The following is a 57,671-nucleotide window of genomic DNA, read 5'->3' as shown; positions in this document are numbered from 1 at the left end:
AATCATCCATTCGATAAGCCGCAATCGTGGCACCATCACGCTTCAGGATTTCAATAATATCTGTTAAGTAATATTCTCCCTGTGCATTGTTCGTATCTATTTTTGACAGTGCCGCAAATAATGCTTCATTGTCAAAACAGAAGGTACCTGTATTGATTTCTCTTACTCGTGCTTCTTCTTCAGAGGCATCCTTTTGTTCAACGATTTTCTCTACGATTCCTAAATGGTCACGAATGATCCGCCCGTAACCAGTCGGATTATCTGCTTGAGCAGTCAATATCGTGGCACTCGCATGTTTCCCCTGATGATAATCAAACAGGTTCGTCAGTGTTTCTGCAGTCAACAGCGGTGTGTCCCCTGTGATGACCAGCGTTGTGCCCTTCTTCCCTTCCAAAAGCTCAGCCGCCTGCATCACCGCATGCCCTGTACCAAGCTGCTCCTTTTGCAGCGCATAATGCGTACGGTTGCCTAAATATTCCTTTATTGCATCAGCACCATGCCCCACAACGGTTACTATTTCTGACGGGTTTGTCTGTTCTACTTGATCTACAATATGCTCTACCATTGGTTTTCCGGCTACAGAATGAAGAACCTTGTATAATTTCGATTTCATACGTGTACCTTTACCGGCAGCTAAAATAATGACGTATCTACTGTTTTCCATCTTCGACACTCCTAAAATTTGTCATATCCGTTCCTTTAACAGCTCCTATTGATGGTATCGTTGCGCAAGAAACGACCTCTCCCCTTAGTGTAAACAAGGGAATCATTATTATGAGGCCACTTCTTTCATAGGATGTATAAACGAATACGCATTCCTTCTTAGTTTAGCTTACAGCACCATCTTTTTCAACCAAACCAATTCAGAAATATCATAGACCAATTGTTAGAAAAGTGGAGCAATCTCTTCATATAGTAGGACTGACGCCACTAAACCAGTCTCAGGAGATCACCGTTTAAATCATACATTTTTTCTTTTCAAAAAAATTTTATCTCTCTCCGGCTGAATCAGTTATCCACTCCAGCATTATTTGTCCGTTGAATTCTCATTTTTCTTTTTCCTTCTCTTTTTGCGCTTCCTCTGTTTTCTAAGCATTTCTTGTTGAAGAACTAACGCACGCTGCCTACGCATAAAATAAAGAACGAGAACAATCAGCACAGCAACCGCACCTAGCAAAACGTACAGGAATCGATCGTCACTGTCTTCTGTGGAAGAAAGTCCTAATGCCGATTTATTTACTGTCTCTGCTTGCTCTTTTGTAATTGTAAAGGATTCTTCAAAGTACCAGTCATTCCCCGCTTGATCATTGGCAGACAGCTCAAGCTCATATTCCCCAGCCTCTAATCCCTGATCTTCCCATGAAACAGCAAAATCAAAATTAGAATTTGGAGCCATGGAAAGCCCCTGTTTTTCAGAGGACTTCAAAACCTTGTCCTGTCCCTTTTTCCGTATATTTGCCTTGATTGCCAGCTCTTGAATATTGATTGGTTGTACGTTTTGCAAATTGACAGAGACCTGTGGACGATAATTGTTCAAATCCGATGTGATGTCTATCAGCTTCAAATCAGGGGTAACTTCTTTTTCATTTTCACGCAGGACCACGCCCAACGCATAAGAATATGTATTATTGATTTGGCCTTCCGTTCTTTCCGGTGTCTCCTGTCGAACATGGAAGCCGCCTAAAATCATTCCATCAAACGACGCTTTAGGAACATTTAATTTGAAAATAGCAACCTCATTGCTATTGGCACCGACTATTATAGTTTCATCATGTGTGATTAGATCGGAAAATGCATAAAGCAAGGTACTGTCCTGCTCCTGTTTTTTATCGGGTCGTGTATAATCGATGATTCCGTTATTATTTGTAACAGCCGTATTCGCTTCAAGAATGAAGGTCTGCTCCTTGTCTGAGGAATTGAAGATATTAACTGTCAGCTCCTGTTCCTGTCCAGGTGTGACAGTCAAGTCAAAATATGTTGCATTTCCTGCTCTTTGATTTTCCGGAAGGTTCGCACTGATGGAATAATCAACAGTATTTTCTGAAGCATCTACTGTCTGGGGAACACAAAAAAAAGAGAAAAGAGAAAAAATAGTGATTACGTAAAATAATAGTTTCTTAGTCATAGCTTTCCTTTCTGTAAAAACCAGCCTGCTCTTCGTTTTGCTGTCAGAGAAAACTGTTGTTCTAAATATGTTAGAGAACAGAAGGAACATCAAATCAACTATTCCCCTGCCTCTAAACACAGATTTTTTCCAAACGGCACTTCTATGGATCACTTATCACAGGCTATACACTATGATTCGCTCTCCATTGAAATACACTACTATTAGATACCGCTGATCAGCGTGTAATCGATTGTCCCGCTGTAGCTTCCCTTTATCGCCGTTTCAGCTACAGAAATTTTTGCTGACGCTGACGCAAAAGTCGTTTTCCCTCTCCCTACAGAAGCTTGTCCGACATTGTTCGCTGTACCTAAGATATTTACTTCACTGTTGGCTGTTACATTGTTCTCAACAGCTGTTGTTGGTGTGCCCAAAGTCAGCTTGAAAGCCGTCGTCGGCAACGCAATATCCCCGTCTGTTTTTAGTGAAGAAGCAACTGCTGTCACACGCCATGGAAGAGAAGCATCACTGTCCTCTAAGCCGCGTCTATCATCAACAGAAACAGTTTCTGAGCTTGTCGCTGCCAATTCGTAAAGACCGTTGACCGCTTCTTGAGAAAGGTCCAACTCTCCAAAAGTCATTGCTCCGCCGGCTGACAGCTTGAACACAGGCGTGTTTCCGTTGCCGCTCCCATCATCAACACCCACTGTTGTTGTTGTCTGATTCACTGCATAGGCAGAAGGTCCTGCCAGTAGTGCTGCGCTTAAAAGTACTGTACTTAATCCAATAATTTTTTTCATGATATGTTTCCTCCAAAATTTATAATTGTGTTTATATGCTGTCTACCAGCAACCATGTTTTTTCCGAGCGAAAATTGCCCTCCGGCTGTTTTGGCGGCAGATGCAGCCAGATGTCTGCCGCCTTGATCGTATAGGTAAATACCCCTTTTTCTGTTCCTTCACTGACAAGAACTTTGCTGAATTCCTCTCCCTCAGTATTTCCGGCTGAGGAATATTCCTGTCCGATAATCGCCTGTTTGCCACCTGAAACCATACCAGCTCCTAAATGATAGCTGACACCCTGAAGCTGCTCATTTTTTTCATTGATGAACGGGGATAGTTTCAAATTCAGCTGCCAAGGGGACTTTTCTATTCTGGAATCTTCGATTTCAAGAATCAGATCTGTATCGGCATAATAATCATCTGCTGCTTTTCGCAGAATCTTTTCTCCAAAACTTACATAATTGATCCTGTTTATTCTTAAGTATCCGGTAGGTGATCTGGAATCCGTTACAGAAACATGGGTTTCTTCATTACTTTCTCCATAGACCGGCACTGCTGCGAGGAATAACGCCATCATGCACGAGCATAGAAATCGTTTATAGTTTTTCCCCATAGCTGATCCATCCCCTCCTTGTACAGAGCAGTCCAATGATTCCGATTCCCAGAAGTATGTATTGCATGTGTAATTTCTCTCCTGTTTTCGGAAGAATATCATTGGTGTTCCCTTATGTTTTCTCCTCTGAAGCTGAAGTCTGCTGCTCTGAAGATGATGTGGATTCCTCCTGTTGAAGCGTGATACCAACTGTACTCTTGCCGCCGGATGCTGCCGCTGAATCGAATGGTATTAAAAATAGAAAAAACAGGGATACAGCTATATACGTCCAAAACTTATCTAACTTGTTCATTCGCTTACACATCCTTTAATCAGTTATATGCCCTCCTGAAGCGTCCAATTGATTGTGGCAGAATAATCCCCTTGAACTACAGTATCTCGAACCTGAAGCAGAATGCCTTCGTTTTCCTGCCAGGTTTTGTTCAGCGAGCCATTTTGACGAATAGTAAGCAGCTGTTCATTAGGATAATTGTTGCCTCCGCTTCCAACACCGACTGCTGAATCGAACAGTTTTCCGGAAAACTCCCTGGCACTTCCTTCCGCCTTCATCGGTTGTTGAAGAGTCGCTTGTAAAACCCAAGGAGATGCCGAAGATGCCCGTAAATCAGAAACCTCCACAGTCATTTTATTGCCGGCTTTTCGTGCATATTCCTTTTTCTCATTTTCAATTTGATTGATGGCTACTTCACCAAAATCAAGAATGTCGGGAACTGAAACTAAGGTCAAAGTACCGCGAACCGTTATGCTTTTCGTGAGTGCATTCGATAGTTTTTGATTTCTATCACGAGCCCTCACTGTCAGTTGATAATTGCCAACGGGCAACTGTCCAAAATTCACTTCAGATATGCCTTGTCCCAAATAGCTTCCCGAGTTGTCTGTCGTGAAGTTCTGTTCCCTTTTCAGATCCTCTGTCTGACCTGTACTCAAATCATCCAAAGAAAATGAAACAACCCCTTCATCCAGAGCATTCCATTCCTCCCATTCGACCCTCACTGTAAAATCTTCCGTGGTGGGGATCTGTTCCACTGCTTCCAGTTTTCGCAATTCCGGAGCCAGATTACTATCTAGATAAAATGATCCAGCATGGTGAGGCAACGTCATGGATTCACCAACATTGTTTTGCGCCGTCACCAACGTATCACCGCTGTCTATTTGCATCTGCAACGGCTTTCCGGAGATTTTCTCTCCCTGCTTCATTTCCACCTCAAAGGATAAACGCAGCTGATCTCCTTTAACCAAAGACAAAGGCTGCGGACTAGAAAATACCCACCACCCATCCTGCTGTTCAATATTTCCGGCAATGGGAGAGCCGTTCTTCAGTAACTGAACATTCCCTGTATCCTTAGAAAACAGCACATGTTGATCCAGTTTCTTCTTGATTGTCAGATTATTCAGCTCACCAGTTCCCTTGATCTCGTTCAAAGCAATCTGATAGGTCAGCTTCTGTCCCTCAGTCACTGTTTGATCGATCACTGGCTTTCCTGATTCATCAACAATTTTCTCCTCTACCTGTGTGAAAATGGGTCTGGGAAATTCCTCGAACGCTACACGGGCATCCATCTTTGCTGAACCGGTTGAGCCGGTAAATCCCCAATACACCGTGCTTGTTCCAAATACATCCTGCGGATTCAGAGAAATTGTTTTTTCCAACAGCTCATCAAGCTTATACGTCAGCTGTTTTCGTTCAGAATCCCAGTTGATTGAAAACAGATGCCAGCGATCATCTCCAAAGGTGTCGACGGCCTGCGCATCATTGTGGATTTGTGTTCGATTGGCACCACTTCTCCCATAGGTGTACGCCTTTCCCGGTAGTCCCCAAGCGATATGTCCATAAGGCTTTGTTCCATCATTCCCGTTTGTCGTATCCTTATCCATCCCAGTCTTATTGATATGGTTATCGAATTCGATTGCCAGAGAATTAGTGATCGCCCCTTTTATTCCACCGGTCGTGTTCGCCTGTGCCCAGACACCCAGTGATGCACCTCCGCCAAAAACATTATTTCCTCGGGAAGACTTAGCAAACGCATTTTTCCCTTCACTGTCGGCGTGCATGACAAAAGCCATCCCATCTCCAACTTTTTTCTCTTCCGGTTTTGATCCGCTTCCAGTATCTTTCCCGAAATACAGCCACATACTCGTTGAAAAATCATAATCCAAATTCATACGATAGCCGTCTTCGGACCAGATTGCCCCATTCCCGTAGGTCGTACTCCTTTTCGTCACATTGACAATGTCATAGCCATCCTCATTCGTCACGTTACTTACGACACCTTGCCCTGATGTCACTGGATAAAAATAGTTATCTAACTTTATCAGACGATCCTTTACCTGATTGATATCGGAAATACCGCCCAATGCATTGCGTGGCTTGATTCCAGTGCCTTCAGCACGAGCTGGGATCAAGATCAGGGATACAAAAAAAAGAATGATAACCATTCCTTTGGATTTCTTCAGTTTCAAAAAAATAATTTCCTCCTTTCCTAAAAATTTCATTGCTTCAACTGACTCAATCAGTATAATGCCGACTTTTATAAATAACAATCTAACGAAAAAAAATTGATAGCCAGATTTCTTTCTAATCAAATCATTATTTTTTAAACGTTTTTCTAATGACATATAACGTCCATTAAAAAAATGACACACCTAACGAAAAATTCATATATAGAAGCAACTGAGCTCTATATCCATTTTTAAGTTAATTTATTCACATGTTGTTGTCGATTTGTTATTTAAATAGAAAAAGCTTTCTCTTTTTTTAAAAAGAGAAAGCTTTTTTAATTATTCCGATTTAATAATTTTATCAATTGTCTATCATTTTATCATTTAAACAATTGAATAAAAATACTTGATTCATAATAAAAATTTCATAGAAAACCACAGCACAAATCTATAGTTCATACTCAGCCTTTGAAGTAGTTTCCTGCAACAACATTGATCGTCTTTGTTTGAGTATCTACATCTTTCACATACAGCAACGATGTATAATCATTGATTGCCCGCTGTCCATTGAATTTAGATTCCGCGAAAACCGTAATGCCAACTAATTCTGCCTCAAATTCTTCAATCAGGCTCTTCATTCCGTTGACAGTTCCGCCACCCTTCATAAAATCATCGACAACAAGCACTCTTGAACCACGTGCCAGGCTTCGCTTAGAAAGCTCCATCTTTTCGATTCTTTCAGAAGAACCCGAAACATAGTTCACACTTACAGTAGAGCCTTCTGTGATTTTTGAATCTCTACGAACAATAACAAAAGGAACATTCAAATAATAGGACACCGCTTGAGCGATTGGGACCCCTTTAGTCGCAACGGTCATAACAGCATCGACTTTTTTATCCAGATACATAGAGGCAATCACTCGCCCGATTTGGCGAAGCAGATCCGGCTGCCCTAATAAATCAGATAGGTAGACATAGCCTCCTGGCAATAGACGATCCTGTTCAGACAGGCGATCCCCCAACTCCATAATGAACTGCTTTGCTTCTTCATACGGAATCTTTGGAATAAACTGCACGCCCCCGGCTGCTCCGGGAACGGTCTCCAACAAGCCTGTTCCTCTTTGTTGAAATGTCTTTTTAATAATCGCAAGATCCTCACTGATTGAGGATTTCGCGGATTGATATCTTTCTGCAAAAAAAGTCAACGATACTAATTTATGGGGATGATCCAACAAGTAATGAGTCATGTCAATCAAACGTTCACTTCTGCGTGTTTTCAAATTGGTCACTTCCTTTTCTCTCTATCGCTCCTTATTATAAGGGTTTAGACCAAAAAATTCGAGCATTTTAAGTAAAAAAACTAAAATAGTTCGCAATTTATAGAAAAAAAAAGAAGATAGGGAAAAGAATCTTCGTTTTTCCCCTATCGTTCGTTGATTTTTTTATTTCTTAAAGTAACAGTAACTAGATGACGGACAATATTGATGACTAGAAAAATACCTATGAAAGTCAGTGTGATGGTGGCGCTTGGCGGAGTTTCCAAATAATAGGAACCCGTCAATCCTGTCAGCATCCCAATCAAGCCGACAACTGTACTGATCCAGATAACCGAATTGAACCCTTTACCGATACGCATCCCAGTCGCTGCCGGAAGCACCATGATAGCTGAAATCAGTAACGCACCTGCAATTGGAATCATCACAGCAATTGCAACACCAGTGATCACATTAAACAGCATAGACATCCAACGGATTGGCAGCCCGTCAACATGTGCTGTATCCTCATCAAATGTCAGCACGTACATCGGCCGTTTGAACAAGAAGAACAAAACAATCAAGATAACAAACAATACCGCTAAAATAATGACCTGCTCCCACGTGATCGTCACAATGGAACCGAATAGATAGGATTGAATACTCGTAGCAGAATTTCCACTATTCATATTCATCAATACCAAGGCCAAAGCCAGACCACCGGACATCAGTATCGCAATAGAAATTTCCGAATAGGTGCTGTAAATCGTTCGCAGGTACTCTAAGATCACTGCAGCAAGTATCACAACAACCAATGTCATGATGTTAGGGTTCAAGTTGAAGAACAGCCCTAAAGCAACTCCCGCAAGCGACACATGGGAAAGGGTATCAGCCATCAACGACTGTCTGCGAATCACCAGAAAAACCCCCAGCATCGGCGCAATCACTGAAATAAAACCGGCAGCCAGAAATGCCCGCCTCATGAATTCGTATGAAAACATCTCCAAAAATGCTCAACTCCTTTAGTATCAAGGCTTTGGCAGCCTCTATTTTTTAGTGAGAACATTAAACTCTCTTTTTCTCATTCTGTTTTACTTATTACAAATCGTAAACGTTCCGTTTTAATAGCAAGATATACTTTATCAGAATGAAAAACAGTAGTCAAGAGAAAGCTCCATTCTCTTCCATAAATTCGTCAATATTTTTCAAAATTTGCTATAAAAATCAAAAATTTCCATAATTAAAACAAGTTGCTTCTCTTTTTATTTACTGGGGAACATTTTTACTTCTATCATATAATCACTACTCTAACTTAAAAATTAAAGAATTATCTCAAGATTTAGTTGTAAAAAATCAGATCTTATAAATAGGAACTCACACTTTTCTAAATAAAACATGATATAATGAATGTGAAAAGAGAGATATGCGCAAACATACCTCTCTTAGCAAAGAGCCGTTTAAGACGGTAGCAAAAGTTAAATCATTTTATAGAAATAACCGTTTCTCGCTAAAGTTGACGGTTATTTCTTTTTGTCTTTACGTATGTCTACAATCAATCGGATTGCATGAACAACTAAGGTGCCGCAAGCAATCATCCTCATTCAGATGATGCTTTTGTTTTCGTTCAATTTTCAATCATGAAAATGATTCTGATAGTTAACGAGACACAAGGCTAAGACATTGTTTCTCATAGAATCCCTTCTTATGAACTCATATGAAAACATCTCCACTGGGAATCTTCCTTCCGTACCAGACGAATTTGTCGATCCGCATATGCTTTGATATCCTCGTGATCATGGGTGATCATCAGGATCGATTTACCATGGTCGTGGGCATTATGTCTCAACAGACGATAGAACTCATTACGTGACTCCTCGTCCATCCCTGTTGTAGGCTCATCTAATATGAATAAATCAGGATCTGTTGCGAAAATCCGCGCCAGACTGATACGCTGCTTTTGACCGCCGGAAAGCTCGCCAATGCGTTTATGCCGCATATTCCACATACCGACAGCCTTCAGTGCCTTTTCTACATGCAGATTATCCTTCTCAGACAAACGCTTAAACCACTTACCTCTTGGGTAACGTCCGGAACGAACCAGCTCCAGAACTGTACTTGGAAAGCCGGCATTGAATGACGCAATCTGCTGTGGAATATACCCGATGCTGATTCTTTTTCCTTCAGCGTTTTTATCAGCTATAGAGACTGTTCCGCTGGTTGGCTTGAGCAGGCCCATCGTACTCTTTATCAATGTCGATTTTGCTGCTCCGTTTTCTCCGGTCAAAATAACAAATTCGCCTGGATCAACGTGATAAGAGACGTCTTCCAATACAGGCTCATCATCATAATAGAATGTCAGATTTTTTACTTCAATGTAATGCATCTTTGCCTCCTTTTCAATACTTGAAAACTATTCAAACTGCCTTTCTTCCAATCCTATTTGTAAGATTAGAGGAAAAAAGACAGTTGGTTGTTTTATTGGATACTCTTTTTCAAAGCTTCGAGATTTTCCTGCATAACGGAAATATAGTCTTTTCCAGCCTTCTGTTCATCTTCAGTCAAGCTCTCCAAAGTTTGAAGAACTGAAAGCTCTACGCCTGTTTCCTTTGCCAGAGTCTCTGCTACCTTTGATGAAGCTGTTGCTTCAAAATAGATGACAGATACATGGTGCTCATCAATGAATTCTTTCAGCTGAGCCAAACGACTTGGTGATGGCTCCTGATCCGGTGAAATCCCTGAAATGGATTCCTGTGTCAGTCCGTACTGGTTGGCAAGATAACCAAAGGCAGCATGTTGTGTGACAAATGTTTTGTTCTCCGCATTCGCAAATGCTTCTTTGTATTCAGTATCTAATTCCTGTAACTTTTCAATGTAAGCAGCCGCATTTTTCTCAAATGCTTCTTTCTTATCCGGATATTTTTCAATCAATCCGTCACGAATCTCTTCTACTTCTTTTTGAGCCAGTACAGGGTCAAGCCAGACATGGGGATCGACATCATGGCTATGGTCGTGATCCGCATGATCTTCATCATCCTCATGGTCGTGCGCATCGCCTTCCATCAACTCAATATTTTGGCTGGCCTCAATAACTTTGACCTGCTCCTGATCGACATTTGCCAGAATATCATCTGCCCAAGTTTCGAACTCAGTACTATTATATACAAAAACATCTGAATCGGAAATTTTAGCGATATCTTTTGCGCTCGGTTCAAAGTCGTGGGCGTCTGTTCCAGATGGAATCAACAGCTCTACTGTTCCTTCATCCCCTACAACCTGTTCAGTAAAGTTATACATTGGATAGAAGGTTGTCATGACCTTGATTCCATCCTGAGAATCTTCTCCTGATTCACTCTTGCTGCCGCAGGCAGTCAAAATAGCGGCACTTAACAAAAGCACCCCGGCACCGATACTATATTTCAAAAAATTTTTTTTCATCTTATTTCTCCATTCCGATTTATTTTTACAAACCGTAAAAATTACGATTTAAGAGCAAGAACTACTTTATCAGAATAAAAAAAATTCGTCAAGATAAATATGAAAAAAAACAGCTGCTTCGCCCAAATTCCTTCTTGAAGAATAAACGACATACCGCCATTATACAAACAAAAGAAGAGCATCGAACAAAAATCATTCCATACCCTTCTTTTCGTTTATATCTGAGCGAATAATAATATTTCCTTCATATAGATGAATCACTATGACTAGTCGATTGGAATTTATACTGCAGAAGATTTCCTTGATTTCCAAGGCCTAACAGCTGCATCGATTTCTTTGTCATTTCAATGTTCGGACAAGATATACCTCTTCACAAAAACCCTTTAATCCATTATAAATCCGCTGTGCCCGTGATTTCTTGTCACATAGGGCAAAAACAGTTGGTCCGCTGCCGCTCATCAAGGCCGCATCTGCGCCGAACTTCAGCATCCGCTCTTTGATTTGTTGAACGACAGGATGCTTTTGAATCGTTACACTTTCCAAGGCATTTCCTATTGTTTGAGTCATTTTCTTGTAGTCGTTATTGTTTACTGCTTCCATCAAACCGGGAATATCCGGATGTTCAATACTATTGAATGATAGGCTGCCGAATATCGATCCAGTCGAAACGCTCATCTTCGGCTTAACCAACACAACCCAGCACTGAGGCATAGGAGGCATCTTTTCAATTTTTTCGCCTCTTCCTGTCACAAAGGCTGTCCCGCCTTCGATACAGTAAGGAACATCTGAACCGATCTCACTGCCCAGCTCAGCTAACTCTTCATTCGACAATCCCAGTCCCCACAACCGGTTCAGCCCTCTCAGCGCAGCTGCGCAATCACTACTGCCGCCGGCTAATCCTGCTGCTACAGGAATCCTTTTTTCTATATAGATCCGTATCCCTGTTTTGATTTGAAATCTTTCCTTGACCAACTTCGCCGCTGCATACGCATGGTTCTTTTGATCAACAGGAATAAACGAATTATCAGTCTCAATAATGATCTGATCGTCTGTCAACGATTCAAAAAAAAGTCGATCTGCTAAATCTACACTTGCCATCACCATTTCCAATTCATGATAGCCGTCTTCCCTCTTATACAATGCATCCAAACCCAGATTGATCTTGGCTGGTGCCTTTTCAATTATCTCCATTTCCCCACCTATTTCTATACATGCCAGTCCTTATATACAGTCTTCTAAAATTCTAACATATGTTTTTCTGGAAGTACATACAGAATGCCGACAGCCGCATGTCGGACAACAAAAAAAAGCTGAGTAAAACGATCGTCTCACTCAGCTTGATTTGTTCATTCTCAGACAGCTTCACCGATAAATTCAATCTCTACGGTCCGCGTCAATACATCTGAATAACTATAAGAAACTCGTTCGAACGAATTTTCATCTGGATCCAAGTCTACAACAAAAACAGAAGGGTATGTCTCAGTCAGTACGCCTGTACGCTCTGTTTGTCGCTTTCTCCCCGTTTGCGCAGTCAATGTGATTTTACTGCCAATTCGGCATTCCAAATCTTGTTTTATTGAAGCTAAAGTTGTTGGCATTACACTCACCTCAATATACATTATACCGTATCACTCAAGAAATTTCAAGTTTACCATAGCACAAAAATAATTGCAACTCTCAACATACTGATCTGTTATTAATAGGAATTTTCTTTTCCGTTTTTAATCGGAAATCAATGATTTGATTTTTTTCTTCGCCCGATCGTAGGCACTCCTGACTTTTATCAGCTGAACATCATGAGTTTCCGCTATCTCCGACAGCTCCTTTCCGTCAATGTATTCTTCGAAGGTTACCCGTTCAAAGGACGAGAGGACACTAGGAAAATCCTCCAGCTTTTCTCTAATGATCAAATAATCCAAGGCCTGTGATTCTTCAATCTGTATTCCATCAAAAAAAGTTTCCCCTTGCGTGTCTATCTTCTGATCAAGTGAAACAGCTGACATGTCTCCTTTTCGCTTAAATGCACACTGCTTCCGGACGAGGCTGCGGACATGATTTTCAAAATTCAACTTAAAAAAGTTCCCCACTGTAACCTTGTGCCCCTCCTTAAACTTCTCCAGCGAACGGAAAAAAACAATTCTGCCCTCCTGGAGCCAGTCTTCCCGATCGAACCCTCTTAGATAGTATTTTGTCTGCATCTTGAATACCACCGGATGGTACTGACGATACAGCTGATCAAATGCTTCAAAATCACCATTAACAATCTTTTCAAAACGATTCATGATTACTCCCCCTTTTACCAATTTATTGATAAAAAGAGCGTAACATTTTATCATTTGAAAAAAGAACAAAAAAAGAAGAAAAATATACAATGAGTATTATTTTCTTCTTTTAAAAATATTTTTTTATCTTTTGGTATATTTATCACTAATTTTTACTTACAAGGATACTTTTTTTGCGTAATATATAATTTATATGCTAATCCTTCTTTGAAAGTTCATCCAATGCATCGGAAAGCTTTGACAGCTGGTCCAGACTCCAAGGTGAATTTCTGCGAAAGCTTTGAAACTGAATGTCCGTCGCATGGATCGCAATCGTCCGTTCTGTTTTCCGTACTTGATCATACAGCTCTCTAGCGGAAACCCTCAGCGCTCCTTTAGAAAAAATCAGCCACTGCTCTGCCAGATCACTTGTTGCAACTGTAACCTGTGTAAGAAGATCATTCTTCTCTCCAGCAGTCCGTTCGATAAAGCTGTCAGCTGTTTCATCCTCTTTTGTAAAAATGACTGTTAGCTGGTATTTCTTATAGCTTTGCTGAATGCCCGGTACAAGCTGAGCATCAAATACAACCATGATTTCCGTGCCCTCATATTTAGCATAATTGGACAATCGATGAAGCAATTCTTCTCTTGCATCAGCCAACTTATTCTGTTGCTTCAAACGAACAAGCTCCGGCCATGCACCGATCATATTGTACCCATCTACGATCAATAATTGCTTTTTCATCGATGCTGCCTCCTCATGGTTTTGGATTTCTTCCTCTATATACCTCATACATCAACAATCCGGCTGCAACTCCGGCGTTAAGACTCTGAACATGTCCGACCATTGGGATCGTCAACAGTTCATCCACATCCTTATGCAGACCCTTACTCATGCCGCGGCCTTCATTACCGATGATCAGCGCAACAGAACCGCTTGTATTCCACTGTCGGTAATCCGTACCTTCCATGTCTGTTCCAAAAATCCAGAAACCAGCCTTTTTAAGGTCAGAAACTGCTTGCGACAGGTTTGTTACCCGAGCAATCGGAACGTGCTCCACAGCGCCCGTAGACGCTTTTACAACGACTGAGGTAACACCAACTGCACGATGCTTCGGAATGATGACGCCATCAACTCCTGCGGCATCCGCTGTCCGCAGAATCGAACCGAAATTATGCGGGTCCTCTAAGCTATCTAAGATCAAAAAGAATGGTGTCTCTGATTCCGTTTTTTCCAACAGCTGGTCCAGCGTCAAATACTCATAGTCAGTAGTTGCCAGTACGATCCCCTGATGGACACCATGGTCGCTTAAAGTATCCAGCTTTTGCTTCGGCACCCATTTAACAGGAACAGCATGGTCCTTGGCTACCGCCTTCAGCTTCTCAATTTTCTCGCCTGAGCTGTCTTCCTGCAGAAACAGCTTATTTCCTCGGTCATTTCCTAATGCCTCTAATGCGGCATGGTAACCAAAGACAAACTCGCTCTCTTCTTTTTCCTCAGGTACTTCCACTCGCGGATTTTTATGTGGTTGATTCTTATTATTCGATCGCTTTCCTTTCGGACGACCGTTATTTCTATTTTGCTTCATTTGAATCGCCTACCTTCTTTATACACCAATCGATCAATTCCTCCAAGCGTTCCGTCTGCTTCATCAGATGAAGATACCCCATCAACGCTTCAAATCCTGTAGCGACTCGATACGTCGTGATGTCTGCATTCTTCGCTGAGGTATGGCTTTTGGCATTTCGTCCTCGTTTATAAATCAGTTCTTCTTCTTCTGTCAGCAGGTTCGCAGAAAGCATCTCCTGAATCAAAAAGGCCTGTGCCTTTGCTGACACATAATTGGTCGCTGTTCGGTGCAAAACATTCGGCTTTGTCTGTCCCTCGGCCACCAAATAATCCCGAATATAGATTTCATAAATCGCATCACCTACATAGGCCAGCGCCAGACCATTCAGTTGCGTATAATCTCTCATTCTCCGCGTCTCCATCTCGTGCCCTGAGCAGTATCCTCCAGAATGATCCCTTGATCCTTCAGTAAATCTCTGATCTCATCACTGCGGGCAAAATTACGATCTTTTCTTGCTTGATTTCTTTCTTCAATCAACTTGTCGATTTCGTCATCCAACAGTTCATCTGATGAAAAGACAATTCCGAAAATAGCCAAAAGTTGTGCGTATAAGGTCAGAGCCTTTTCGATAACTGCTTCAGAAACAGCTGGCTGTTCACTGTATTGATTCAACCATTTCGCCAACTCATAGACAACCGTGATTCCGTTAGCTGCGTTTAAATCATCATCCATTTCTTCAATAAATCGAGCTTCCAATGCATCCAGCTCTGCGATCATTACCGCGTCATCTTCCAAAACAGATGCTGCACCAGCCTGTCTGAAGGACAGATTATCAAAAGCGATTTTCAGCTTTTGATAGTTTGCAGCAGCCTCTTTCAAGGTCACTTCACTGTAACGAATCGGGCGGCGGTATTGCGTCGTCGCCATAAAGAAGCGCAGTACCTGCGGATCAACTTCACGAATCATCTCGTGAACCGTGATGAAGTTTCCAAGCGATTTACTCATTTTTTCGTCATCTTCACCAATCGTCACATAACCATTATGCATCCAGTAATTCGCAAAATTCTTACCGGTTTTTGCTTCGCTTTGGGCAATCTCATTCTCATGATGCGGAAATTCCAGATCCTGACCACCGCCGTGGATATCAATGGTTTCTCCTAAGTGCTTCGTCGCCATGACCGAGCACTCGATATGCCAGCCAGGACGTCCCGGACCCCAAGGGGATTCCCAGAAGATTTCTCCATCTTTTGCTGATTTCCATAATGCGAAATCAAGAGGGTCCTCTTTTTGTCGCTGCTCTTCGCCGGTTCGTTGGCTTGCGCCTACTTCCAGTTCATCGATTGATTGATGGCTCAGCTTACCGTAGTCCTTGAATTTTCGTGTTCGATAATAGACATCGCCTTGAGACTCATACGCATAGCCTTTATCAATCAACACTTCTATAAACTGAATAATGTCCGGCATATGATCCATCACACGTGGATTTTGAGTCGCCGGCTTCACATTCAACGCTTCTGTATCTTCCTTGAATGCCTGAATAAATCGATCTGCAACATCAGAAGCGGTCACGCCCAGCTCTTGTGCTGCCCGAATGATTTTATCATCAACATCAGTAAAGTTAGACACATAATTCACTTCATAACCGCGATATTCAAAGTATCGACGGATCGTATCAAAAGCAATAGCACTGCGGCCATTGCCGATGTGGATATAATTGTAAACTGTTGGTCCACAGACATACATCCGAATCTTCCCTTCTTCCAAAGGGACAAATTCTTCTTTTTGTCTGCTCAACGTATTATAGATTTTGATCACTATTCTCCTCCCACTTTCTCTCCTTTTATTCGAACAATTTTTGCTGGAATACCTACCGCTGTAGCATCCGCCGGAATATCAATCAGCACAACTGCAGACGCACCAATTTTAGCACGCTCTCCTATTGTTACCGGACCTAAAATCTGTGCATTAGCCGATATGATCGCTCCTCTTTTTACTGTTGGATGCCGCTTGCCCTGGTCTTTTCCGGTACCGCCTAATGTTACACCATGAAACAGAATAACATCCTCCTCTATTTCAGCGGTCTCACCGATGACCACGCCCATACCATGATCGATAAAGACGCCCGATGCAATCTTCGCTCCTGGGTGAATCTCGATCCCTGTAATAAATCGCCAGAACTGTGCGTGCATTTTTGCAAGTAAATAAAGACGATGGTTATACAGAAAATGAGAGATTCTGTGACTAAATAATGCATGTACCCCAGGGTAAGTAAGTAGAACTTCTGCTGTTGAACGCGCTACCGGATCGTTCTTCTTCACGGCAACAACAGCTTGTTTTAACCAACCCATCAACTAATTCCCCCTATTTAAAACAATCTCTAACGAAACCCCAACCGGTTTTAGCATTTCTGTCGACAGCCCTATTTTCAACAGCTCATTCTTCCCACCGATAACATTTTTTACATGCTGCATTCCTTTTTTATATAAAAAACGCCCTTTAAATGAGTATCTTCATTTAAAAGACGTTTCCACGCGGTTCCACTTTTTTTCACAAAACAGGATTGTTTTGCCTTGATACAGGTAACGTCTGTCTACGTTTCCAGCTACTTGATTTCGCCGAAACCACTTAAAGATGCATTTCAAAGGAATTTGCTGACTATTTCCACCTGCCATAGCCTCTCTGGTAAACAAGCTTCCCTTTACTTCTTCTTATCTGCGTGTTTGTTGTTCTATTTAAATTATAAAACGTTGATTAAATGTGCCAGTGCTTTCTCTTTGCCTAAAAGCTCAATTGTTTCTGCCAGCTCAGGACCATGCATTTGTCCGGAAACAGCTACACGGATCGGCATGAACAGGTTTTTCCCTTTAACGCCGGTTTCCTTTTGAACTGCTTTGATTGCTGCTTTGATTGTTGGTACATCCAGTACTTCAGCCGCTTCCAGCTGTTCTTTAAATGCACTCAATACTTGAGGAACTGTTTCTCCGGCAAGTACTTCTTTTGCTGCATCATCTAAAACAGGATGTTCATTAAAGAACAAATCTGATAGGTTGACGATTTCTGCTGCATAACTCATTTGCGCTTTATATAGACCTACAAGTTTTTTCAGCCACTCGATTTTTTCAGCAGATGGCTCATTCTCCACTCGACCATCCGCGATCAAGTAAGGAATACACATATCTGCCAGCACATCTAAATCGACCTGCTTCATGTATTGGTTGTTGACCCATTCCAGCTTTTTGCCGTCGAAGGCTGCCGGAGACTTGCTCAGGCGCTCAGGATCGAATATTTTAACCAGCTCTTCTTGTGAGAAAATTTCTTCTTCCCCAACTGGAGACCAGCCCAATAATGCAATAAAGTTGAACATCGCTTCTGGTAAATAGCCCAGCTCACGATACTGCTCGATAAACTGAAGAATCGTTTCATCACGCTTGCTCAGCTTCTTACCTGTTTCAGAATTGATGATCAAAGTCATATGACCAAAGCTTGGCGGTGTCCAGCCGAATGCTTCATAAATCATCAATTGCTTAGGTGTGTTGGCGATGTGATCATCCCCACGTAAAACATGAGTGATTTTCATCATATGATCGTCTACTGCTACTGCAAAATTATAGGTCGGCATGCCGTCACGTTTTTGAATAACGAAGTCGCCGCCGGTATTATCTGATTCAAAGACGATTTCCCCTTTGACCATATCTTCAAAAGAGTAAGAAGTGTTTCTAGGGACACGGAAGCGAATTACCGGTTCTAAGCCCTGTGCTTCTTTCGCAGCCTGTTCAGAAGGAGTCAGATCTGCACATATCCCAGAGTAATGAGGCATTTCTCCTCTTGCTCGCTGTGCTTCACGCTCTGCTTCCAACTCTTCCTCCGTACAATAGCATTTGTACGCACGATTGCTGCTTAACAGCTGATCGATTAGAGGTTGATAGATTTCTTTACGCTCTGATTGACGGTAAGGACCGTATTCACCTGGATTTTCAGGAGATTCGTCCCATTTGATTCCCAGCCATGCCAGATTTTCCAGCTGGCTTTTTTCGCCGCCTTCAATGTTTCTCTTCAAATCTGTATCTTCTATACGAATGATAAACTCACCGTCATTATGACGGGCAAATAAATAGTTGAATAACGCTGTTCTTGCATTTCCGATGTGCAAATGCCCTGTTGGACTTGGTGCGTAACGTACACGAACTTTTGTCATAGTCTTTTCCTCTTTCTATTTTTCAAGTAAAGCGACCGCCATCGCTCCCATACCTTCTTCACGACCGATGAAACCCATTTTTTCCATCGTTGTTGCCTTTAGGTTGATCTGATCCTTATCGATCCCGCAGGCAGCAGCGATATTATCCTTCATTGCTTCCAGATATGGTTTCATTTTCGGCTGTTCTGCTAAAATTGTACAATCAATATTGTTAATAGTAAAGCCTGCATCTTTAACTTTTTCATTTGATTGTCGTAATAATTCCAATGAATCCGCATCCTTGAATACTGGATCGGTGTCCGGGAATAGATGACCAATGTCTCCCATCCCAGCAGCACCAAGCAATGCATCAGTAATTGCATGCAGCAGGATATCTGCATCAGAATGTCCCAATAATCCCTTATGAAAAGGCAGCTCTACACCGCCGATGATCAGCTTGCGGCCTTCTGCCAGTTGGTGTACATCGAATCCCTGACCGATTCTAAACATATTTTCTTAACTCCTCTTTCGTTTGACGATTGCTTCACCAATCAACATATCATCTGGTGTCGTCAATTTAATATTCTCATAGCTTCCCAGCACCATTGTCACGGGAAGATCACTGTATAGCTCCATCAACGAAGATTCATCTGTTCCCAGAAAATCGTCCTCTTTAGCCTTTTCATGCGCCTCTAAAAGATCCTTGCCATAGAAAGCCTGTGGTGTTTGAATCTGCCACAGTGTCTCTCTTGGGATGGTTTCCTGAACGGTTCCCTGAAAGACCTTCTTGATCGTGTCCTTGACCGGTACACCCAAAATCGCTGTACTGGTTTCCAGCACCTTCGCATGGAGTGCCTTCAGCTGAGACAGTGTAACAAACGGACGGGCACCATCATGGACCATGATGATATTTTCCGGGTCCTTCATTGCCTGAAGACCGTTATAAACACTGTATTGACGTTCGCTGCCCCCACAAACGAACGTGATTGGACATGTTTTCTTTCCCTTCATCCTGCGTACAGTATCCTTCAGCACATCCTGCTCATTCTCCTGAGTGACCATGATAATGTGCTTACATGCCGGATCTTCATAAAATGTCTTCAACGAGTAAGAGATGATTGGTTTTCCCATAAGCTGCAGTAAAATCTTATTGCGAGAAGCCTTCATCCGTTTTCCTTGACCCGCTGCCAATAAAATAACTTCATATTCTTTCATAAATTATTTCTTCTCTTTAGCCTGATCATGATTATTTTTATGCTCATCGATCCCACGTCCGGAATGAGCCGGTTTAGCGAAAATCATACGACCTGCTGCTGTCTGAAGGGCACTTGTCACAACAACAACCAAATGCTCATTCATGTAATGCTGTCCATCCTCAACAACAACCATCGTACCGTCATCCAGATAAGCAACCCCCTGCTGACGTTCTGTTCCGGCTTTTACGACCATGACATTCATTGTTTCGCCTGGGATAACGACTGGCTTCACTGCATTTGCCAGTTCATTGATATTTAAAACAGGGACATTTTGAAACTCTGAAACCTTATTCAGGTTATAGTCATTCGTCACAACCACACCATCTAATAATTTTGCCAGCTTGATCAATTTGCTGTCTACTTCTGCGATATCTTCAAAATCGCCATCATACATCTCTACAGAAATTCCTTCTTCCTTCTGTAGGGCATTCAGAATATCCAAGCCGCGACGGCCGCGGACACGCTTTAGGCTGTCGCCGGAATCAGCGATATATTGAAGCTCATATAAAACAAAATTCGGAATCAAAATGACTCCTTCTAAAAATCCGGTTTTCGCAATATCATAGATACGCCCGTCGATGATCACGCTTGTATCCAAGATTTTATACTTATGAAAGTGATCCTCAACTTTACGATCCAGTACCTCTCCTTCATTATCCGGCGCCGGCTTCTTCTGTCTCGCTGTGAAAATCTTTTTCCACTCGTCGATTCGTGTTGTTCCCATCCGGAACCCTAGATAACCCAGCATGATCATTCCAAGAATGGGTAATAAGCTGTTTACAATAGGAATTTCCAAATTATACATCGGAATGGAGATGATTACCCCGATCGTCAGGCCTAAAATGGCACCGATACTTCCGAATAAAAGATAAGTAAGACTTACCTCATTCAATGATTTTTCTACTCTTTTAACTGCTGAAACGATATATTTTGCTAACATTAAAGATAAAATAAAGAAAATAATTGCACCAATTAGACTGTTAGTAAAATTATTATTCAGCCATTTGTTATCTGCTTGCTGAGCCATTGTCCAGGCCGCCGGTAATAAAGAAATACCTAAGCTGGCACCGATGATGACCATCAACACAGTGATTACTCGCTTTTGCACATGTTCTCCCCCATTCTAAGTTTTTATTTTTTATGAGACTGAGCCAGTGTTTCGTTTCTTCACTGATACTCAGCCTCTGCTTTTTATTTCCTATCGATTTCATCTAAATATAAGAGACGTTTCATATTCATACAGCTGTTGCTTTATCTGTTATGAACGACTCACTTTTTACTGGAAGACTTTTCTCAGGGTTTCCCCAATCGTTGCCACACCAATGACTTCGATGTTTTTGGGAGGCGTCCAGCCGCCTAAATTATTCTTAGGAATATATATTCTCGTGAAGCCCAGCTTTTCAGCTTCCTTTACGCGCTGCTCAATGCTGTTCACGCGACGCACTTCACCTGTCAATCCAATTTCCCCAATGAAGCACTCAGTCGGCTTCGTTCCTTTTTCTTTATAGCTGGAAGCAATGCTGACAGCTACCGCTAAATCGATTGCCGGCTCATTCAGCTTTACTCCACCGGCTGCTTTCAAATAAGCATCCTGACTTTGAAGCAGAAGACTTGCCCGCTTTTCCAGAACAGCCATGATCAAAGACACACGGTTAAAATCAAGACCAGTTGTCGTTCGTTTCGCATTTCCGAACACGGTTGGTGTAACCAATGCTTGAACCTCGACCAAGATTGGTCGACTGCCCTCCATTGCCACAACAATTGCAGAGCCTGTGGCACCATCCAGCCGTTCCTCAAGAAAGACCTGAGAAGGATTTGCTACCTCCTCCAGACCGTGCTCACGCATTTCAAAAATACCAATTTCATTCGTCGAACCGAAGCGGTTTTTCACTGCTCGCAAGATTCTGAAGGTATGATGCTTATCTCCTTCAAAATAGAGGACCGTATCCACCATATGCTCCAGCATTCGTGGTCCGGCAATCGAGCCTTCCTTCGTCACATGTCCTACGATGAAAATAGCGATACCATTTGTTTTCGCCAGCTTCAGCAGTTCTGCAGTCGTTTCTCTTACCTGACTCACACTTCCTGCCACACTTGTTACATCCGGCTGTGTCATCGTCTGAATGGAGTCAATAATCACATAATCCGGCTCAAGCTGTTCGATCGCGCGGGAAATCTCATTCATATCTGTTTCAGCGTAAAGATAGAAATCAACATTCGCTTTGCCCAGACGCTCGGCCCTCAGCTTGATTTGATCTGCACTCTCTTCTCCCGATACATAAAGTACCTTGCCGCCGACTTCGGTTAGCTGTTGAGAAACCTGCAACAGTAATGTCGATTTCCCAATCCCAGGGTCACCACCAATCAGAACCAACGAACCGGGAACGACACCGCCCCCTAATACTCGATTCAATTCAGGCAGCTTCGTAGCTACTCTAGGTTCCTTTTTCGGTACGATTTCTGTTAAGCGCTGCGGCTGTGTTTTTTTACCGCTCAAACTGACTCTTGCTCGTCTATCAGAAGTATCTTGAATTTTTACTTCTGTCATGGAATTCCATTGCCCGCAATTTGGACAACGACCCAAGTATTTTGGGGAAATATATCCGCAGGATTGACATTCAAATTGAACCTTTACTTTTTTTGCCATAGTACAGCTCCCTGCTTCTATTTATTTCAGAATAACTGTTAATAGTTTAACATACTATAATCCTTTTATACCAAGAGTTAAGGTTTATCTCTTGAAGTTTAAAGAGATTTTAATCTATCATTGTCCCGACGAACCAAATCCGCCTGTCCGCTCGTTTTCTACATGATCATCATCTGCTAAAAGAAACGGTTTAAATATCCCCTGACCAATTCGTTCACCTTTCTCAATGCGAACCTCTTCATAGCCAAAATTCAAGAATTGAAACATGATGTGCCCTTCATTATCAGGGTTGTTATAATAATCTCTATCGATCACACCGACACCGTTAGCCAGCATCAAAAATCGTTTTAACGGATTAGAGGAGCGGCTAACTAACTCAAGATATTCTCCCTCACCCATAAATGACTTGATTCCGGTCTTTACCAAGGTTGGCTTTGGTGCCTCGCCAGCTTCTTTCTGCTGCCAAATACTTGGAACAATAACTGTTTCTGCCGCTTCAAAGTCATAGCCGGCCGCTCCTGTCGTTGCCCGTTCAGGAAGATTGATCCCTTTTCCTTCATAATCTGAAATAATTTCAAAACCACGTTGTTTCATATAAAAATGCTCCTCTTCCTTATTTAGGAAAACCAATAGACGGCTTCCTCCTGTTTTTTCACTGTTAAAATAGACTCAATAAGAGCTGAAAACCTCAAGAACTTACGTTCATTTTAACATACTATATGAATCGTACGAAATTTTTCATTACGCGAAAAGCGGCTAATTACCTCTTATTTACATTAGCTTTTTTCCTCTATTTCGTCGCATTCATATAAATGAATCACACGAAATTTTTCATTGTGCGAAAATCAGCTAATGGCCTGCTTATTTACATCACCTGTCTCTTCCCTGTTTCCTTTACTTAACTAAGAACAGGAATCGCTCTTCACATAGGAACAATCAACCACACTTATATAATTTATAATACGTTATTTTTGAATCATTCCATCTTCAAAGTAACTCGATAGAGCATTTTAAACGAAGAGGTACAGCGATTCTGTCATTCTGTTTTACTTTTAAGTTTGAGGGGATTATTCTTCGAATGTTATTTTTTTATTTTTAAATATACGGTCATATAAAACAAAAAATAACAAATACAAAAGTAAACCGATGCTCAAATAGTGAATTGTCTCTATGACTCTCATGATATGTGGACTACTGCTTCTATGAGCTGTGATTTGCAAAACTGTATTCAAAGACAAACCGAACTCTTTTGCCAGAAACCAAAGACCAGTCATCAATAAAAATTGGTGGGTGATACTTCCTTTCGACTGCGTCGCATACTTGATGATGATGCGCTGATTCTGAGGAAGCTCTTCGTTTTCAGCATACAATTGATTCAAATAAGTGCTGGCTCCGCTTATGAAAAAGCTGAGTGAAAAGACAGCAAACGGAAAAATCATCGGCAGCAGCATCAATAGCAACGAGCCGATCATCCCGATAATATGAATCAGCTCACGATCAAATGCTGTAAATACCTGATAGATATATCTGATCAATAATTTCGAAGCCACGATCCCCAATACATAAGGAACATATAGATATAAAGCAATCTTTTGATTACCAAAATAAAACGCTGTATAGAAGGTACCGAATAATAATACATAATTCATGCACATCCCATTGATGAATGAAAGCAGATTAAGCCACACAGGCAGCTTCCACTTACGATGCGATGCATTGATGTACCATGCCGCAATGATCAGGAATGCTGAGAAGCCGATAATTGCGATTGTCAGATACTCCGAGTCAAACATCGCCCTTGCCAGACGGATGATGATCAGCAGAATGAAATAAACCAGAAATAGTAGGAACTCTTTCATATAAAAAGTCTTTTGATCCATCTTATCAACTTTTCTGTCGGGAATTGGATAGTTTTTTATGCCGCGAAAGGCAGCCACATAAAGGAGCAAATATTCGCCAAAAATCACGAGCCGTTTTCCGGGAAAATCCAATACTAGTGCGCCTAAAAACAAGCCTAGCAGTACAACTAGAAAAGCAAACCCGAAAAATCCGTTTGTTTCCTTTTTGACTTCCAGTTCCTTCCGTTGGTATTTCACTGTCGTGTTTGCCGGCGGCAGCCAAGCCGCACTTAAGCCTAGCAGTACAGCTGATAGAAGATAGCAGGGAGACCACCACTCGCCTAGAATACCGAAAAAGCTGCCGATTCCTCCACTAATCAAGGAGAGTATCAGCACATGAAGGGTTGCCAAACCTAAACGAAAACTCTTCAATAAAAAAATACCAGTCATTCGAACTGTATAAAAAAGCACAAAAGGTAAAACGCTCTCCATATCGGTGCCTGTGTGCATCGTCAAAAAAACCAGATATGGAATAAAAGTGATTGTATTTGTCAGTACAAAAGGCACCGCTGGAAACAGCTTTTGTGTCACAGGTTTAGCAGATACCATCTTTTCAACTCCTTCTATCTTTTTCTGTATAAATCCTGTAAGAGTTTCATTGCATGGCAGCCAGCAGAAAATTGTACAGCAGAATCGTATGGACTTGAACACACGACTGAACATCTACTAAAACAATCAATATTTTCTTCTGAATCAGCTGATAATGCCTACCATAGCAGCAGGAAAAGAGCTAGAATGTACACTCGTTTCTTTCATAGGATTAATATATATACAGTCTATCACTGTACAGAAACAAAATCGAAAAAAAGTTGCTATTTCTTTCATAAAAATAACTAAATAATTCTTCTTAAACAGATTTCAAATGACCAAAACCAGTCATAGAATCATAACAAATGCTTGGAATAGACCTGTATCTTTCTTACTTTGCTCATTCATTATAAAATAAAACAGACAATAAGGAAACATGTTGTTACAACATTGTTGTTTTTAAGAGATAATTCTACTAATTAAAGAAGAAGAACCGAAAAAAAGCCCATCCGTCTTCCAGAAAAAGCCGGCAGACTATGCGCACAGAGAAGGATATCATTTTTATTGTATCCTGCAATAGATTCTTTTACTGAAGCAAAAGGCAACCCGACCTCAGAAAAACTGAAGTCGGGTTAGGAAAGTATTAAATGAAAAAGTTTGGTTATTGGGTTGACTATAGAATAGCCTACTTAACTTAAACCAACCTTAAAGTATTGATTTTTCTCAAAAAATCTATCGCAATCAGCTGGCTCTTCTGCTACGATAACAATAATGAAGAAATCAATACAACAAAGGAGCGGGATTACCACATGAAAGCTGTGCTAGTATTTGCTATGCTGTGTCTTTTGGCCGGTTGCTCTACTAACCCAAAAGAGGAGCAGGCAGATTCTTCAACCTCCTCAGAGAGTTCAACTTCTTTTTCCCCAGAAAAAGACGCTTTGATCTATGATGTAGAGGATTCAGAAATCGTTGAACAGCTCATAGAGAATATCCTATCTATGAAACAGAAAAAGAGAGACGAGCTGACGATTCAAATCTATACCTTAAATGATTATGAACAAAGAAATATTTGGTTGGCTGAAGCTGTATTTCCAGATGAAGAGAGCTCCTATTGGCTCTATATCAAGGAAGCAGATAAGCTGGTAGAGATTGACGAGCAGGAATTTCAAGGCAAACAAACAAGTATCCAAAAACAAAATCATTCTGAACTGCCGATTTATGAGGAAGACAATTTATAATACTTGTGCAAATCCTCTGAAAAAAAAGCTTTGCCCCGAGGAGCTTCTTCAGTGAAGCTGTCAACGGGGCGAGGCTGCTTTTTTATTTATTCATTTATTGAAGTCATCGCTTCTCTTAAGTGGTGAATAGATGAGGTTGTTAATAGCGCCGCACTTCCATCAAAAGCCTTTGTGACGTGATCCAACACCCAACGATTTGGATGCTGCTCTTTCGCCAATAGCTCTGACAGCTTCTGTCTATTATCTGCTGTATCATATGCCGGATTGATGATTTCCGCTGTATTATACTGCCCCTTGAGCAGTGGAGAGTATGCGACAAGCGTCAATTCCGGATGCTCAGTCAGATAGCTCTCCATATCCGCATTCAGTGCAACCTGTGGAAATAGATCTGCTGTCATGATTGGTGCTAAATAGCTGTATCTTTGCTGAACAGCACTGAAAAATGGCCAATCATTCTGCTGACAAATCTGCCGTGCCTTTTCAATACGCCAACTGAAAAAATTACTGCAGCCAATTTCTTTCACGATCCCTTGTGCCACCAGCTCTGCCAGAGCACCCATCGTTTCCTCCTGAGGAGTAGAAAAATCATCTACATGCAAATACAATAAATCGATCGTTGTCTGCAAATGGTTCAACGAGCGGTCCACGGAACGAAGAATTGTTTCTCTATTCAATCCCTCCATACTTGAAAATCCCTTTTCAGTGTCTGTGGTTAACGCACCTAGCTTCGTTGCAATCACCAGTTTTTCTCGATCTTTGATTTGCGCCAGCCACATACCGATCGTCCGCTCACTCTCGCCTCCATCCCCGCCATTCCACACCGCATAATTATTTGCTGTATCAATAAAATTACCACCTAGCTTCACATATTCCGACATCAGAGAAAATGCATCTTCCTCTATGATTTTTGTTCCAAAATTGATTGCACCCAAACCAATTTGACTAACGCTCAGAGAAGACCCGATTGTTATTGTCATTTTTGACCACCCTTTCTTTCCCCTGTTGATGAAGCTGCTTTCAGTATAGTTGATGGTCAGAGACTGCGACAAGACGGCACTTTATTGTGGTATACTTACTAAAAAGTGCCCTTTGGAAATCTGGAAGCTCCTGAGACAATTCCATAAAATGTTGTTCTCGGTATACACAACGAATGACAAAGCTTGTGAACGATCTGCAAGTCTCATCAGTTTCTTAAATCCCATTCAAGAGAAGTATGAAAAGCAATACGTGGTCGAACTGTTGATAACATTGATTTTTATTTTTATATAGATAAAAGAGGAGATACATATTATGAAGCAAATGGATTGGGAAGATACATGCCCGCTGGTAACCACACAACGAATCATGGCCGGAAAATGGAAGCTCTCTATCATCTGGTTTTTGGCAGAGCATTCGGTCATGCGCTTCAGTGAATTGAAGACTGCTTTTGATGATCCTACGCTCACACAGAAAATGCTGACCCAGCATTTAAAGGAGCTGCAGGCAGATCAGCTGATAACTCGCACTGTGTACAATACCGTACCGCCGAAAGTCGAATACCGCTTAAGTGAGCTTGGCAAGAGCTTCGTTCCTGTCATGCGTGCAATGGAAACCTGGGGGGAAAGTTATCAAACTCAGCTGGAAGTTTTCAATAAGTAAATACCTGCACCAAATGAACATAGTTTTTTATTCCAACCGTCTCATCAATTGAAGTGAACTGGAGTCATAAAAAATCATGGAACAGTCTTCTGGAAAAGGAGACCGTCCCATGATTTTTAGTTATTATTCTCTGATAACCTCTACATCAGAATCCTTTGTCTCTTTAAACAAGTAATAGCACAGGTAAGAAACAAGTAAAACGATTGCTGCGATGAACATCACCGGAACAAAGATGCTTGTCGTTGTTTCTTTGAACAATAGACCAATCATCATTTGTCCTAGAGGAACTGCACACTGGGCAACAGCGATAATCGTTGCCATGACTTTTCCTATATTTTCTGTCGGTGTGATTCTTTGAACCACTGCAATCAGATAAATCGAGATACTACTCATCAGCATACCAATCGGTACACCGGTAATGACAAAAAACAGAAAACCAATCATACTGCCTGAACCGCTGCCGGCAAATGTAAGTCCTAGATTCATCACAATCAGCAGCAAACCGGAAATCGTAAAGGTCCAATAAAAATTATTGAATTTCAACTTCTTCGTTAACGGTCCCGCAAATACAGCACCTAAGATATTTGCCAGACTGAATAGGGACATCCCGATACCATAGACTGAATCATTCACTTGTAGGACCACTCTCAAAATGATTGGCGTTCCAACAATAAAGAAGGGGGTTAAAACAAAGTTGATCAATGCCGCAATCAAAATTGTTTTTAAAATGACCTTATTGTTGCGAATCTCACGAAATCCATCTACTAAATCAGCCGTGAGCGTTTGAACCATTCCTTTTTCCATTGCTCTTTTCTGGAAAGGAATACGAATGAAGGTTTCGATCACCGCCGCAAGAACAAAGAAAATAATACTACTAGCTACCATCAGCTGTGCGCCTAAAAAGCCGTAAAGGATACCCCCGATAATTGGTGCTACAACATTTGACATAGCAAGGACGCCATTGACCAAGCCATTGACTTTTTCCAGTTCACTTTCCTCTACTAATAGCGGGATACTGGCTGTTACAACAGGTGTATCAAAGCTTCCAACCGCAGATAACACAAACAGTAATATCCCTATCATCAAGACCGATTGACTGGTTCCCAATACGAAAAACAGCAGTAATGCCAACACTGCATTTGCCACATCCATCAATACCATCAGCATGCGGCGATCGAAACGATCCGCAATTGCACCGCCAATCGGTGAAAACAACACTGGAATGCTGGATACCGCCAACACCGTTGCAAAAATATCTGCGCGCCCCGTCTTATCCAATACATAAAGCGACAACGCAAACCGCAAGATTGCCCCACCGAAAACCGAAATAAACTGCCCCAACACTAAAAATAAAATATTTCTTTGCTCTTTTTTCATCCCTATCTCCTCGTAAATTTTTTTTAAATGAATAAGCTGTACGGTTGTTTCTGCCTTCCACACCATAATATACAGTCAACTTCTGTGAAAGAAAATGCAACAAAATTTCTACAGCTCATTATCTATTCCCCAACAATAACGTCCGTTTTTCTCACACTTTCAGTGTATCACTTTCCTTACTGATTTCTTTCAGCCTGCAGCATGAACTTCTCTGGTACTTTAGCCTCAGAGGCAGAGCTTTCGCAGGTATATTTTTCTACAAAAAAACCGACTTATGCTAAAAATGGAGGATTCCATTTTCATATAAGTCGGCGGATGTCTGAAAAGACAGCTTCAAAAACATTGTTTATTTCGTTTTTACTTCATTAGGAATTTAACTATCAAACAAGCTTAAATGTGTATGTAAAATTTTCAATGGTATATCGCTTTGATTGTCTATTGCACTGAATAAGGCGTTCGTGATCATCCCACCAAGAAAATGCTGGAAATACTCAGTCTGGTTGTAGCAATCCGTCTTCCAACTGTATCCGGAAAAATAAGTGGAAAATAACTGTTCCAAACGACTTTTCAAGGAATCAAAATTCGGTTCGCAAATCGTTTTATTGATAGCCGATAAGCGATTAAGATCCAGACAAAAATCGTGGTCAGCCAACAGCTCTTCCAATACCAAAACCAGTATCGTTACTTTTTGAGAGGTCTTCTTCAGCTGCAGCTGATTTTGTATCCGAGTAATCAATAAACTGTTTAATTGATCTAAAAAATCATACTTGTCCTCATAATGAGAATAGAACGCCTGCCGCGAGACTCCCGCCTGATTTGTCAATTCACTGACCTTTACCGCATGAAACTCCTTTTCTTTTAAAAGGAAAAACAAGGACTGATACAATAAGGATTCTGTCCTTCTGTACCTCAAATCTTTTATTCCCATCGACTATCGCCCCTTACTGAATCGCTTTTAATATAGATCTGGAAATCGGACCTACAATAAGCAGCTGCAAAGGAAACGCACATACTGCATTCAGGAGCATCGCTTGAATATAGTTAATGAACACATTTCCAGAAAAATTCTGTTGCATGATCAATCCGAACAACGACATACATAGCACCATACAAAATACCATGCAGCAAGAAATCACCAACGCAGTCAAAGGCATCTTTCCTTTATTTTCTCCCAGCAACTTAAATGCAATATTCTTTGCGAATGGCCCAACAATCAATACATCTAACAGTAAGGCAACCAGAAAAGCCGGCAAGAAGCCCAGCATTAGTTCGGAAAAGACTATCCCTCCTATTCCATTATGCAGCAGTGCATTGTAAACACTCATACCAAAAACCATCATTGTACACATCATCAATGTAAAAACGGTACTTTCTTTTTTATTCGTAGGCAAAATTTATTTCTCCTTTCAATTTTTGAGCAACGTCTACTATGGTATCAAAAAACGACTTTCTTCGTAAGCATTTTTTTATGTAATTGATGTATGTTTCATTAACGCTAAATATATACCGTGTTTACATTCATTTCTATTTGATATAAGTTAACGATTCGTTTTAAGTATTTCACGCCCTCTACGATTGAACAGTGCACAAAAAAAGATCAGAGGAAATTCCTTCTGACCTTAATTCTTTAATTCAGTTATTTATTAGAAGAATAAGCTGAAAAAGTTTAAAGTTGCGCTTAACCAGTATTGAACAACACCACTAATGAAACCCATTTACTAACCCCTCCTGTCCTATTTGTAATGTAATGATAACACAATGATTATTTTTTGTCATCTATTTTTTTCAAAAATATACAAATACAACTTCTTTAGGAAGTAATAATAATTGTTCAGTCAGCGATACTTGTTTTTTTACTATTTTTTTATTGTTTTATAATCAACAATGTTTCACATGAAACAAATAAGCAGGAGTTTTCAATTCTATACGAAAGAACTGAAGACTCCTGCTCGATTTAATTAGTTATTTAACTAAACCACATCGATACTACATTGAGGTCTTTTCATTATAATTGAAGATCGACCAATAGCTGTTTTACTTCCAGTATAACGGGATAATGGCTTCCCCATCAAAACGAAACTCTCCATCATCGGTACTTCTTACAGCTGACCAACTATAGCGTAATTCTACAGTTTCAGAACTTAATCCTTCCCAACTCAGGATACCATTTTCACATGAAAAACCTTCATCACTAGATTCATATTCTACTTCTGTATCAGCAAAATGATCAGACAAAATAACCGGATCTACTAACTGATACTGAGTCATACCATTTTTTAAGACGATTGTCTGGCTGTATCTTGCTTCTTCAAGGATAGCTAGGTTTGTTAGATTCGATAAGTTGTTAAGCACCGTCAAATCCAAAATAGGTTTTAGTGCAGCGTCATCTTCATCCATTCCAGTACTTAATTCCAGATAGACTTCTTCTAACTGATCCATGTTCTTCATAAAATCAATAGAATACGTTGGTGCTTCATAATCTTTGAATTCCTTCAATTGTGTAAGCTTTTCCAATGGTCTATAGTCTACTGCATTCGTTCCTTCAGAGGCATACTTCGTAATATTTTCCAGAAACTGAATACCCTCCAAGCTGTAAGATCCTGATTCATCATCCAACTTCCCAGTTGTTTCACGCAATAGATCCTTTTCGATCAACCCATATTCCTGATAGAAATCATCGGAACGAACACCACTTAATTGAGCAATCTGCTCTCTCAGCTCATAGTTAGGGATATATGCATAGGGAGACCGATCTCGACTATTCCCATCATATTCTGCTTCGGCTGTCACACCCTTTATTGCAATTGTCGTCAACAAGCCCAAACCAATTATTCCTAACACTTTAATACTTTTTTTCATTTTATCATTCTCCTTTATTTTCTTTTAGAAACTAATTTTACCATATTATTTAAAATCCGAAACAATCCTTTTTTGACTATTTATGTCATTTTTCCGATAAATATGTTTCAATAAAGAATCAAAAAGTGTTGTAAATCACTATCTTTCTATTGAGGCTATAGATTATTCATTTGATACTCTTACATACCTAAGACTATCAGACCTGAAGTTTTTCGTTTTCATCCAAATTTCAAACAAAATAAAAATAGTTTTATCCTAAAAACCATTCAATTTATTTCTGCTTTTTAAATCATTTATGTTTTTTTATTTGATGATTTCACAAGAATTATTTTTAAAAATAATTAGATAAGTGACTAAACATTTTTTCATCAAAAAAACCGCCTATTTTCCAACAGGACACAACAAAAATACCCCGCAGAAGCTGTGGAATGAGTGAAATACCTCTTCTTTAGAGGATATTTCAACCACAGCTCTACGAGGATAGGTCATATTAGCAGGTGAAACAACTTGATATCAAGCCTTTTCTGTATTCACTTTCGCGATTTTTCCTTGTTCGATATAGTCAATTACGCTAACACCAATACACATCATCAAGCGTCAGATAAGAAAAAGATCAAATTAGTATTCAGAAAAAAACATTACTAGTAACCACTAACAAAATTTTAAACTGGGTCATAAACTGGGTCAAAAATCTCAATTACCACGGGCATGTTTTATTCATAAAAATCAGAGTCACTTTAATAATATTCATCAATTCATATTACATCCAGTTTCTTCTAAAAAAATTCTCTCTCTTTTGCCACACTCTTCTATCTGTATTTACCCCATACCCCTAAATTATTTCATCCTTTAATTCATTTAAAAGGTTCAATTGAATTTGCTTATTAATATAACGCAAATTATTGTATTTTGAAACATCAATGTTTGCTATATTATTAAGCTGATTTTGAGATATTTCAATCTCATATTCATCTGAAATTTTTTTCGAATAATACTCACATTTATAGGAAACGTAATCCGATTTATCCTGGTCAGTCAAGGGGACAAGCTTATAAAACAAATTGAACCTTGAACGAAGTTCAGGAGGTATTGTACTATTGATTTCATCTATTGCTAAATTAGATGTAAAAATTATTATATACTTATTCAAATCGTATTCTCTACCTAAGGAATCAGTAAATTTTCCATCAGATAAAAGTTCAAGAAAAAAATTAAAAATAGAGTGATCAGCCTTTTCAAATTCATCTATTAAAATAACTGAGGAATTACTACCATGAATTTTATCAGATAATTCACCCGAATCACTACCATAGTATCCTCTCGGGCTTCCTATAAGACTAGATAAAGAATTTTGACCACTATAGTTCCCCAAATTAATTTTTATAAACGACTCATCAGGACTAAGATATTTATGAATCTGCATAGCAAGTTCCGTTTTCCCAATACCAGAATTGCCACAAAGGAAAGCAGAGAATATGGGTTGTTCATCTATTCGATTGAACACTCTAAATTTGTGTATCTCTTCAAAAAGACGAGATTTAAGTTTAGTATTTCCGAAAATATGACTATCAATATAATTCTGGAATTCTACTAATCGAAAGTTTTCAATATCAACAATATTTGTATATAGATTGGTCTCAATTCCCAATTGAAACTCTAATGGTAATATCTCGTCAACAAAGGCATACATTGAATCCAAGACGTCTTTAGAAAATGTTTTATTGATAATAAAAATCGTTGACATTTTATTCTTTTGAACACATTTAAAAATATTAATCATGGAAGAAACCCATAAATCTATTCTCCCATTATTCAAACTAATCAAGAGAGTTAAATCAAAACATTCAAAATTTTCGATTTTTTCCAAATGCTTTTCAGCTACTTCTTTATCCTCATCATTTAGTTGTTGAATATCATTCAAAGTTACATAATATATCGTCATTTCTTTTTGAATTTCTTCAAAATTATGCTTACTATATTCATAAAGACTAACTTTTTCCATATTTTCACACCTATAAATTCAAATCTTGAATTATCGCAATGACATCAATAAAGTGAATTTTTTTATTAGCATTTTCTCTGTCCTTTTTTTGAGGTTCTTCATCTGTTTCAATTTCATTATTACTATTTTTTGATAGATTCTGCATTTTCTCAATCAAATCCATTTGATCTAATAGTTGCTTTTTCGAATACTCTCCCCGATAAATTCCAATGATTGTTACTTTTCCTATTTCCAAATCAGAAATACTATATTTGTTTTCTAACTCAGCTTCTGTTTCTATTGGTATTTTTATTGCAATACTATTCTCAGAAAAGAATTTCCCTTTATTTTTACCAGTAATAATATACGCAGTATCTTTTAGAAAAACTTCAAAAAGCTTACTAATATCCAAATCGCCAACCCCATCAACTGGAACACTATTGATTAGTCCACTTAAAAGAGTCTTCACAGAAAGGATATCATCACTATTTTCAATAGTTAGTTCCACATTAGATATTTTAACTAAGTCACCTATCTTATTTTCACTAAGCACTTGAATCCTCTTAGCTCTTTCCACAACAGGCTTTAGCATAGTTGATTTAGTTGATATTACATTGATATTATCCAGTGTTTTTTTTGATTTACTCACATTACCATTTCCTGATGCTTCAAATTCTGGAATATAATTACCTAGTACTGGAATATTTTTCAGATCAGCTGTACTCGCTGAAATACCAGCTTCTCCTGAAAAATCAGTTGATGTTTCTTTCACTATAGTTTCAACTATATTATTATCAATAAGCATTGAAATCTCAAACGCTTTTTGATAATTCAGGTAATACAAATTGTAATATTTACTCATGAATATTTCCTCTTAACTTTCAACTTCTTTTTTCACTTCATTGTACCATTGTGTGAACACATCATTAGTCGTTAATTCCGGGTCTAAAGCCGTTACTGGATCATAATTATATTGAGCTTGGAATTTCTCTTTTTCTGCTTTCAAGTTATAAGTGAGCCTAATCTCTGTAGGAACATCGCTATCGTGAGCTTCAAACAATTCTTTTACTTTCGTCATATCAGCAACACATATGCTGATTAGTCCTTTCTGCCTCTCTATACTCACATCAAAAGAGTTGTTAGCTTCATTAATCTTATATTTTAGATAAACCTTATTATTAATTTTGTAAAAGACATCTGCTGTGATTGCATCATTTTCTATTGAGCCATAAATATAAATACAGTCAGCTTTCCAATTCACATATTCTAGCGCTATCTCTACCATATCTGTCTGTAATTCCATGAATTTATCTTGTAGTTCATTTATCATTATTTACCTCCTACATTTACAATATTCTTTTCAAAGTAGTTTCCATCAATAGTATAAGAAATGTTTAGAGCATTCGGGCGCGGCGCATCTCCTACATAACTTATTTTTATATCAACTGATACTTTCTGCCCTGCATTTAGCGCCTTTTCCCATTGTTGCTCTAACTTTCTATATTCGCCCCAACGATTTGTATACCTCTCCATTGAAATCAAGTTATCCAATTCTGGCGAACCGCCGAACAAATCTGCAAAAATGTGCCCTGCATCATCATTAGCTAACTTACCCGGAGTATTCGGATCATGTTTTAAACGTCCTTTATGTGTTTTAAACACTAAATCATCAGCGGTTGCATTTACAATCCTTGCAAGTGAATCTGTTTCATATAAATACTTGTTTTCGCCTGTCACATAAATTGTGTTAGGTTTTAGTTTACCATCAACGTAGTGTGATCCATCTTTTATTATATCATCAAGTTTTTCGATTGTCTTATAAGCGCCCAAATCATCCAGTTTTGCGAATAGTCTGAGCTCATCTTCTGTTAATGCTATGCCATTGAGAAGTTTCTTATTTAGCTTAATATTTTTTAGCATATCTAGCATTTTAGCAGCAGAGAGAACTTCTAATGCCGTCCAGAATCCTGCTTCCATCCATTTTTCAAACGAGATACTTTCGCCCGTGACAGGGTCTTTTCCAACAAAAAATCTGTAACCATCGTAAACGCCGGAAACTTCCCCTGCAACATTTAATAAGTCAATCAAATCTTCTTGTAGGAATAACCACATAGTTTTTTCAGTTAACTCTTCATCTACTACACCATTCTTATACACTTTGAGAGTAACAGACTTATCTTTTCCGTGTATATCAATAGTATGAAAGACGATACGGCATTCAGGTTGGTTTGAGTTAAATTCAGATACTTTTGTAAACCAATCAGCCGCTTTGTAATTTATTTGTGCATATCCCCTTATTGGATCAAAGTTTTTTCGAGTAGATATCTGAGTCATACCAGCTTTTAATTCGCCAATAGTAGATTGAACGTCATCAAAATCATTCGCATGACCCGCTTCAAAATCTTTATACTTCGTCAACACTTCAATTTCTTTCGTAAAATATTCAGCGCTTGTATCAAGTCCAGAAAGTCTATTCGATAGATTCGAAAGAACATAGTCCTCCGCTTTTGACATGCTTTCAATCAAGTTTCTTCTGCTTGATTGGATTGAGGTTAACTTGCTTTGCATCTCTTCTAACTTGTCAGTATCTAATTGATTTTTAGGCGACCCTACTTCAGATTGGAATGCTGTCAGATAAGTTGAGAGTGTTTCCGATACCGTCATTGCACTATTCCATATACCATCAGCGAGAACAGGATAGGTTTGAAAATAATTTTTCGCACTACTCCATGCATTACTATCAAGCTCCGAAGTTTCTACTAGATCGTTAGCACCTTCTTTTACATTATTCAAAGAGTCTGTTACATCCATAACAGCACCATTAATTGAGTTAGCCACCGCAGACAACTCCGCAAAGTCGATTTTAGGCATCTTCATACACCGCCTTTTGTTGACGATCTATATCGCTTTCTAAGTCGTCTATCTCCATTCTTAAACATTTCTGTTTATGGTCCAATTCATCAAGTTCGAAATCAACCATCGAGCGTGTTTGTCCGATTACAATTTCTCTTTCATCCAAACTTCTCAACGCATGACCTTCTGAATGAGTACCCTGACTAAGAAAAGCAACCTCATCTAAAATTTCCATCTCGGCATTATTTAATCGTTGCCACTCTTCCATAAAATTTGATATACGTTTCTTAGTTTTTTTGATCGTATTCTCTTCTTGTTCTAAACTCTCATGATCTTTTTTCATTTCGAATAGAGCTTCTTCTGTCATTTTTCTATCAGTCATCAGAAAACCCCTTCCCTGCATCGCTATCAGCTTTTTTATAAGCTGAAGCAATCATCCGAATATTCCCGCTATCTGTCGTCACGTTTGACGAGAAGCCCTGTACTAGCCCTGAAAGACTTGAAAGGCATTCTGTTAATCCTGAAACAGCTGAGCTTGATGAATACGACACTGAAGCATCCACCTCAAAAGACATACTACTACCCGAAGAAATTTTACTTGCAATCGTATTCGCTTTTGTTACGCTATTTTTTACCATCGCTTCTCCTTTTTTTACAATATAATAATTATTACCTGTTTAAAGTTTATCATAGTGTAAAAAATGAGTTCAACAACTTTCTTTACATAACAAAAAAAACTTGCTACTCACTTAAGAGTAGCAAGAACTTGCAAAATCAATATTCTTTTTCATACAACAATTCACTGGCTTTTATCATTTCTTCTACACGATCAGTAGCAGTTAGCTCAGTACCTTCATACCATTCTGTTTTATCTACAATATAGATACCATACCAATCACTATTCGGAAAATCACGTCTTTCATTTTTATAATCACCTACAACGTGAATCAAAATTGAACTAGCTTTCACTCCTTCAATTTCTTCTATATTATAAACTTGTGCTTCGGTAACATTAGATAAATCCCCATCCCAGTTCGCCACAAATCCATCAATTATTTTTTCATAGTAAGAGTCGTTCTTCTCTTCTGTTTTATCTACTGCTGAAGAGTCGGAACAACCAGTTAAAAATAACAAAAATGCTATTATGCTTATATAGAACAAGTTCTTTAATTTCATATACTTTCTCCTTGCTTATTGTTACCTATATTATAACATAATCATTAAAGTTATTCAATCAAGAATAGCGTCTTGAACTGATAAAAACTCGACTTCTGAAACTGAATGTCTGTCTTTCTCTGATATATACTTCACTCTAAAAATCATTCTTTTTTTTACATTATCAATTGTCACAGTGATATCATTTAAAAAGTCTGAGTTCTGCTGCACATTTTCATAAATTGCATTGATCTCTACCGTTGAATTAGCTTCCGTTAATTCGGGCGACTCCTCTATTCTATAGTATTTATACAAGTCGTCTGTCATGTATGGTTCAAGTCGTCGGCTTCTTTCAACTAATGAATCATATTCATTGAACGCTTGAACAAACGCTACATTGAACAAGTGAAGATCAGGGTTTGTCTGTATTACATCACTTGCAGAAGTAGTTGTCTCCTCTGACGATTGCGGTGTATAGGGACTGAGTAGCTTCTGCGAACTAGATATCTCAGTCACTTGGTTTCCGCTTGTTGTTTTCTCTTTCTGAAGATAAAAACTAGCTACCGCCAAGAGAACCACTCCGATAGTTCCGATTATTACTTTTGTTTTCGTTTCCATTTTTTTCTCTCCTTTTTTCTATTGATCCGGAAATCTCCATACTACAGACCGCCAACCCGAAGGTGCATCACTTTGTTTTACCGTTCTTTCTCCAACAAGTCCGCTGCCTCCCGGCACGTTTGATTCGATCACATGAATTGATCCATCGGAATTAATCTTTTCTACAAACATTGTATGAACACCCACCGCAAAGGTATCCGGCGAACTTAAACTTTCATATTGAATGACATCTCCTGATTTTGCAGAAGTCCAAGGAACTTCAATTGCGCCAGACTGTAAGTAGCCAGTTCGTACACCTCCCGGAATCCAACTTCCTTGTCTAACTCCATTTATCCACATTTGAACAGCGACCATGCACTCCCCACGATTCCCCCACCCAGTAGGATAAGTGTTCCCTATATCATTTCTAGCATTTTTCAAGGCTTCCGCTTTCCATCCCGAAGCATCCGAAGAGCCGGAACTAGCTGAAGATTTCAGGTATTCTTGTACACGAGCAACATAAAAGAAATTTCCGCCATTCCAGTATAGGTAACCTCCATTATAGGAAATGGCAACAGGGTGTGAATAAGAATATCTGGCACCTGTTGAGTTCCCTAAACTTGGCGCTACCACGGTTAAGCTGTATTTATCAGCTAATTCGATTGTGTGTTTCTTTCCATTATTCGCTAAAAAGTTGATATAGTTTGATCCGAAATTATATGCACCAACAGCACTCCAATAGTCTGTTCCTTTTGATTTTGCCAATTCCACACATTTCGCTAAATGCTTTACCCCTGCATCTATACTCTCCTTTTCACTTTTAATCGTGTTCATTGGTAAACCCAATGATTCAGACGATTGCATAAGATCAGGAACAGAGCCGCCACTCTCTACCATGATTATTGCCAGAACCACATCTACATAATCTGAAATTCCGTATTTCTTACAAGCGGCTTCAATTTCTGATTTCCATTTCATTACATTTTCACTAATATTTTGCGTACTCAATTCCATATTTTCCTCAGTGGTAGTGTCTGATTCATTGCTACTTCCTCCAATCATGAACAACACCATCATAAAAGGAAATAATAAAAAAAGAGCCGAGACAATCAGCCCTTTCTTCTTCATTATCATTTTTACTCTCCTCTCGCTTCTGCTAGTTCTTCGTAGAATGCAGCCGTTGTCTCTTCATCTTTTTTCGGTCTAGGGAAATCAACAATTTTTCCGTACATTTGAGACTTGTATTGCTCGTATTCTGTTTGATCTAATCCTTCTGGAATTCTGGATTCTTGTGATTCCTGTAAATCACTGCCATATTCATTCGTTAAGTCAACATCGTATGAATCATGCAGCTTTTGTTCATGATTTGTTGTGTATTCCGAAATATTCATATCCGGTTCATCAAATTCAACCGCTGAATATCCTTCACTGTCTCTTACCATCCCTTCGTTAATTGAATAATTTTGATTCTCATATTCTGGATAATCATACGCAGTAGACAAATCAGAATAATCATCTTGATTTAGTCCATTTTCAGACATATCGTTATACATCGTTTCCGGATCGTCCATTTCTGAAAATCCTTTCCTCATGTCCGTTCCCAACGATGAAATATCATCTTGAATATCATTCGTCGCATTCTCTAAATGTTCCTGATACTTTGGACTAGTGTTAAGATTTCCAGAATTGATATCAAACGGAACATCCGATTGATTATTATTTTCTGTTAAATCGTTCGGATCGACTGACGAATCTCTCCGTCTTTCCAACTCCTCCTCCTCTTTCTGTCTTCCAAAGCGTTGTTTGAAGAAATCAGGGATAGAACGAGCACCTCTTGCCGCATTTTCTGTCGCTTTGACAGAATCCCATCCATCTTTTCCAACTTTCTTCGTTTGTTTCCACATTCCGCCTTCAAGACTTGCGACCATTCCACCAGTAACCATGACAATGATTTTATTTCGGAATTTCCAACAGATATAAATAATGAAGAAAATTGTAAATGCTTGTACCATATAGCTTTTTGCATCCGCAGCGGGAACAATCACTCGTCCTAACTGAACAATCAAAACTAACAAGCTAAAGGCAAGTCCTGTTCCTGCTCGAAGAGCCACAACACCAAACAAGTATTTGAAGGTATTTTTAGCAGCTCCCGAAAACGCCGGAACCAGACTTAGAAACATTGAAATACCTATTACAGAGGAAATCAACAAGACGATCATTTGAAGCAAGAAATTGAACATTTGAATCATAAACATCGGTATGCCTATTAATAGCGTCATTGGAATTGACAATGCGGCAATCGAAAGTTTCCAACCAGCTTTATCAGGTGCTAAGAACTTATTGTCTGATTCTGAGCCTTCGATTACTTTTCTTAACTCTTCGTATTTAGAATTCGTCGCTTCTGTTACTAACAACGCTTCTGATCTATTCGGTTCTTCTTTAGTATTAATATCCTCTTTTGACGTTACACCGTAGTTTAATAAATAAAACGGTTCTTCGACTGTCATTTCGAATAGCGAGTTACGAACCTTTGTTGTGGCATCATCTCCTGATTGATCTTCTGATGTAATCGTCATAAGGTCGGCTTGTAATTCCGACGCTAGAGAATCCGCATATTTAATGATTTCTCCTGCTTTTTCATTCCACACAAAGCCTACCAGGAAAATAGCAATGAACGTCAAAAATTTATTGATTGCCTGACGTTCGCCCTTTGTCACATACAAATAGAAGCAATACACAGCAACAATAACCACAATCGTTGTTATGTATTTTGAATAGAGATTATTATAGATTTTTTTGGAGTACAGCGTGAATTGATCGACGTACTGATTCAGAATGTTTTTCTCAGAAAATATTTCCAATCCAAAGTCAAACGCACTATAAAACATTTTATTGAAGCCGAAAAGAATATTCGCAGCTCCATTGATCCAACCTGCCTGTCCTTTGTCAGTCATAGGATTCATTGAATCTTTGTTATTGACATAACTTTGGTAAGAATCTAAATCGAATTTCTCCACTTTCAGACCTTGTGCCTCGTTAGGCGTATTTTGAATATCTTCTGCCGCTGCCGAAAGTGGAAATGAAAACATCGACAGCAACAAAAAAAGTAAGAAAATTGTTTTCCTCACTTTATCCCTCCTTATTATTATATTTTTAATCATTTTTATGTTTATGCAACGCTCTATATTTAAACCATTCAAACGTCAATACCAATAAACCATAGAGTGACGCAAAGATAAAATCATTTATCAAGAGAAAGAAAATAGCCGCAGCGCTTAATAAAATTTGAATCCCACACGTGCCGATAACAACGCAAACGACCAAAATTTTTAAAAGTCTTTCAAAAATAGACATATCACAATTAATGATTTTTTCTTTTATGACTAGTAATATTTTCAACGCTTTACCTCTCTTTCTATGCAGCCGCATATTTTCTTTCTGCTTGGCTAGAAGCTGTTTCCTTCACTGTTTCGCCGGACTTATCAAATTCCTCAAAGAGATTATGAATAGATATCTTTGCGACTCGTCCATAGATATCACGATACAAACATTGCCCTTGAAGCAGACCCGATAGTAATTTTTCATTTGTTTCTGAATCTTCAATGCCGACATGTTGAAGGATCGCTTTTCTTTCTGATGGTTCATCGAATGCAAAGACTGTTCCGAATTGCCCTTGATCGTTTTCATCTTGGGTATCTTTTACAGATTGTGTACCATATACCAAGGCATTATTCATTGAACGTCCTGTACGTTTCATTGATTTCAGGATTGCTTTTCCGCCACGTGCTTTCGTGAACAGCCATGCTTCATCGAAAAATTCCATTGTGAATTCATTTGGATTTTCACTACCAAATTTCTCACAGAATTTTCCAAGTGGAAGCATCAAGCACAATGATTTTTTATGGATATCATCGTAATCCTCTACATCTAAGCTATCATCCGGCAATTCCATTCCAGAGATTTCTAAGACATTCAATCGAGACTGTAGATTTAATGCTTCGGTGCTTCCGTCACTAAAACCAAGTTCCAGAATACTGTTATTGATTTTTTTCTCCATCAAAGCTGCCGCTTTTCCGACAATTTGATCTTCGCTCTCCATCATTAACTGTATCACTGTTTTCATTCCGACTCTCTCGCCTAATGCTCTACGGTCAATCACGATATCAAGGTATGTAAGAAGCGCTGTTTCAACCTCTTCTTTCCCTTGCAACGGATAGACTGAATCAAACATCGCATGAGCGGTGTCTCTCGCAGACGCTCCTTTCAAAAAGACAATTGGATCAAGCACACCATGATTCTTTTCATTCTCAACATCTAATGTCGTATAACGAATTTTCTTCAACTGCTCAACGAACAACGGATATTTCTGTTGATAATATTTACTGTTAATAATTTTTTCGAACTGTTTTCGTTTTTCCTTTTTCGGATCAACTAGAAGGATTTTTATTTTCATGAAACTCGAATACAGGAAGAGCATATTCATTAGATAGCTCTTCCCTGTTCCTGTTTCTCCTGTAATTACGATATGAGGCGAGCGTGTTTTGGCTCGTTCCTGTCCTCCTTGGTTCGCAATAAGAGGATTGAATAGCACAACATTTCTCGAAGCTGCAATACTTGATAACCTTGTATCAGATTCTAATGAACTGTCTACTCTTCCGATATACCATCCAACGTTATTCCCTACATTATTCGTTACAGCAAACAACGTTTCAGCAATCGTATCAGCAGCAGTGATCCGCAACCACTTGTTCATCCCTTTCACGCTTTTTCCTTGAAGGAGCTGATAGAACAAGCTTAATTGATCCGCCGCCGGGCGTATAGCCTCAACGCTTCTTTTGCCTAATGTACGGATCAAGGAGTCACTTCTACGTTTACATTCATCAACAGTCTTCCCATAAACGACATAGCAGCCGAGCCATTCCCACAGCGGTTCGCCCTTATCGATAGCATTTTCCAAACGGTTTAATGCATACAACGCTTCTTTATTTTTATCTGAAGCAGCGTTCCCCGATTGCGTTGATTCAGCATAATCATTCTGATATCTTCTCTTAAGCCTTGATATTCGTTCGGTAAACCCTCGCATACCGTCCATTTCTAGCAAATGCCCTTTCAGCTTAAATTCACAAGGAAAGTTCATGTTTCGGGCGAGTTCAAAATAATGATTGTAGGTTGCGTTTAATTCCGTTTCAGCAATTGGAACAAGTGAAAGCCACGATTGTTCGCCGTCCGTTTGAATCTTTATGAATCCCGGGTGTTCAGCAGAATCCAGAATTGCATTGGTAATATTATTTTTTCTCAATGCCTCTATCTCAGCATCATGCGTAATCCCTCGAATAAAGTTTGAACGATAGAGATAGGTCATTTCCCCCTCTGTAAGAGCAGTTCCTTTCACACCTCTCATAGCGCCTCTTAGATCATATTCAACTACTTTCACATTATTAAATTTTTGAAAATCAAGCGGACGTTCTTTTCCAAGGAAATGTAGTGCTGTATCTGTCACTTCTGACACTGTATTTTTCATCGCTTCTAAAGGGTTACTATCACTAAGTACGTTCTTCAGTTTCACACCTAGAATGTATGCATCCGTCGTAATCATGCCTAATTCTTTTTCAAGTTTAACTGTTGTTGCATTCGCATAATACGAAGCAGCATCTTTTGAATCCGGGGAAAATTCTGACCATAAACTATCAAATCTTGCTTTCAGTTGTAAATCCTTCGGATAAGAAAATAATTCAATATCCTCAAATTTTGATAGAGTTTTCTTAAGAAAATTATTCCATTTTCGATTTTTTGAATTTTCTCTTTGGGTAAAATTATGATTATTTATCTCATCCGGCTTTACTTTATAGTAAGCCCAAATATCGCCATCTTTCGTCAATATCATATTATTATGTATTGTTTTCAGAGGCGTTCTTATTAGTTCTTTTTTAGCCATTTTTCACGCTCCTTACTCGTCTTCAACTTTTTCAAAAATAGCTTTTCCATTTAGCTCTACTGGCTCATCATTACAATATTTTCTTTTGGGTAACTGAATTTTGATTGTGTAGTAATATAAATCCTTCAAATAAACCCAAGGACTTTTATAATCAAATTTCAATTTAAACAACAGATTCATGGCGTTGTACGGAATGAAAATGTAAATCGCATACAGCGCACCCGGCAAAAAGGAACTGATAAGATTTATCAGCCCCCTAAAGAAAATAAAAAGGATCAGAAAAGTAACAACAAACGTCACACCTTTTCTAATCTCACGTGGTTTTTTAAAATAAAAATTATCGGTCAATTGCCGAATTTTTACTGGTTCATTTAGCACCTTTGAATAATCAAATATTTGTTTCATCGTTTCCTCCTATTATTGCGGCATGAATAAGTTACCGACCGCCTTCAAAGCGTTCCCTACCATATCTGGTGCCCCAATAAACATCAAGACAATACCGCCAGCAATACCTGAAATTGTCATTTTTCCCCACTTCTCGTCCTTATAATACTTGATAAAAGCATAAATCATAAGTCCAAGTAGCACATACTTTCCTTGTTCTTGAATGTAATCAAATGGTCCCTTTGCACTAGGCAGACCTGCTGTCAAAATTTTCAATTTACTCATTTTCCATTCCTCCGTGTGTGTGTAGTAGTTTTTCGACAAAATATTTATTGTCTTTTTTCACGAGTTTCAACGTCATGTTTTCGATTGTCTCAACATCCGTTCCTTTTAGTTGGAATACAATGGTTGTTTTCACAATGATCGAGCCGTTGTCGTCGTATATTTTTTCCTGACTTGAAACAAATTCAACAGAGTTGTTTAGAGATTCAGGTTCACTCATCATATAAGCGATATCTTCAACGCTTGATTCTGCATAACTCTTATAAAACTGTTTCAAGAACTCATTAACCTCAGCTTGTGTATCCGACGCCGCTTCTGAAAGAGTTTCTTCTCCTGATAATGGTTTAGTCGTTGCTTTTTGCGCCGGAGCTGTGGTCATATATGGATAATCAACAATCGCAAACATTCCCTCTTGTTCAACGTAAGGAACATGAAGAAGTTGCTTGTAAATTTTATCCGTCACTGATTCTTTTTCGGTTGTTGCATCCTCTTTTTTAGCTGAACTGCTTAGTGTACTGGAATTAATTTCGGATAGTTCATACTCAATCAGATAAGAAACAATATTGTATTCACTTCCCTCTGTAATTTCGTAGATTTGATAATCGATCAGCGTACGTTCATAGCTGCTTGATTTTTGGAATGTCAGACTTTCGCCTAGATATTCTTTCAGTAATGTTTCACGCTCTGTTTGTTCTGTTTGAGTTCCCGGTAAATTAGCAAACGTCGGAACAAAACCTTTCATATACGTTTCAAGCTGCTTTGTCGTATCTTCTTTAACTTCTGGATTGTTTAATTTTTCTTCAATCACAGATACACTTTTCTGCATTCCGTTAGCTGTTCCTAAAGCTACAGCAGCTTGCGTGAGTGCATACATCCCTGAACCACCAAGAACAAAAATAAGCCCCCACACAGCGATTCTTGTTGTAGTACTCGTTCGCTTTGTGCCTTTAGGCGGCTTTGATAGATTCTTTTTCTTTTTTTTTAGCTCTTTCTCTTTTTGGAACATATCCGGAGAGAAATTTATCTCCTGCTTTTCAAAGTCATATTCAAAAGAATCCACTTCATGATCCTTAATAGTTTCTGAATCAGTTTCTTTGAGATTCGTCTCTTTTTCTGTCTGTTCAGACGACGAATCCGGACTCCCGAATAATTCCGGTGGTATTTCTGGCGACGATTTATCATCTAAAACCTCCCATAGTTTCCAACGTTCTTCATCCGTTGGCAGTTGTTTTCCTCTTTCGAAATCAGATATTTTCCGCCTAGATATTCCTGTTTGTTCCTCTAGCGCCTTTTGAGTTAGATCAAGCGATTTTCTTTTTTCAGCAAATACCGATCTGTCAAAATCAGTTTTCCCCTGAACTTTTTGAATAGCCGGATCTGTTTTACTATCGTTAGTATCTGTTTGCACTGCTGTAAGTTCTTCAGCGAGTGAAGGTCGATATTCTAGTGATATTTCTTTGATATCTCCATAACGCACTGAAGGAAAAATTTGTTCCGTTCTAAAATACAACACGCCTTTTTTGATCTTATAGAATTTTTTTAATGCCTCTTCCTTAGTCAAACGTTTCTTTGAGGAAATCGGTTCTCGAATGATTTTTCCGTCCGCTAACTCAAAGACCATTTCATAATGATTTTTTTCTTTTTTAAACAACTATCTATTCACATCCTTCTTTCGCAATATATTTCATTTTAATTAATTTTTTATATCTATTTTGATATTAAATATCAAGCATTTAGTTTTGTAAAAATTCCGTTTTCATTTATACTCGGTTTATAACTACAAGGTATGTGTGTGCCTCCTGTAGTTGTGTGTGTTGACTCCCGTCTCCCCGGGAGTCTTTTTTATGCTTCAGAGATTATAAAAAATCTTGTTACTCACAATCCCCTAATAGGACACAGTAGTTTATGTCCATAAGGAATTGAGTATCCTTCTATGCAAGTATAAAAAACTTATTTCTAAGCTCTTCTCACTCAAAATATTCTGCATAAACCACTCTTCTATTTGGTGTCTTATATGCAATTTCGCAAGTAATCATCGTGAGAATAGGTTCCTCACTTTTCTTGAATACTTTGCTCCCTTCATTACTCTTCACAACTTCGCTCCCAGTTACACGATATTTATACGTTTCTCCTGCTTGTTTAATGTACACAACCATTCCCTCAGTAACCTGATTCAGATTACTAAAGAGAATGTTTGAGTTTTCTCTTACGTTGTGACTGAGAAGCACATAGTTTCCTTCTCCCGGTCGCTGATTCTCAAAATAAGTAGCAGCACCAAACATCAAGTTTTGATCTGTCACGCCTTCTAGGATCGGGACATTTAGCCCTAAATTCGGAATCTCAACTTCTGCAATCACATTTTCTTGTACTTCCTCAATGTGCTGTTCAGCATTTTTCAAATCAGCGATCGTAGGTCTAGTGATCTCTTCCTGAATTGATTCCGATGAAGATTCTTGTGATTTCTTCCTCATTTTTTCTTGAATCGGCTGCAAGTCCGCCTGTTCCCTTGTTCGAGCAACCTCAAGTAATTTCAACTGATTATCAAAAATCACATCGTATTTATATTGCGCCGCAAAATAAAAACCGCCTCCGATTACAAAAATTGTAAAAACTAAGACGATCAACACAATATTTTCTTTTAGCAAAAACAGGAGTCTATTTTTCATCTTCAACTTTCTTCTTTCCAAAAATATTGAACAGCAAAGAAACTGTAGCTGAAACCATTGCAGAAATTCCAATTACTTCAAGATTTGATCCTGAAGACGTATCGGGGATTTCTACAGGCGCTTCTTTTGATTCAAGTGTTGATTCCACCGTTGAAGAAATTTCTGGTTCACTTTCACTTGGCTCAGTTGATTCGCTTGATTCGACAGGAATTTCATCCTTAAATAATGTAACAGTCGTATTTGTAGCTTTTTCTTCTCCATTGACAGAAACAAATGCTTGGTTTTCAAGTCTCAACATTCCGTCTTCATCTAAATATGGAGTAACGTCTGCACCATCTTTCACACGAACTGAAAACATTGTTCTGTAGTAATGATTATAGAAATCAGCTTTCAGCAGTGTTTCTGGCTTCGCTTGATACTCAATCACGTTATCTTGAATCGTGATATCGAACCAGTTCGTCACATCTTCATCTAATTCGTTCATGATAATAAGTGATTCTTCCGCAATATCCAGAACATCTAAAACGGTATCTTTGAATGCATAAGACGAATAATAGAATTCTTCATATTCATCCGGGACTTGGTGTGTAATCGTGTAGAGCCACGATTCTGTCGCTGTAGACAGTGTATTTTCTTCCACGAGGGTTTCGTCTTCATCCGTTCCTTGTTTGGTTGGATCAAGTGTTTCAGTTCGTACCGGCTTTTTAGCAAGATACCCAAAGAAATCTCCAATGATTTGATTTTTTCTGTCCTCACTTCCCTCTCCCGATGCAGTTAATTTTCCCCAAGACAACGAAAGTTTTGAAGAATCACTGTAAGTGAATGTGAATGTATGATCTTGATTATCCGGCTCAACGAGCGTATTTGTTCCATCATAAAAAAGAAACGAACCATCACGATCTTTAAATGAAATCTTATTTGTATTTGCGTTTACGTACACAGCCGATACATTCGAAGATGTCTCTTGGCTCATACCGAATTTTTGGCTATCATCCAGATCATTAACTGTCATAAATCCTGATACATCTGCCGGAGTATCTGTTCCATGCTCAAAATATTCAAAATCAAAATCTACATTATAGTATTTCTGAGTGTTTAGAGAAATCATATCAAGACCCAACATGATATTTCCATAAAAATGGTCTTCTGCCGGAGCTGACCAATCTTTTAAAGTGACTTTTAAATCAATCGCTTTTCCATCATAAATTCCAACGTTGGTATATAAAACGCCGACTTTGCCTTTTAGCGATTCATGATCTGCTTGCTGATTTGGATTAAACACCGCTACTTTTGAAGAGTAGCCTTGCGATTTAAGCGTTCCATCGTCAGAAAGCTCACGCCATACGCCATCGCCAAAAATTTTCGTTTCTGTCTTCTCTTCATTAAATCCCGCAATGAAGCTGTACTTTGAACTTACCGTATCCGAAGAAGTAGGAATAATCAGACCCGGAGCCTCCAAAATATTTGCTTCTGCTGTTTCTGATAAAAAACCCATTCCTAAGATTGCACTAAATAAAACTAATTTTGTTGCTGTTTTTCTTTTCAAGTTATTTTCCTCTTTTCTTTTTTTAGAATTGTTCGAAGGTAAATGTTATATAGCCTTCTTGCAGTTTGAAATTGTTCATGTAAATGATACAACCAATAAGGTAACGCCCCGTGTATTCATTGTTCTTCCATTCACACTGAATACAGATATCTCCGATCTTATAATTTCGATCGTTTAGTCTTGTTTCAAAAGGTTTTAACCCGGCTACTGTTTGTTCAAAGTGTTCTGATTCAGTTTTGATTTTATGGACTGTAAAGCCCCTTCTTTGATACATTTTTTCTAGGTATTCTATAGTTGAGCCATCAATTGTAATAATCATTTATTCCCTTTCAGCTCATCTAAAATCATTCGAACATGATATTCAAAGTTGAAGCCTGATACTCTCCCTTGACGATCCATCGAATGATTTAAAAACGTGCTAATGCTTTTAGAAGCCTGACAATACTTTATTTCTTCTTTTAAAACCTTTTCTGATTTATCAGAATCTTTTTTCAACTCTTTGTAAACTTCCTTTTCAAGCTCTTCCAAGTATTCACTTTTAAACATTTTCTCCTTCCTTTCTACCACCATTTATAACGAAATCCCTGAAATCCTCTTACTTCTATTTTTTCTTCAACTTCAAAGAAATCGTCACAAATAACAAATTTTCCCCTTTGCTGCCTACCTGTAGAATGACAAGTAAATCCTTTTTTAGTAAATCCGTAGACATTAGCCCTGTATTTGACAGAGCCGTTGACTACAAAATAAATCTTTTCAACCACATTAATTTTTTTCGGCTCCTTACTCAGTTTGAAATGTTTGAATAATTCAGGATCAGCAGCGATTTCTACAAGTTCCTTTTCGAAATTGTCAATTTCACGTTTCGGGACAGTAACTACTATCTCCATCAACTAACTCCTTTTCGTGTTTTCTTGGTCTAAACTATGCATTATTCCGTAAACTAACTGCTCATAGTCATCCGCTCTAACGGTGCGCATAGCATCGTCATACACTTTTCCGTCTTCGTCAGCAATCTTCTCCATTCCAGATTTCGTCGATTCAAAACTTGGATTTTCATAAAAAACTTGCTCAAACTTTTCCTCAGTGATATCATAGCGACTTCTAATATAGCTACAAACCGATTGCTTTAAATCCGCTAAATATTCATCAATCATTACGAATGGAGGATTTTTTAGCTTTTCGTTCAATTCTTTTGCGAACAACGGAAGAAAAATATCAACAAGTTCGTCTAAATCATCGTTATTAACTCCGTTGTAATGTTCCTCATAAAAAGCGACACGTTTCTCCAAATATTCTATTGTTTCAGAATTATGAAACAAACTATCAAATCTTGATTCAATTTCTTTTTCTGGTACATCTGAATTTAAACCATGTTCTCTTACAAGGTCTTTTATCCTCTTAGCTACTTCATGTAGTTTGTACATACTGACCCTCCTATTGTTTATGTCCTATGCAACATTCAACACCCGACGTTTTCCGTTTTTTCGATTCTCACAGGTTACCAACCCATCATTTTCTTCAATCACAAGCCAGTTTGAACCATTCACTTTCACGCAGCCGCCGAAAGATTTTGATAATGCCTCTTTGATTTTCCTATTAGGTCTTTTCCCTCTGTTTTGTTTCATTATGATCTTCCCTTCTTTATCCGATTATGATGAAATTTTCTATTTTTACGTATATTTCATACTTCATTCTGCTTGGAGCTGTTCCAAATACTTTAGTGAACCGATCATCTGTATAGCAACATTCTTTTAACACGATCTTCTCCCCATCGATACAATTAAAAATGTCAAAACTAGCATTAAAACTAGAAAGCTTCTTGTGATTGATTTTTCCACATGTATCAATATAGACAAATTCGAATTCATTTCCATTTTTCTCAAAAACTTTTCCATATCGTCCTTTTTTAGCAAATTCTTCTAAACAAAATGAATTTACTTCCACATACTCAGTTTCAGCAGAAAATCTATAACGATTCTTCATTTCTTCGAATTCTTTTGCAAAAAAGAAAGCCATAAAAAGCAAGAGCAGTCCAGTTGCTATTAAAGCGAACAGCGAAATAACTATTCCTATCAAGATTGAGACGATACTCAAAATCAAAGTAATGTGAATAAAATGTTCAAACGATCTCGCATCTTTTTCATACTCTTCGAAAGTTGTACCTCTTTTCATTAATCAGACTCCTTTCTATTCAATAATTTTTGTCAACTTCGCAACAATCTCATCCGCCGCATCATCGACCTGTTCTTCGAAATCCATAGTGCCTGCTGATTGACTTAAACGATTCCACGTATCGGTTTCATGTAACAATCTATAAACCTCTTCATCCGAAACTTCTGGAAAATGATAAATCACTCGATTTAATACAGTTGATTTGAAATGCATTAAATAACCGGAACCTTCAAAGTATCCAATTGGCATCTTTTGTCACACCTTTCAGTAATTTCAATTTTTCTTCTCACTCTCTTCCTTTTTTTCTTATAAAAATCTATTCACAATCAAGCCAATCAATCGTTCGTGTTCCGGCTCAGTCGGCTTTACATCCCATCCTCGATCGTAACTAGCAACGATTTCATTAGTCTCTCCATCAATAAGATCGAGCTTACTAATTTTGCTTCCCTCCAAGCCGCTTGGGGATGGTGTTTCATAATGCTTAATTGAATATCTATATCCACCAATTAATCCGTTTTCCCACATATTCAATCCTCCTTTCGCAATAAAAAATAGAGTTGAATAATCAACTCCAAGCACTACTCATCAAATTTGAATGTGATATTGGTATAAATAAACCCTTTATCATTCTCAGCTTCCAATTTCCGACTATCGTAATTTTTCAGCCAATAAAGCGTACGAACTGAGTCGAATTTCGGCGCACGAATTATTACTTGTTCATTCGAAAAGTCAATTACTACATCAGAAAGAGATTCAACCATTTCGTTTGCTTTATGCTTGATCGTTGACCACTCATCATTTGTGAACATTTCTCCGTTAGAATAGAGATTTTCAACAACTAGTCGCAAAGCCTTAATTTCTCCATCGACCTCTACATAGCGATACCAGTATTCAGAAAACATTTTCTTGTACAACTCACGTAACTTTTCGCTCTTAGCATACGCAACGATCGTATAAGCATTTTTCATTTCTAAAAAGCCGTTTCCGTACTGCTTAAACTTTGCAGCCAAATCTTTAACAATTTCTCTTTTTTCCGCTGCACTCATCGGAATTTTAGTGTACTTATCCGTTTTATAAACGAACTGCACTAACCTGTATTCCTTAAGTGTCCGCTCGATCTCTTGCCGCTCAGTGTGACTTGACGGAAACACCTCAATTGTCTCAGCGTCCACCGCTTGAAACTCAATGCCGTAACGACTTAGCGCTTGACTAGCTTCTTCTTTTTGACGGATTCTTTCGCCACGTTCTGAATTATCTTCCAATTCGCCACGTGAATCCCTTGCCTGAATCGCCCCTTTTTCAAAGACAATTTCCAACTTTTCAAATTTCTTAGCATCATTTTCCAATGCCAGTCCAACAATTTCAGAAGCAGGAAACACGACCAGTCTATACTTCAACAACTTTTTATTGATTCCTACCATGTCATGAGAGACACCAGCAATATTTAGTATTGAACAAAAGTTATCCAGTTCCTTTTTGCTTTCATCTAATTCAGTCAAGTAAATATTGTTAACAACCAACATTACCCCTTGTCTAGTTGCCTCCGCTTGCAGCACTTCTAAATCATAGCCGCAACGAGGACTGACTTTAATCCTGTTTTCTTCTAAGATTTTAGGGTCTGCTTCCAGCTCAATTGCAGCATCTAAAATTACTCTTAATTCTTTTGTAAATTCATTCACTTCAGCCATCATATCTCCTCCAAATACACTAAGTTTTTTTTCATTTACTGAACGATTCTCAATTCACTTTTTAAAGATGGAAGCAACTGTATGCTCCATTCCGTCTTTAGTACTTCTAGTCGTCCAGAAGGAACCTCCCCATTTTCGTATTTTGAATAAATCTCTCGTCTCATGAATTCAACCCACTCGCTCTCTTCAAATGCTTGTTGATAAACATGAAATTCCAGTACAGGCAACAACTCTTTCAACCGATAAAATACAGCGTGTTCCACTTGTTTCTTTAGTACTTCAAACGGTACATAACTCATTTTTCTTCCACCTCATCCCATTCGAATGTTCAATTTCTTCATAAATTCATAAGGCATCCTTTTTGTTTGATCCCTTTGACTCATTAAGAAAACACCTTTGTTTAATAATGTTCGTTCGAACACATATGACATTTCCCAACCTTGTTTTTTTAACGTATTGGTAAAATAACGAAACTGACCTTGCCGTTCATTGATACTAGGGATAAGTAAATCTAATGTTTCCGCATAGACAAACGTCCTATAAACACCATCTAACTCTTCTTTTGTGTAGACATAGCATTCTCCGTTTTCGTCACAAAGCCAGATGTGTTCTTTAAAAAATAAGTCACTTTTCTTTTCAAGCCACGATTCCAATAGAATTGTCTTGATTCCTATTTTTTCTATATCACGAACGATCTGATTCTCACGTATGCAAAACAGATATTCTACTAACAACAGATTCCAAAATTCTTTTAATGCTTTTCCCCATACTTCAGATGTATCGTCAGCAAAAAAAGAGCCTACAAAATGAACTTTGCAGCTCAATGTACGCTTATTCCCTATTAAATTAGACAAGATTCAATCCTTTCTGCTCGATCATTTTTTCAAACATCAGCTGTTTTTCTCTTTTTTCTGAAAGTTCCGCTCGATCTATCACATCATTAAGCCACTTGTTAAATTCTTCTTTTCCAAGATAAACCTGAATCCCTTTAAGAACACCTGCACCTTGTCGTTCGATCCAACGCATATTTTTCTCAATACTCGGCTCTTCTCTCTTGTGATTGATTTTCACTTTTTTCCAAGAACCAAAAATCTCATACCATTTATCATAAAACACTCGTTCCAGATTTCCATGTTCATTCATTCGTTCATCGAAAACTTCAAACTTTGAAAGCAATAAATTTATTGCAATATCATCCAGTGAAACACCATTGATATAATCTGCAAAAATTTTCTCATTGATTTCTTTTCCGATTTCCAATTCATATCTATTCCAGACACCGTACTCTTCCAATACATCATCCACACTAAGTCCTAACTTATCAGCTAATTCATAACGTTTTTCATAGAATCGAACAAACAGATTGCCACCACGAGCACCATGATAGAGGGTTAAGCCAGCATTTTCTTGTTGGAACTTCTTTTCCTGTTCCCGATACACTCTAAAATTCGAACTTATAAGGTCTTGATCCCGACGTTTCTTTAGTTCGTATAAATCAAAATTGCCGTTGATTGGATCATACATTTCATCAATCGCAATATCTAATCGAGTAGAATGTAGCCGAGAATAATATCCTCGAAAGGAATACCAGCTTGGATCAAGTACCTTTTTCAACCAATCCCTAAAGGACATTCCCATGCTTTCTAAATGTTGCTCGAATTCGTACACTCCCTGTCCGGTCAAATCAAGTAAGATTCCCTGACTATCATCGGAGACTCGATCAAATACCACGATGTTTCCACAACTATATTTTGCTTCATAGTTATTTTTTTTCGAATGTTCCCGGATAAAATATTTTTCAGGAATACACAGCACCTTTTCAAGTACCGTCCGAATCGAACTTTCAAAAAAGGTCATTCGCAGATAATCGAAATGTACATGCAGCTCATAAGCTCTTTCAAGTGATTGACCGAGCGCTTTTTTTATTTCATTCTCTTTTTCCTCTGTTAGCAGCACATTGTCATTCTCATAACGAGAAAGTGTAGATTTAGAGATTTTAACCTTCTCACTAAAATCCCTCAAATTATAGCCTAACTTCCTTCTGATTCTTTTTAATTCCTTACCATCCAGCGTTATTCCTCCTTTTTGTTCACTGATGGGACAAAATCATGTAATTTGTCCCACAAGTTCAAAACGTTCAATCCCTTGATACCAAAAGGTTTTAAGCACTATTTTTTCTTTACTTCTGTTATTCTGCACCCCGTATTACCAAACGGGGTGCCGGAAATGCCGGGCTTACGCCCGGCATTCACTTCATGCATCCTGCTTCGCAAAATGCACGTGCGTATACAATCGTGTTATGCTCTCAATTGAGTTGGGTATCGTTTGTCGTAATCTTCCGGCAATAAAAAAAGACGATCAATCATTTCAGATAAATTCGCCCCTTGCTGCCTATTCATTTTTAATTCCTTTAATAACCCTATTTCTTCTTCATCTAAAGACAATTGAGGAACAGGATTTCCCTGCACATAATGCGGATTCTCCATATTAATTTTTCTAGTAAATCGAAAAGCCGTTCGCTGTTCAATTTTAGTAATCCAACTACGCAATGTTCTTTCTTTTACTAATAACTGGTCACACACTTCATTTATCGAATAATAAATCAAAAAGCACCACCTTCATTTTCACAAATACTGAGCTTCTGCAACTATCACTTTCCCACTTTCCAGTATTCGTTTATCTGTATTCAAAACAAGATTATATTCACAGTCCATCAAAATCTTAGTAATCTCCTCCGAATCATATTTCAAAATCAGTTCATCAAAAATAGTTTTAAAATTAGTAACTGAAAATGATACCTCGACAATTTCCTCAAACTCTTCACAATCGTCATCATTATAAGAAACTCTTTCATTCCCTTTCAAATTAAAAATCACTAAAACTCTTCCTTTCTGTTTCGAGAGTAGTTGCCATCTATTTTATTTCTACTTCCTCTTTCATTTAAACCACCTCTTTTTTCCGTTTTTTCACTTGCTCAGAATAAGATTCTCCTGAAAGCAGCGCTTCTGCTTTTTCATCTTTTTCTCTTTTCCTTTGCGCCCTTCTCTCATCCTGCTCATGGGCGATTCTTTCTTGCTCCGCTTCAATAAATTGATCGTTATAAATCTCATTAAGCATCTCTTTGTCCTCTTCAGTAACTTCAACCGATAAAACATCCGTAAATGGCATTTCATCCATATTTTTAAAATACTCTACGAAATCAAATGTTGGAGAAACATATGGAGAGTAAAATTCTTGTGGGACACCTGCCCCAACATCAATATACCCTCGACCTTTCACTCCATACTTATTGATAAAAGATTTGTTTTTCTGCTCATCGCCAAAGGTCATAATATATCCTTGTTCAGATAATCGACCTAACGAGACCTTACACATCAAATTATCTCTAATGGACGAACGAATTACATCAGTTCCGGCTTTTTGAGTAGCAACAATGATAAATACTCCTGCTTGTCGAGCCTTTAAAACAAGTGGGGAAATACTTTCATACAGTTTTTCTTCTGTAAGCGCCTCTCCTCTTCCGAATTTATCTAAAACAGAAATAAACGCTGCCCACTCATCCACAATAAAGAATTCAGGTTTCATTTTGTAATAGCGATAATTTTTACCAATCGTATAGTTCGGCTGTTTTTTCATGTATAAAAATCGCTTATCCATAAGATCAACAGCTTCTTCCATTTGACCGAAGATACCCTTTTTATCACTCACTACTAAATTTTTAAAGGCGTTAAAATTTCCTAAATCAGCTAAATCGGCGGCTTTCGGATCGGAGATATGCACACGACCCTCTTTACCCAAGGCAGCAATCAACGCATAAATAAAATACGTCTTTCCTCCTCCGGTACCACCCGTTATGAGCATGTGAGGTAGATCATCATATTCCCACCAGACACCATTCATCAATTTAACTTTTCCGTTTTCAGCACTCATTTCTGAGAAATCAATTCGCTTACTTTGTACATCAATTAAATATCGGAATGTCACATGTCCCGGCGCACGTTTAACAGCCACCAAGTCCGCCAGATACATGTCTTCTAAAGGACGGCCAATCTGAAGAAACTTATCTTGAAACCTATTTCCAATTTTAAATGTGAATTCATCCGCATCCCCATCCGCTTTATAATAAACTTTTGGAAATTTCTTTTTCTCTTTTGCGCCCTGATTTTTAGATTTCTTTTTGATTACCAGTTCATTATCATCCAGATATTCTGCTAAAACCTGCTTCTTATATTGCTTTGCAAAGAAGCCCCCTCTTAGCTGAGAAGATTTTATAATGAACAAAGCGAAAATAACCCCAACAAAAATACAGAATACAGAAACAGCAACAGGCAAGATAAAC

At 38.7% G+C, this 57,671-nt stretch carries 65 protein-coding genes and 1 other annotated feature (2 of these 66 running past the window's edge); of the genes, 2 read left to right on the top strand and 63 right to left on the bottom strand.

Going from position 1 to position 57,671, the window contains the following annotated elements; genetic code table 11:
• From glmU to I6N96_RS12835, 26 genes are all read right to left on the bottom strand, one after another.
• Positions 1-664 carry the 5' end (the start) of a bifunctional UDP-N-acetylglucosamine diphosphorylase/glucosamine-1-phosphate N-acetyltransferase GlmU gene (gene glmU, locus I6N96_RS12960; protein ID WP_209557964.1) on the bottom strand. The gene continues 722 nt to the left of window position 1, outside the view, so only the first 664 of its 1,386 coding nucleotides appear in the window; it begins with the start codon at positions 662-664; its stop codon lies off the left edge, out of view.
• Between the two features lie 363 nt (positions 665-1,027).
• Positions 1,028-2,125, bottom strand: coding sequence for a WxLIP family cell surface protein (locus I6N96_RS12955; protein WP_209557963.1), 1,098 nt, complete (start codon positions 2,123-2,125; stop codon positions 1,028-1,030).
• 203 nt (positions 2,126-2,328) lie between these two features.
• The gene (locus tag I6N96_RS12950) at positions 2,329-2,904 is read right to left on the bottom strand and encodes a hypothetical protein (protein ID WP_209557962.1); all 576 of its coding nucleotides are present in this window, start codon (positions 2,902-2,904) and stop codon (positions 2,329-2,331) included.
• 31 nt (positions 2,905-2,935) lie between these two features.
• On the bottom strand, positions 2,936-3,499 hold the full coding sequence (locus I6N96_RS12945) for a WxL domain-containing protein (protein ID WP_209557961.1): 564 nt from the start codon (positions 3,497-3,499) through the stop codon (positions 2,936-2,938).
• A complete protein-coding gene (locus I6N96_RS19995; RefSeq protein WP_209557993.1) occupies positions 3,483-3,596 on the bottom strand; it encodes an LPXTG cell wall anchor domain-containing protein in 114 nt (37 codons plus the stop codon). The genes I6N96_RS12945 and I6N96_RS19995 overlap by 17 nt, the downstream gene beginning before the upstream one ends.
• Before the next feature lie 15 nt (positions 3,597-3,611).
• Positions 3,612-3,791: a hypothetical protein gene (locus I6N96_RS12935; RefSeq protein WP_209557960.1), complete on the bottom strand. Its 180-nt coding sequence runs from the start codon at positions 3,789-3,791 to the stop codon at positions 3,612-3,614.
• A gap of 23 nt (positions 3,792-3,814) precedes the next feature.
• Complete coding sequence (locus tag I6N96_RS12930; protein WP_209557959.1) at positions 3,815-5,959, bottom strand: L-type lectin-domain containing protein; 2,145 nt, start codon at positions 5,957-5,959, stop codon at positions 3,815-3,817.
• A 440-nt stretch (positions 5,960-6,399) separates the two neighbouring features.
• Positions 6,400-7,218, bottom strand: a complete 819-nt coding sequence (gene purR, locus I6N96_RS12925; RefSeq protein WP_209557958.1) for a pur operon repressor — start codon at positions 7,216-7,218, stop codon at positions 6,400-6,402.
• A 143-nt stretch (positions 7,219-7,361) separates the two neighbouring features.
• On the bottom strand, positions 7,362-8,198 hold the full coding sequence (locus I6N96_RS12920; RefSeq protein WP_209557957.1) for a metal ABC transporter permease: 837 nt from the start codon (positions 8,196-8,198) through the stop codon (positions 7,362-7,364).
• A 695-nt stretch (positions 8,199-8,893) separates the two neighbouring features.
• On the bottom strand, positions 8,894-9,574 hold the full coding sequence (locus I6N96_RS12915) for a metal ABC transporter ATP-binding protein (protein WP_209557956.1): 681 nt from the start codon (positions 9,572-9,574) through the stop codon (positions 8,894-8,896).
• A gap of 92 nt (positions 9,575-9,666) precedes the next feature.
• On the bottom strand, positions 9,667-10,626 hold the full coding sequence (locus I6N96_RS12910) for a metal ABC transporter substrate-binding protein (RefSeq protein WP_209557955.1): 960 nt from the start codon (positions 10,624-10,626) through the stop codon (positions 9,667-9,669).
• 339 nt (positions 10,627-10,965) lie between these two features.
• Complete coding sequence (gene ispE / locus I6N96_RS12905; protein WP_209557954.1) at positions 10,966-11,817, bottom strand: 4-(cytidine 5'-diphospho)-2-C-methyl-D-erythritol kinase; 852 nt, start codon at positions 11,815-11,817, stop codon at positions 10,966-10,968.
• Positions 11,818-11,978: 161 nt separating this feature from the next.
• Positions 11,979-12,224, bottom strand: a complete 246-nt coding sequence (locus I6N96_RS12900; protein WP_086348407.1) for a Veg family protein — start codon at positions 12,222-12,224, stop codon at positions 11,979-11,981.
• 123 nt (positions 12,225-12,347) lie between these two features.
• A complete protein-coding gene (locus I6N96_RS12895; protein ID WP_209557953.1) occupies positions 12,348-12,908 on the bottom strand; it encodes a sigma-70 family RNA polymerase sigma factor in 561 nt (186 codons plus the stop codon).
• Between the two features lie 196 nt (positions 12,909-13,104).
• Positions 13,105-13,632 carry an NYN domain-containing protein gene (locus I6N96_RS12890; protein ID WP_209557952.1) on the bottom strand — a complete coding sequence of 176 codons (528 nt, stop codon included), beginning with the start codon at positions 13,630-13,632 and terminating at the stop codon, positions 13,105-13,107.
• A 13-nt stretch (positions 13,633-13,645) separates the two neighbouring features.
• Positions 13,646-14,476: a 23S rRNA (guanosine(2251)-2'-O)-methyltransferase RlmB gene (gene rlmB, locus I6N96_RS12885; RefSeq protein WP_209557951.1), complete on the bottom strand. Its 831-nt coding sequence runs from the start codon at positions 14,474-14,476 to the stop codon at positions 13,646-13,648.
• Positions 14,463-14,864 carry a Mini-ribonuclease 3 gene (locus tag I6N96_RS12880; RefSeq protein ID WP_209557950.1) on the bottom strand — a complete coding sequence of 134 codons (402 nt, stop codon included), beginning with the start codon at positions 14,862-14,864 and terminating at the stop codon, positions 14,463-14,465. Before I6N96_RS12880 ends, rlmB begins: the two co-directional genes overlap by 14 nt.
• Positions 14,861-16,273 carry a cysteine--tRNA ligase gene (gene cysS, locus I6N96_RS12875; RefSeq protein WP_209557949.1) on the bottom strand — a complete coding sequence of 471 codons (1,413 nt, stop codon included), beginning with the start codon at positions 16,271-16,273 and terminating at the stop codon, positions 14,861-14,863. The genes I6N96_RS12880 and cysS overlap by 4 nt, the downstream gene beginning before the upstream one ends.
• Positions 16,273-16,806 (bottom strand): serine O-acetyltransferase EpsC, encoded by a 534-nt coding sequence (epsC, locus tag I6N96_RS12870; RefSeq protein ID WP_209557948.1) that lies wholly within the window; start codon positions 16,804-16,806, stop codon positions 16,273-16,275. Before epsC ends, cysS begins: the two co-directional genes overlap by 1 nt.
• Positions 16,807-16,972: 166 nt before the next feature.
• Positions 16,973-17,182: a binding site (T-box leader), on the bottom strand.
• 13 nt (positions 17,183-17,195) lie between these two features.
• A complete protein-coding gene (gene gltX / locus I6N96_RS12865; protein WP_209557947.1) occupies positions 17,196-18,653 on the bottom strand; it encodes a glutamate--tRNA ligase in 1,458 nt (485 codons plus the stop codon).
• A gap of 15 nt (positions 18,654-18,668) precedes the next feature.
• Positions 18,669-19,142: a 2-C-methyl-D-erythritol 2,4-cyclodiphosphate synthase gene (gene ispF, locus I6N96_RS12860; RefSeq protein WP_209557946.1), complete on the bottom strand. Its 474-nt coding sequence runs from the start codon at positions 19,140-19,142 to the stop codon at positions 18,669-18,671.
• A 6-nt stretch (positions 19,143-19,148) separates the two neighbouring features.
• Positions 19,149-19,847, bottom strand: a complete 699-nt coding sequence (gene ispD / locus I6N96_RS12855; protein ID WP_209557945.1) for a 2-C-methyl-D-erythritol 4-phosphate cytidylyltransferase — start codon at positions 19,845-19,847, stop codon at positions 19,149-19,151.
• Between the two features lie 3 nt (positions 19,848-19,850).
• Positions 19,851-20,996 carry a PIN/TRAM domain-containing protein gene (locus tag I6N96_RS12850; protein ID WP_209557944.1) on the bottom strand — a complete coding sequence of 382 codons (1,146 nt, stop codon included), beginning with the start codon at positions 20,994-20,996 and terminating at the stop codon, positions 19,851-19,853.
• Between the two features lie 168 nt (positions 20,997-21,164).
• Positions 21,165-22,535 (bottom strand): DNA repair protein RadA, encoded by a 1,371-nt coding sequence (radA, locus tag I6N96_RS12845; RefSeq protein WP_209557943.1) that lies wholly within the window; start codon positions 22,533-22,535, stop codon positions 21,165-21,167.
• A 117-nt stretch (positions 22,536-22,652) separates the two neighbouring features.
• Positions 22,653-23,129, bottom strand: coding sequence for a dCTP deaminase/dUTPase family protein (locus I6N96_RS12840; protein WP_209557942.1), 477 nt, complete (start codon positions 23,127-23,129; stop codon positions 22,653-22,655).
• Between the two features lie 473 nt (positions 23,130-23,602).
• Complete coding sequence (locus I6N96_RS12835; RefSeq protein ID WP_209557941.1) at positions 23,603-24,982, bottom strand: hypothetical protein; 1,380 nt, start codon at positions 24,980-24,982, stop codon at positions 23,603-23,605.
• Between the two features lie 788 nt (positions 24,983-25,770).
• On the opposite strand from I6N96_RS12835, the gene I6N96_RS12830 reads away from it, so the two are divergent.
• Positions 25,771-26,199 carry a hypothetical protein gene (locus I6N96_RS12830; RefSeq protein ID WP_209557940.1) on the top strand — a complete coding sequence of 143 codons (429 nt, stop codon included), beginning with the start codon at positions 25,771-25,773 and terminating at the stop codon, positions 26,197-26,199.
• An 86-nt stretch (positions 26,200-26,285) separates the two neighbouring features.
• Here I6N96_RS12830 and I6N96_RS12825 read toward each other — a convergent pair whose 3' ends face one another.
• Positions 26,286-27,176, bottom strand: coding sequence for an aldo/keto reductase (locus I6N96_RS12825; RefSeq protein ID WP_209557939.1), 891 nt, complete (start codon positions 27,174-27,176; stop codon positions 26,286-26,288).
• 313 nt (positions 27,177-27,489) lie between these two features.
• Between I6N96_RS12825 and I6N96_RS12820 the strand changes: the two genes are divergently transcribed.
• Positions 27,490-27,837, top strand: a complete 348-nt coding sequence (locus tag I6N96_RS12820; protein ID WP_209557938.1) for a winged helix-turn-helix transcriptional regulator — start codon at positions 27,490-27,492, stop codon at positions 27,835-27,837.
• Positions 27,838-27,960: 123 nt separating this feature from the next.
• Here I6N96_RS12820 and I6N96_RS12815 read toward each other — a convergent pair whose 3' ends face one another.
• The 36 genes from I6N96_RS12815 to I6N96_RS12640 all read right to left on the bottom strand — a co-directional run.
• Positions 27,961-29,214: an MFS transporter gene (locus tag I6N96_RS12815; protein WP_209557937.1), complete on the bottom strand. Its 1,254-nt coding sequence runs from the start codon at positions 29,212-29,214 to the stop codon at positions 27,961-27,963.
• Between the two features lie 373 nt (positions 29,215-29,587).
• Positions 29,588-30,142 carry a TetR/AcrR family transcriptional regulator gene (locus tag I6N96_RS12810; protein ID WP_209557936.1) on the bottom strand — a complete coding sequence of 185 codons (555 nt, stop codon included), beginning with the start codon at positions 30,140-30,142 and terminating at the stop codon, positions 29,588-29,590.
• A 13-nt stretch (positions 30,143-30,155) separates the two neighbouring features.
• A complete protein-coding gene (locus tag I6N96_RS12805) occupies positions 30,156-30,605 on the bottom strand; it encodes a DUF2798 domain-containing protein (protein WP_209557935.1) in 450 nt (149 codons plus the stop codon).
• Positions 30,606-31,248: 643 nt separating this feature from the next.
• Positions 31,249-32,073, bottom strand: a complete 825-nt coding sequence (locus I6N96_RS12800) for a hypothetical protein (protein ID WP_209557934.1) — start codon at positions 32,071-32,073, stop codon at positions 31,249-31,251.
• A gap of 832 nt (positions 32,074-32,905) precedes the next feature.
• Positions 32,906-34,075 (bottom strand): AAA family ATPase, encoded by a 1,170-nt coding sequence (locus tag I6N96_RS12795; protein WP_209557933.1) that lies wholly within the window; start codon positions 34,073-34,075, stop codon positions 32,906-32,908.
• Positions 34,076-34,085: 10 nt separating this feature from the next.
• Positions 34,086-34,916: a hypothetical protein gene (locus I6N96_RS12790; RefSeq protein ID WP_209557932.1), complete on the bottom strand. Its 831-nt coding sequence runs from the start codon at positions 34,914-34,916 to the stop codon at positions 34,086-34,088.
• A gap of 12 nt (positions 34,917-34,928) precedes the next feature.
• A complete protein-coding gene (locus I6N96_RS12785; RefSeq protein WP_209557931.1) occupies positions 34,929-35,384 on the bottom strand; it encodes a hypothetical protein in 456 nt (151 codons plus the stop codon).
• On the bottom strand, positions 35,384-36,925 hold the full coding sequence (locus I6N96_RS12780) for a DNA/RNA non-specific endonuclease (protein WP_209557930.1): 1,542 nt from the start codon (positions 36,923-36,925) through the stop codon (positions 35,384-35,386). Before I6N96_RS12780 ends, I6N96_RS12785 begins: the two co-directional genes overlap by 1 nt.
• Positions 36,918-37,289 carry a hypothetical protein gene (locus I6N96_RS12775; RefSeq protein ID WP_209557929.1) on the bottom strand — a complete coding sequence of 124 codons (372 nt, stop codon included), beginning with the start codon at positions 37,287-37,289 and terminating at the stop codon, positions 36,918-36,920. The genes I6N96_RS12780 and I6N96_RS12775 overlap by 8 nt, the downstream gene beginning before the upstream one ends.
• Positions 37,282-37,545: a TIGR04197 family type VII secretion effector gene (locus I6N96_RS12770; RefSeq protein WP_209557928.1), complete on the bottom strand. Its 264-nt coding sequence runs from the start codon at positions 37,543-37,545 to the stop codon at positions 37,282-37,284. Before I6N96_RS12770 ends, I6N96_RS12775 begins: the two co-directional genes overlap by 8 nt.
• A gap of 136 nt (positions 37,546-37,681) precedes the next feature.
• On the bottom strand, positions 37,682-38,083 hold the full coding sequence (locus I6N96_RS12765) for a hypothetical protein (protein ID WP_209557927.1): 402 nt from the start codon (positions 38,081-38,083) through the stop codon (positions 37,682-37,684).
• Between the two features lie 54 nt (positions 38,084-38,137).
• Positions 38,138-38,680, bottom strand: a complete 543-nt coding sequence (locus I6N96_RS12760; protein ID WP_209557926.1) for a hypothetical protein — start codon at positions 38,678-38,680, stop codon at positions 38,138-38,140.
• 18 nt (positions 38,681-38,698) lie between these two features.
• On the bottom strand, positions 38,699-39,793 hold the full coding sequence (locus tag I6N96_RS12755; protein ID WP_245186962.1) for a lysozyme family protein: 1,095 nt from the start codon (positions 39,791-39,793) through the stop codon (positions 38,699-38,701).
• A gap of 2 nt (positions 39,794-39,795) precedes the next feature.
• Entirely contained in the window at positions 39,796-41,787 is a 1,992-nt protein-coding gene (locus I6N96_RS12750; RefSeq protein WP_209557925.1) for a CD3337/EF1877 family mobilome membrane protein, read from the bottom strand.
• Positions 41,788-41,812: 25 nt separating this feature from the next.
• Positions 41,813-42,058, bottom strand: a complete 246-nt coding sequence (locus I6N96_RS12745; RefSeq protein ID WP_209557924.1) for a hypothetical protein — start codon at positions 42,056-42,058, stop codon at positions 41,813-41,815.
• A gap of 16 nt (positions 42,059-42,074) precedes the next feature.
• Positions 42,075-44,594 carry an ATP-binding protein gene (locus tag I6N96_RS12740; protein ID WP_209557923.1) on the bottom strand — a complete coding sequence of 840 codons (2,520 nt, stop codon included), beginning with the start codon at positions 44,592-44,594 and terminating at the stop codon, positions 42,075-42,077.
• A gap of 12 nt (positions 44,595-44,606) precedes the next feature.
• Complete coding sequence (locus I6N96_RS12735) at positions 44,607-44,999, bottom strand: TcpE family conjugal transfer membrane protein (RefSeq protein ID WP_209557922.1); 393 nt, start codon at positions 44,997-44,999, stop codon at positions 44,607-44,609.
• 12 nt (positions 45,000-45,011) lie between these two features.
• A complete protein-coding gene (locus I6N96_RS12730; RefSeq protein ID WP_209557921.1) occupies positions 45,012-45,263 on the bottom strand; it encodes a TcpD family membrane protein in 252 nt (83 codons plus the stop codon).
• Entirely contained in the window at positions 45,256-46,911 is a 1,656-nt protein-coding gene (locus tag I6N96_RS12725) for a conjugal transfer protein (RefSeq protein WP_209557920.1), read from the bottom strand. Before I6N96_RS12725 ends, I6N96_RS12730 begins: the two co-directional genes overlap by 8 nt.
• Before the next feature lie 316 nt (positions 46,912-47,227).
• Positions 47,228-47,926, bottom strand: a complete 699-nt coding sequence (locus I6N96_RS12720) for a class A sortase (protein WP_209557919.1) — start codon at positions 47,924-47,926, stop codon at positions 47,228-47,230.
• Positions 47,916-49,472, bottom strand: coding sequence for a hypothetical protein (locus I6N96_RS12715; protein WP_209557918.1), 1,557 nt, complete (start codon positions 49,470-49,472; stop codon positions 47,916-47,918). Before I6N96_RS12715 ends, I6N96_RS12720 begins: the two co-directional genes overlap by 11 nt.
• A gap of 22 nt (positions 49,473-49,494) precedes the next feature.
• Positions 49,495-49,746 carry a DUF3850 domain-containing protein gene (locus I6N96_RS19990; protein WP_430650155.1) on the bottom strand — a complete coding sequence of 84 codons (252 nt, stop codon included), beginning with the start codon at positions 49,744-49,746 and terminating at the stop codon, positions 49,495-49,497.
• Positions 49,747-49,787: 41 nt separating this feature from the next.
• On the bottom strand, positions 49,788-50,018 hold the full coding sequence (locus I6N96_RS12705) for a hypothetical protein (RefSeq protein WP_209557916.1): 231 nt from the start codon (positions 50,016-50,018) through the stop codon (positions 49,788-49,790).
• A 14-nt stretch (positions 50,019-50,032) separates the two neighbouring features.
• Complete coding sequence (locus I6N96_RS12700) at positions 50,033-50,359, bottom strand: hypothetical protein (RefSeq protein ID WP_209557915.1); 327 nt, start codon at positions 50,357-50,359, stop codon at positions 50,033-50,035.
• 3 nt (positions 50,360-50,362) lie between these two features.
• Complete coding sequence (locus I6N96_RS12695; protein WP_209557914.1) at positions 50,363-50,896, bottom strand: hypothetical protein; 534 nt, start codon at positions 50,894-50,896, stop codon at positions 50,363-50,365.
• A gap of 24 nt (positions 50,897-50,920) precedes the next feature.
• Positions 50,921-51,097 carry a DUF6906 family protein gene (locus I6N96_RS12690; RefSeq protein WP_209557913.1) on the bottom strand — a complete coding sequence of 59 codons (177 nt, stop codon included), beginning with the start codon at positions 51,095-51,097 and terminating at the stop codon, positions 50,921-50,923.
• A 16-nt stretch (positions 51,098-51,113) separates the two neighbouring features.
• Positions 51,114-51,644: a hypothetical protein gene (locus I6N96_RS12685; RefSeq protein WP_209557912.1), complete on the bottom strand. Its 531-nt coding sequence runs from the start codon at positions 51,642-51,644 to the stop codon at positions 51,114-51,116.
• Positions 51,645-51,659: 15 nt separating this feature from the next.
• Positions 51,660-51,893, bottom strand: a complete 234-nt coding sequence (locus tag I6N96_RS12680; RefSeq protein ID WP_209557911.1) for a hypothetical protein — start codon at positions 51,891-51,893, stop codon at positions 51,660-51,662.
• Positions 51,894-51,950: 57 nt separating this feature from the next.
• On the bottom strand, positions 51,951-52,169 hold the full coding sequence (locus tag I6N96_RS12675) for a DUF7678 domain-containing protein (protein ID WP_209557910.1): 219 nt from the start codon (positions 52,167-52,169) through the stop codon (positions 51,951-51,953).
• Between the two features lie 53 nt (positions 52,170-52,222).
• Positions 52,223-53,332, bottom strand: a complete 1,110-nt coding sequence (locus I6N96_RS12670; RefSeq protein ID WP_209557909.1) for a hypothetical protein — start codon at positions 53,330-53,332, stop codon at positions 52,223-52,225.
• Positions 53,333-53,367: 35 nt separating this feature from the next.
• A complete protein-coding gene (locus I6N96_RS12665) occupies positions 53,368-53,631 on the bottom strand; it encodes a hypothetical protein (RefSeq protein WP_209557908.1) in 264 nt (87 codons plus the stop codon).
• Between the two features lie 12 nt (positions 53,632-53,643).
• The gene (locus tag I6N96_RS12660) at positions 53,644-54,186 is read right to left on the bottom strand and encodes a hypothetical protein (RefSeq protein WP_209557907.1); all 543 of its coding nucleotides are present in this window, start codon (positions 54,184-54,186) and stop codon (positions 53,644-53,646) included.
• On the bottom strand, positions 54,179-55,402 hold the full coding sequence (locus tag I6N96_RS12655; RefSeq protein ID WP_283811202.1) for a replication initiation factor domain-containing protein: 1,224 nt from the start codon (positions 55,400-55,402) through the stop codon (positions 54,179-54,181). Before I6N96_RS12655 ends, I6N96_RS12660 begins: the two co-directional genes overlap by 8 nt.
• Positions 55,403-55,629: 227 nt before the next feature.
• Positions 55,630-55,938, bottom strand: coding sequence for a hypothetical protein (locus tag I6N96_RS12650; RefSeq protein WP_209557905.1), 309 nt, complete (start codon positions 55,936-55,938; stop codon positions 55,630-55,632).
• Positions 55,939-55,956: 18 nt separating this feature from the next.
• Positions 55,957-56,208 (bottom strand): hypothetical protein, encoded by a 252-nt coding sequence (locus tag I6N96_RS12645; protein WP_209557904.1) that lies wholly within the window; start codon positions 56,206-56,208, stop codon positions 55,957-55,959.
• A gap of 64 nt (positions 56,209-56,272) precedes the next feature.
• Positions 56,273-57,671 carry the 3' portion of a cell division protein FtsK gene (locus I6N96_RS12640; protein ID WP_245186961.1) on the bottom strand. 131 nt of this gene lie beyond the right edge of the window, so only the last 1,399 of its 1,530 coding nucleotides appear in the window; its start codon lies off the right edge, out of view; the stop codon is at positions 56,273-56,275.

It is taken from the genome of Enterococcus larvae, from assembly GCF_017830045.1.
GTDB classification, from domain to species: domain Bacteria; phylum Bacillota; class Bacilli; order Lactobacillales; family Enterococcaceae; genus Enterococcus_L; species Enterococcus_L larvae.
The sequence above is the reverse complement of the archived record's forward strand: the minus strand, read 5'-3'. Positions and strand labels throughout refer to the sequence as shown.

Coding starts and splice junctions, on each gene's coding strand:
- I6N96_RS12955 (WP_209557963.1), bottom strand. CDS start 2,125: ATGACTAAGAAACTATTATTTTACGTAATCACTATTTTTTCTCTTTTC.
- I6N96_RS12950 (WP_209557962.1), bottom strand. CDS start 2,904: ATGAAAAAAATTATTGGATTAAGTACAGTACTTTTAAGCGCAGCACTA.
- I6N96_RS12945 (WP_209557961.1), bottom strand. CDS start 3,499: ATGGGGAAAAACTATAAACGATTTCTATGCTCGTGCATGATGGCGTTA.
- I6N96_RS12935 (WP_209557960.1), bottom strand. CDS start 3,791: ATGAACAAGTTAGATAAGTTTTGGACGTATATAGCTGTATCCCTGTTT.
- I6N96_RS12915 (WP_209557956.1), bottom strand. CDS start 9,574: ATGCATTACATTGAAGTAAAAAATCTGACATTCTATTATGATGATGAG.
- I6N96_RS12910 (WP_209557955.1), bottom strand. CDS start 10,626: ATGAAAAAAAATTTTTTGAAATATAGTATCGGTGCCGGGGTGCTTTTG.
- ispE (WP_209557954.1), bottom strand. CDS start 11,817: ATGGAGATAATTGAAAAGGCACCAGCCAAGATCAATCTGGGTTTGGAT.
- I6N96_RS12900 (WP_086348407.1), bottom strand. CDS start 12,224: ATGCCAACAACTTTAGCTTCAATAAAACAAGATTTGGAATGCCGAATT.
- I6N96_RS12895 (WP_209557953.1), bottom strand. CDS start 12,908: ATGAATCGTTTTGAAAAGATTGTTAATGGTGATTTTGAAGCATTTGAT.
- I6N96_RS12890 (WP_209557952.1), bottom strand. CDS start 13,632: ATGAAAAAGCAATTATTGATCGTAGATGGGTACAATATGATCGGTGCA.
- rlmB (WP_209557951.1), bottom strand. CDS start 14,476: ATGAAGCAAAATAGAAATAACGGTCGTCCGAAAGGAAAGCGATCGAAT.
- I6N96_RS12880 (WP_209557950.1), bottom strand. CDS start 14,864: ATGAGAGATTATACGCAACTGAATGGTCTGGCGCTGGCCTATGTAGGT.
- epsC (WP_209557948.1), bottom strand. CDS start 16,806: ATGGGTTGGTTAAAACAAGCTGTTGTTGCCGTGAAGAAGAACGATCCG.
- gltX (WP_209557947.1), bottom strand. CDS start 18,653: ATGACAAAAGTTCGTGTACGTTACGCACCAAGTCCAACAGGGCATTTG.
- ispF (WP_209557946.1), bottom strand. CDS start 19,142: ATGTTTAGAATCGGTCAGGGATTCGATGTACACCAACTGGCAGAAGGC.
- ispD (WP_209557945.1), bottom strand. CDS start 19,847: ATGAAAGAATATGAAGTTATTTTATTGGCAGCGGGTCAAGGAAAACGG.
- radA (WP_209557943.1), bottom strand. CDS start 22,535: ATGGCAAAAAAAGTAAAGGTTCAATTTGAATGTCAATCCTGCGGATAT.
- I6N96_RS12840 (WP_209557942.1), bottom strand. CDS start 23,129: ATGAAACAACGTGGTTTTGAAATTATTTCAGATTATGAAGGAAAAGGG.
- I6N96_RS12835 (WP_209557941.1), bottom strand. CDS start 24,982: ATGGTATCTGCTAAACCTGTGACACAAAAGCTGTTTCCAGCGGTGCCT.
- I6N96_RS12830 (WP_209557940.1), top strand. CDS start 25,771: ATGAAAGCTGTGCTAGTATTTGCTATGCTGTGTCTTTTGGCCGGTTGC.
- I6N96_RS12825 (WP_209557939.1), bottom strand. CDS start 27,176: ATGACAATAACAATCGGGTCTTCTCTGAGCGTTAGTCAAATTGGTTTG.
- I6N96_RS12820 (WP_209557938.1), top strand. CDS start 27,490: ATGAAGCAAATGGATTGGGAAGATACATGCCCGCTGGTAACCACACAA.
- I6N96_RS12815 (WP_209557937.1), bottom strand. CDS start 29,214: ATGAAAAAAGAGCAAAGAAATATTTTATTTTTAGTGTTGGGGCAGTTT.
- I6N96_RS12810 (WP_209557936.1), bottom strand. CDS start 30,142: ATGGGAATAAAAGATTTGAGGTACAGAAGGACAGAATCCTTATTGTAT.
- I6N96_RS12800 (WP_209557934.1), bottom strand. CDS start 32,073: ATGAAAAAAAGTATTAAAGTGTTAGGAATAATTGGTTTGGGCTTGTTG.
- I6N96_RS12795 (WP_209557933.1), bottom strand. CDS start 34,075: ATGGAAAAAGTTAGTCTTTATGAATATAGTAAGCATAATTTTGAAGAA.
- I6N96_RS12790 (WP_209557932.1), bottom strand. CDS start 34,916: ATGAGTAAATATTACAATTTGTATTACCTGAATTATCAAAAAGCGTTT.
- I6N96_RS12785 (WP_209557931.1), bottom strand. CDS start 35,384: ATGATAAATGAACTACAAGATAAATTCATGGAATTACAGACAGATATG.
- I6N96_RS12780 (WP_209557930.1), bottom strand. CDS start 36,925: ATGCCTAAAATCGACTTTGCGGAGTTGTCTGCGGTGGCTAACTCAATT.
- I6N96_RS12775 (WP_209557929.1), bottom strand. CDS start 37,289: ATGACTGATAGAAAAATGACAGAAGAAGCTCTATTCGAAATGAAAAAA.
- I6N96_RS12770 (WP_209557928.1), bottom strand. CDS start 37,545: ATGGTAAAAAATAGCGTAACAAAAGCGAATACGATTGCAAGTAAAATT.
- I6N96_RS12765 (WP_209557927.1), bottom strand. CDS start 38,083: ATGAAATTAAAGAACTTGTTCTATATAAGCATAATAGCATTTTTGTTA.
- I6N96_RS12760 (WP_209557926.1), bottom strand. CDS start 38,680: ATGGAAACGAAAACAAAAGTAATAATCGGAACTATCGGAGTGGTTCTC.
- I6N96_RS12755 (WP_245186962.1), bottom strand. CDS start 39,793: ATGATAATGAAGAAGAAAGGGCTGATTGTCTCGGCTCTTTTTTTATTA.
- I6N96_RS12740 (WP_209557923.1), bottom strand. CDS start 44,594: ATGGCTAAAAAAGAACTAATAAGAACGCCTCTGAAAACAATACATAAT.
- I6N96_RS12735 (WP_209557922.1), bottom strand. CDS start 44,999: ATGAAACAAATATTTGATTATTCAAAGGTGCTAAATGAACCAGTAAAA.
- I6N96_RS12730 (WP_209557921.1), bottom strand. CDS start 45,263: ATGAGTAAATTGAAAATTTTGACAGCAGGTCTGCCTAGTGCAAAGGGA.
- I6N96_RS12720 (WP_209557919.1), bottom strand. CDS start 47,926: ATGAAAAATAGACTCCTGTTTTTGCTAAAAGAAAATATTGTGTTGATC.
- I6N96_RS19990 (WP_430650155.1), bottom strand. CDS start 49,746: ATGTATCAAAGAAGGGGCTTTACAGTCCATAAAATCAAAACTGAATCA.
- I6N96_RS12705 (WP_209557916.1), bottom strand. CDS start 50,018: ATGTTTAAAAGTGAATACTTGGAAGAGCTTGAAAAGGAAGTTTACAAA.
- I6N96_RS12700 (WP_209557915.1), bottom strand. CDS start 50,359: ATGGAGATAGTAGTTACTGTCCCGAAACGTGAAATTGACAATTTCGAA.
- I6N96_RS12695 (WP_209557914.1), bottom strand. CDS start 50,896: ATGTACAAACTACATGAAGTAGCTAAGAGGATAAAAGACCTTGTAAGA.
- I6N96_RS12690 (WP_209557913.1), bottom strand. CDS start 51,097: ATGAAACAAAACAGAGGGAAAAGACCTAATAGGAAAATCAAAGAGGCA.
- I6N96_RS12685 (WP_209557912.1), bottom strand. CDS start 51,644: ATGAAAAGAGGTACAACTTTCGAAGAGTATGAAAAAGATGCGAGATCG.
- I6N96_RS12680 (WP_209557911.1), bottom strand. CDS start 51,893: ATGCCAATTGGATACTTTGAAGGTTCCGGTTATTTAATGCATTTCAAA.
- I6N96_RS12675 (WP_209557910.1), bottom strand. CDS start 52,169: ATGTGGGAAAACGGATTAATTGGTGGATATAGATATTCAATTAAGCAT.
- I6N96_RS12670 (WP_209557909.1), bottom strand. CDS start 53,332: ATGGCTGAAGTGAATGAATTTACAAAAGAATTAAGAGTAATTTTAGAT.
- I6N96_RS12665 (WP_209557908.1), bottom strand. CDS start 53,631: ATGAGTTATGTACCGTTTGAAGTACTAAAGAAACAAGTGGAACACGCT.